This window comes from Citrobacter amalonaticus Y19 (genome assembly GCF_000981805.1).
Lineage (GTDB): Bacteria > Pseudomonadota > Gammaproteobacteria > Enterobacterales > Enterobacteriaceae > Citrobacter_A > Citrobacter_A amalonaticus_C.
On sequence record NZ_CP011132.1, the window covers coordinates 3,856,802 to 3,914,472 of the forward strand.

At 53.8% G+C, this 57,671-nt stretch carries 52 protein-coding genes (2 of these 52 running past the window's edge); 26 read left to right on the top strand and 26 right to left on the bottom strand.

What is annotated here, in order from left to right; all coding sequences use genetic code 11:
• From F384_RS17710 to zapE, 9 genes are all read right to left on the bottom strand, one after another.
• On the bottom strand, nucleotides 1-612 hold the 5' portion of the coding sequence (locus tag F384_RS17710) for an N-acetylmannosamine-6-phosphate 2-epimerase (RefSeq protein WP_046488188.1). It extends 78 nt beyond the left edge of the window; only the first 612 of its 690 coding nucleotides appear in the window; it begins with the start codon at nucleotides 610-612; the stop codon falls past the left edge of the window.
• Nucleotides 613-659: 47 nt separating this feature from the next.
• Nucleotides 660-2,150, bottom strand: coding sequence for a sialic acid transporter NanT (nanT, locus tag F384_RS17715; protein ID WP_046488190.1), 1,491 nt, complete (start codon nucleotides 2,148-2,150; stop codon nucleotides 660-662).
• A gap of 117 nt (nucleotides 2,151-2,267) precedes the next feature.
• Complete coding sequence (gene nanA / locus F384_RS17720; protein ID WP_046488192.1) at nucleotides 2,268-3,161, bottom strand: N-acetylneuraminate lyase; 894 nt, start codon at nucleotides 3,159-3,161, stop codon at nucleotides 2,268-2,270.
• Between the two features lie 133 nt (nucleotides 3,162-3,294).
• On the bottom strand, nucleotides 3,295-4,086 hold the full coding sequence (gene nanR, locus F384_RS17725) for a transcriptional regulator NanR (protein WP_080950084.1): 792 nt from the start codon (nucleotides 4,084-4,086) through the stop codon (nucleotides 3,295-3,297).
• 111 nt (nucleotides 4,087-4,197) lie between these two features.
• A complete protein-coding gene (gene sspB, locus F384_RS17730) occupies nucleotides 4,198-4,698 on the bottom strand; it encodes a ClpXP protease specificity-enhancing factor (RefSeq protein WP_046488197.1) in 501 nt (166 codons plus the stop codon).
• Nucleotides 4,699-4,703: 5 nt separating this feature from the next.
• On the bottom strand, nucleotides 4,704-5,342 hold the full coding sequence (gene sspA, locus F384_RS17735) for a stringent starvation protein SspA (protein ID WP_042998321.1): 639 nt from the start codon (nucleotides 5,340-5,342) through the stop codon (nucleotides 4,704-4,706).
• Between the two features lie 304 nt (nucleotides 5,343-5,646).
• Nucleotides 5,647-6,039 carry a 30S ribosomal protein S9 gene (gene rpsI, locus F384_RS17740; RefSeq protein WP_000829815.1) on the bottom strand — a complete coding sequence of 131 codons (393 nt, stop codon included), beginning with the start codon at nucleotides 6,037-6,039 and terminating at the stop codon, nucleotides 5,647-5,649.
• A 15-nt stretch (nucleotides 6,040-6,054) separates the two neighbouring features.
• Nucleotides 6,055-6,483 (bottom strand): 50S ribosomal protein L13, encoded by a 429-nt coding sequence (gene rplM, locus F384_RS17745; RefSeq protein WP_046488313.1) that lies wholly within the window; start codon nucleotides 6,481-6,483, stop codon nucleotides 6,055-6,057.
• A 231-nt stretch (nucleotides 6,484-6,714) separates the two neighbouring features.
• Nucleotides 6,715-7,839, bottom strand: a complete 1,125-nt coding sequence (gene zapE, locus F384_RS17750) for a cell division protein ZapE (RefSeq protein WP_046488316.1) — start codon at nucleotides 7,837-7,839, stop codon at nucleotides 6,715-6,717.
• Between the two features lie 192 nt (nucleotides 7,840-8,031).
• Between zapE and zapG the strand changes: the two genes are divergently transcribed.
• The 3 genes from zapG to degS all read left to right on the top strand — a co-directional run bounded on the left by zapG (nucleotide 8,032) and on the right by degS (nucleotide 11,124).
• The gene (zapG, locus tag F384_RS17755; protein ID WP_042324999.1) at nucleotides 8,032-8,430 is read left to right on the top strand and encodes a Z-ring associated protein ZapG; all 399 of its coding nucleotides are present in this window, start codon (nucleotides 8,032-8,034) and stop codon (nucleotides 8,428-8,430) included.
• A gap of 168 nt (nucleotides 8,431-8,598) precedes the next feature.
• Nucleotides 8,599-9,966, top strand: a complete 1,368-nt coding sequence (gene degQ, locus F384_RS17760; protein WP_046488320.1) for a serine endoprotease DegQ — start codon at nucleotides 8,599-8,601, stop codon at nucleotides 9,964-9,966.
• Nucleotides 9,967-10,056: 90 nt separating this feature from the next.
• Nucleotides 10,057-11,124 carry an outer membrane-stress sensor serine endopeptidase DegS gene (degS, locus tag F384_RS17765; RefSeq protein ID WP_046488322.1) on the top strand — a complete coding sequence of 356 codons (1,068 nt, stop codon included), beginning with the start codon at nucleotides 10,057-10,059 and terminating at the stop codon, nucleotides 11,122-11,124.
• Nucleotides 11,125-11,229: 105 nt separating this feature from the next.
• Here the strand turns inward: degS and mdh are convergent, their stop codons facing one another.
• Nucleotides 11,230-12,168: a malate dehydrogenase gene (gene mdh, locus F384_RS17770; protein WP_042998326.1), complete on the bottom strand. Its 939-nt coding sequence runs from the start codon at nucleotides 12,166-12,168 to the stop codon at nucleotides 11,230-11,232.
• 415 nt (nucleotides 12,169-12,583) lie between these two features.
• Between mdh and argR the strand changes: the two genes are divergently transcribed.
• Nucleotides 12,584-13,054: a transcriptional regulator ArgR gene (gene argR / locus F384_RS17775; protein ID WP_042324992.1), complete on the top strand. Its 471-nt coding sequence runs from the start codon at nucleotides 12,584-12,586 to the stop codon at nucleotides 13,052-13,054.
• Between the two features lie 367 nt (nucleotides 13,055-13,421).
• Nucleotides 13,422-13,685 carry a peroxide/acid stress response protein YhcN gene (gene yhcN, locus F384_RS17780; RefSeq protein WP_046488324.1) on the top strand — a complete coding sequence of 88 codons (264 nt, stop codon included), beginning with the start codon at nucleotides 13,422-13,424 and terminating at the stop codon, nucleotides 13,683-13,685.
• Nucleotides 13,686-13,743: 58 nt separating this feature from the next.
• Here yhcN and F384_RS17785 read toward each other — a convergent pair whose 3' ends face one another.
• The 5 genes from F384_RS17785 to aaeX form a co-directional block, all read right to left on the bottom strand.
• A complete protein-coding gene (locus F384_RS17785) occupies nucleotides 13,744-14,016 on the bottom strand; it encodes a hypothetical protein (RefSeq protein ID WP_046488330.1) in 273 nt (90 codons plus the stop codon).
• A gap of 29 nt (nucleotides 14,017-14,045) precedes the next feature.
• Nucleotides 14,046-15,494 carry an NAD-dependent succinate-semialdehyde dehydrogenase gene (locus F384_RS17790; protein ID WP_046488333.1) on the bottom strand — a complete coding sequence of 483 codons (1,449 nt, stop codon included), beginning with the start codon at nucleotides 15,492-15,494 and terminating at the stop codon, nucleotides 14,046-14,048.
• Between the two features lie 90 nt (nucleotides 15,495-15,584).
• A complete protein-coding gene (gene aaeB, locus F384_RS17795) occupies nucleotides 15,585-17,552 on the bottom strand; it encodes a p-hydroxybenzoic acid efflux pump subunit AaeB (RefSeq protein WP_046488336.1) in 1,968 nt (655 codons plus the stop codon).
• Between the two features lie 5 nt (nucleotides 17,553-17,557).
• Nucleotides 17,558-18,490 carry a p-hydroxybenzoic acid efflux pump subunit AaeA gene (aaeA, locus tag F384_RS17800; RefSeq protein WP_046488338.1) on the bottom strand — a complete coding sequence of 311 codons (933 nt, stop codon included), beginning with the start codon at nucleotides 18,488-18,490 and terminating at the stop codon, nucleotides 17,558-17,560.
• A gap of 7 nt (nucleotides 18,491-18,497) precedes the next feature.
• Complete coding sequence (gene aaeX, locus F384_RS17805) at nucleotides 18,498-18,701, bottom strand: p-hydroxybenzoic acid efflux pump operon protein AaeX (protein ID WP_000051840.1); 204 nt, start codon at nucleotides 18,699-18,701, stop codon at nucleotides 18,498-18,500.
• A gap of 182 nt (nucleotides 18,702-18,883) precedes the next feature.
• Here aaeX and aaeR point away from each other — a divergent pair, with 182 nt between their 5' ends.
• Nucleotides 18,884-19,813 (top strand): HTH-type transcriptional activator AaeR, encoded by a 930-nt coding sequence (gene aaeR / locus F384_RS17810; RefSeq protein ID WP_046488459.1) that lies wholly within the window; start codon nucleotides 18,884-18,886, stop codon nucleotides 19,811-19,813.
• A 65-nt stretch (nucleotides 19,814-19,878) separates the two neighbouring features.
• Here the strand turns inward: aaeR and F384_RS17815 are convergent, their stop codons facing one another.
• Both F384_RS17815 and F384_RS17820 read right to left on the bottom strand, forming a co-directional pair.
• Entirely contained in the window at nucleotides 19,879-21,828 is a 1,950-nt protein-coding gene (locus F384_RS17815; protein WP_046498362.1) for a glycoside hydrolase family 127 protein, read from the bottom strand.
• A 23-nt stretch (nucleotides 21,829-21,851) separates the two neighbouring features.
• Complete coding sequence (locus F384_RS17820; protein ID WP_046488463.1) at nucleotides 21,852-23,255, bottom strand: MFS transporter; 1,404 nt, start codon at nucleotides 23,253-23,255, stop codon at nucleotides 21,852-21,854.
• Between the two features lie 246 nt (nucleotides 23,256-23,501).
• Here F384_RS17820 and F384_RS17825 point away from each other — a divergent pair, with 246 nt between their 5' ends.
• Nucleotides 23,502-24,314, top strand: coding sequence for a helix-turn-helix domain-containing protein (locus F384_RS17825; protein WP_046488466.1), 813 nt, complete (start codon nucleotides 23,502-23,504; stop codon nucleotides 24,312-24,314).
• 49 nt (nucleotides 24,315-24,363) lie between these two features.
• Here the strand turns inward: F384_RS17825 and tldD are convergent, their stop codons facing one another.
• The 8 genes from tldD to csrD all read right to left on the bottom strand — a co-directional run bounded on the left by tldD (nucleotide 24,364) and on the right by csrD (nucleotide 36,676).
• On the bottom strand, nucleotides 24,364-25,809 hold the full coding sequence (gene tldD / locus F384_RS17830) for a metalloprotease TldD (RefSeq protein ID WP_046488469.1): 1,446 nt from the start codon (nucleotides 25,807-25,809) through the stop codon (nucleotides 24,364-24,366).
• A 76-nt stretch (nucleotides 25,810-25,885) separates the two neighbouring features.
• The gene (yhdP, locus tag F384_RS17835; protein ID WP_046488472.1) at nucleotides 25,886-29,686 is read right to left on the bottom strand and encodes an AsmA2 domain-containing protein YhdP; all 3,801 of its coding nucleotides are present in this window, start codon (nucleotides 29,684-29,686) and stop codon (nucleotides 25,886-25,888) included.
• 56 nt (nucleotides 29,687-29,742) lie between these two features.
• On the bottom strand, nucleotides 29,743-31,212 hold the full coding sequence (gene rng, locus F384_RS17840) for a ribonuclease G (protein WP_046488475.1): 1,470 nt from the start codon (nucleotides 31,210-31,212) through the stop codon (nucleotides 29,743-29,745).
• Entirely contained in the window at nucleotides 31,202-31,795 is a 594-nt protein-coding gene (locus F384_RS17845; protein WP_046488477.1) for a Maf family protein, read from the bottom strand. The genes rng and F384_RS17845 overlap by 11 nt, the downstream gene beginning before the upstream one ends.
• 8 nt (nucleotides 31,796-31,803) lie before the next feature.
• Nucleotides 31,804-32,292 (bottom strand): rod shape-determining protein MreD, encoded by a 489-nt coding sequence (gene mreD, locus F384_RS17850; protein WP_042998336.1) that lies wholly within the window; start codon nucleotides 32,290-32,292, stop codon nucleotides 31,804-31,806.
• On the bottom strand, nucleotides 32,292-33,320 hold the full coding sequence (mreC, locus tag F384_RS17855) for a rod shape-determining protein MreC (protein ID WP_046488480.1): 1,029 nt from the start codon (nucleotides 33,318-33,320) through the stop codon (nucleotides 32,292-32,294). Before mreC ends, mreD begins: the two co-directional genes overlap by 1 nt.
• Nucleotides 33,321-33,383: 63 nt before the next feature.
• Complete coding sequence (gene mreB, locus F384_RS17860) at nucleotides 33,384-34,427, bottom strand: rod shape-determining protein MreB (protein WP_000913396.1); 1,044 nt, start codon at nucleotides 34,425-34,427, stop codon at nucleotides 33,384-33,386.
• Between the two features lie 308 nt (nucleotides 34,428-34,735).
• Nucleotides 34,736-36,676, bottom strand: coding sequence for an RNase E specificity factor CsrD (gene csrD / locus F384_RS17865; protein ID WP_046489330.1), 1,941 nt, complete (start codon nucleotides 36,674-36,676; stop codon nucleotides 34,736-34,738).
• A 206-nt stretch (nucleotides 36,677-36,882) separates the two neighbouring features.
• Between csrD and F384_RS17870 the strand changes: the two genes are divergently transcribed.
• The 13 genes from F384_RS17870 to F384_RS17930 all read left to right on the top strand — a co-directional run bounded on the left by F384_RS17870 (nucleotide 36,883) and on the right by F384_RS17930 (nucleotide 48,173).
• Nucleotides 36,883-37,857, top strand: coding sequence for an MDR family oxidoreductase (locus F384_RS17870; RefSeq protein WP_046489334.1), 975 nt, complete (start codon nucleotides 36,883-36,885; stop codon nucleotides 37,855-37,857).
• Nucleotides 37,858-37,962: 105 nt separating this feature from the next.
• Entirely contained in the window at nucleotides 37,963-38,967 is a 1,005-nt protein-coding gene (msrP, locus tag F384_RS17875; RefSeq protein WP_046489338.1) for a protein-methionine-sulfoxide reductase catalytic subunit MsrP, read from the top strand.
• On the top strand, nucleotides 38,968-39,567 hold the full coding sequence (msrQ, locus tag F384_RS17880) for a protein-methionine-sulfoxide reductase heme-binding subunit MsrQ (protein ID WP_046489341.1): 600 nt from the start codon (nucleotides 38,968-38,970) through the stop codon (nucleotides 39,565-39,567).
• A gap of 382 nt (nucleotides 39,568-39,949) precedes the next feature.
• Complete coding sequence (gene accB / locus F384_RS17885) at nucleotides 39,950-40,417, top strand: acetyl-CoA carboxylase biotin carboxyl carrier protein (protein WP_046489344.1); 468 nt, start codon at nucleotides 39,950-39,952, stop codon at nucleotides 40,415-40,417.
• Nucleotides 40,418-40,427: 10 nt separating this feature from the next.
• The gene (gene accC, locus F384_RS17890; RefSeq protein WP_046489350.1) at nucleotides 40,428-41,777 is read left to right on the top strand and encodes an acetyl-CoA carboxylase biotin carboxylase subunit; all 1,350 of its coding nucleotides are present in this window, start codon (nucleotides 40,428-40,430) and stop codon (nucleotides 41,775-41,777) included.
• 107 nt (nucleotides 41,778-41,884) lie between these two features.
• Nucleotides 41,885-42,127: a YhdT family protein gene (locus F384_RS17895; RefSeq protein ID WP_046489353.1), complete on the top strand. Its 243-nt coding sequence runs from the start codon at nucleotides 41,885-41,887 to the stop codon at nucleotides 42,125-42,127.
• Entirely contained in the window at nucleotides 42,117-43,568 is a 1,452-nt protein-coding gene (gene panF, locus F384_RS17900; RefSeq protein ID WP_046489358.1) for a sodium/pantothenate symporter, read from the top strand. Before F384_RS17895 ends, panF begins: the two co-directional genes overlap by 11 nt.
• An 11-nt stretch (nucleotides 43,569-43,579) precedes the next feature.
• A complete protein-coding gene (gene prmA, locus F384_RS17905; RefSeq protein WP_046489361.1) occupies nucleotides 43,580-44,461 on the top strand; it encodes a 50S ribosomal protein L11 methyltransferase in 882 nt (293 codons plus the stop codon).
• A gap of 143 nt (nucleotides 44,462-44,604) precedes the next feature.
• Entirely contained in the window at nucleotides 44,605-45,345 is a 741-nt protein-coding gene (locus F384_RS17910; RefSeq protein ID WP_046489365.1) for a carbonic anhydrase, read from the top strand.
• A gap of 324 nt (nucleotides 45,346-45,669) precedes the next feature.
• Nucleotides 45,670-46,635 carry a tRNA dihydrouridine synthase DusB gene (gene dusB / locus F384_RS17915; RefSeq protein WP_046489370.1) on the top strand — a complete coding sequence of 322 codons (966 nt, stop codon included), beginning with the start codon at nucleotides 45,670-45,672 and terminating at the stop codon, nucleotides 46,633-46,635.
• A gap of 25 nt (nucleotides 46,636-46,660) precedes the next feature.
• Nucleotides 46,661-46,957, top strand: a complete 297-nt coding sequence (gene fis / locus F384_RS17920) for a DNA-binding transcriptional regulator Fis (protein ID WP_000462905.1) — start codon at nucleotides 46,661-46,663, stop codon at nucleotides 46,955-46,957.
• Between the two features lie 85 nt (nucleotides 46,958-47,042).
• On the top strand, nucleotides 47,043-47,927 hold the full coding sequence (gene yhdJ, locus F384_RS17925; RefSeq protein ID WP_046489516.1) for an adenine-specific DNA-methyltransferase: 885 nt from the start codon (nucleotides 47,043-47,045) through the stop codon (nucleotides 47,925-47,927).
• A gap of 81 nt (nucleotides 47,928-48,008) precedes the next feature.
• Nucleotides 48,009-48,173 carry a DUF2556 family protein gene (locus tag F384_RS17930; protein ID WP_046489519.1) on the top strand — a complete coding sequence of 55 codons (165 nt, stop codon included), beginning with the start codon at nucleotides 48,009-48,011 and terminating at the stop codon, nucleotides 48,171-48,173.
• Nucleotides 48,174-48,214: 41 nt separating this feature from the next.
• Here the strand turns inward: F384_RS17930 and envR are convergent, their stop codons facing one another.
• Nucleotides 48,215-48,862, bottom strand: a complete 648-nt coding sequence (gene envR, locus F384_RS17935) for an acrEF/envCD operon transcriptional regulator (protein ID WP_046489520.1) — start codon at nucleotides 48,860-48,862, stop codon at nucleotides 48,215-48,217.
• 392 nt (nucleotides 48,863-49,254) lie between these two features.
• Here envR and F384_RS17940 point away from each other — a divergent pair, with 392 nt between their 5' ends.
• The 6 genes from F384_RS17940 to F384_RS17965 form a co-directional block, all read left to right on the top strand.
• A complete protein-coding gene (locus tag F384_RS17940; RefSeq protein WP_046489524.1) occupies nucleotides 49,255-50,418 on the top strand; it encodes an efflux RND transporter periplasmic adaptor subunit in 1,164 nt (387 codons plus the stop codon).
• A gap of 11 nt (nucleotides 50,419-50,429) precedes the next feature.
• Nucleotides 50,430-53,543 carry an efflux RND transporter permease subunit gene (locus F384_RS17945; RefSeq protein WP_046489526.1) on the top strand — a complete coding sequence of 1,038 codons (3,114 nt, stop codon included), beginning with the start codon at nucleotides 50,430-50,432 and terminating at the stop codon, nucleotides 53,541-53,543.
• 247 nt (nucleotides 53,544-53,790) lie between these two features.
• Nucleotides 53,791-54,012, top strand: coding sequence for a membrane protein (locus tag F384_RS17950; protein WP_000825639.1), 222 nt, complete (start codon nucleotides 53,791-53,793; stop codon nucleotides 54,010-54,012).
• Between the two features lie 424 nt (nucleotides 54,013-54,436).
• Entirely contained in the window at nucleotides 54,437-55,462 is a 1,026-nt protein-coding gene (locus tag F384_RS17955) for an amino acid ABC transporter substrate-binding protein (protein ID WP_046489581.1), read from the top strand.
• Nucleotides 55,463-55,531: 69 nt separating this feature from the next.
• Nucleotides 55,532-56,713, top strand: coding sequence for an amino acid ABC transporter permease (locus F384_RS17960; RefSeq protein WP_046489585.1), 1,182 nt, complete (start codon nucleotides 55,532-55,534; stop codon nucleotides 56,711-56,713).
• A gap of 9 nt (nucleotides 56,714-56,722) precedes the next feature.
• Nucleotides 56,723-57,671 carry the 5' portion of an amino acid ABC transporter permease gene (locus F384_RS17965; RefSeq protein ID WP_046489588.1) on the top strand. 155 nt of this gene lie beyond the right edge of the window, so 949 of the gene's 1,104 nt are visible here — the first part of the coding sequence; the start codon lies at nucleotides 56,723-56,725; its stop codon lies beyond the right edge, outside the window.

Consider the following 57,671-nt stretch of genomic DNA (forward strand, 5'->3'; position numbering starts at 1 on the left):
CACAGCCCAGGCACCCTGTCGCATCGCTTCACCGGCCTGCGACGGGGTGTTGTAGCGACCTTCGGCAATCACCCGACAACCGGCTTCGCTCAGCGCCTTCACCAGCGCCAAATCCGGTTCTTCCGGCGTTTCTGCCGTGGTGTAACCCGAAAGCGTGGTGCCAATAATTTCTGCCCCGAGCGCCTGACAGGCCAGACCGTCCTTCAGCGAGGAGCAATCGGCCATTGCCAGCAACTGGTGATGATGGATACGAGCCAGCAGCGCCGCGACCGGAACCGGACGCACACGGTCAGTCCCATCAATCGCAATAATGTCCGCGCCGGCCTGCGCCAGCGCATCCACATCCTCCAGAAACGCGGTAATACGCACCGGAGAATCCGCCAGATCGCGTTTGAGAATGCCGACTATCGGCACGGAAACGACGGCACGCGTCGCTTTCAGATTCCCAACACCTTCAATACGCAACGCGACGGCACCCGCCTGCTCTGCCGCCAGCGCCATTGCCGCCACTATCTCAGGTTTATCCAGTGGGCTGCCGGGGACCGGCTGGCAGGAGACAATCAGTCCACCCTGCGCGGCAATGTTTTTATCCAGTTGTGCAAGTAACGACATACTTCTTCCCTTACGAATGCTGCCCGGTACAGGACCGGGCAAGTGGATTAACTTTTGCTTTTGACTAAAGGGCTTTTATCACCGCCGAATGGGATGGCGCCGCTAAACGGTTTACCGTCGATAGCATCATGGGTACGCAACGCTTCTGGTCGCAGCCAGCGCTGGACGCGGGACGGCATATCCAGACCAATCAGCAGGATCACCACAAAGGTCAGGCTGAAAGAGAGCGATCCCAACGCGGTACCCAGATCCAGACGCTGGGCAATCAGCGCCCCCAGAATCGGTGCCAGCGCGCCGCCAAGCGCCCCGACGTTATAGGTGAAACCCAGACCGGCCGCACGCTGATCGGTATCGAAATAGCCGCCAATCAGTTTCGGCAAGATCCCGGAGATCCCTTGTCCCAACATCTGCTGGAAAAACAGCAGTAAGCCGAGGACCCAGACGTTCGTACCGCCTATCGCAAACACCGGAATGATCAGCACCTGCGAGGCCAGCAGACTGCACACATAAGCTTTGCGGGTCCCCAGCCAGTCACCGAGGAAGCCACCTACGCAGCAACCGACCGCAGCGCCAAAGCCGCTAAAGAAGAGCACGCGCGCCACGGTGGAAGGATCGTACGCCAGTTCCGTTTTCAGATAGGTGGGAAGCAACGCCTGAATCGGCCACGAGTAGAGGAAAGCAAACAGGACGACAATCATGAGCATCACGCCCGTCGGCCAGCGCTTGCCGCTGCTTTGCACCATGAAGCTGATAAAGATCACCGCACACAGCAACCCCAGTACTGCGACAATCGCCGCATTTTGCAGGTCGCCGGCAAAGCAGAACCACAGTGCCGTCGCCGCCGCTATCGTCATCAGGATGTTGACGATGCGATGCTCACCCCGATAGAGAATATCAACCATCGTACGTACCGGCGCTTTGCCCGCATGCTTCTCTTTCCAGTCTTCAGCTTCCGGTATGTTTTTGCGCAGCCAGAGGGCAAAAATAATCGGCAGAATGCCAATGAAGAACAGTGCGCGCCAGCCCCAGACCGGCACGACCAGGCTGTAGACCTGAGCCGCAATCACAGCGCCAACGGAAAAGCCCGAGATCAGAAAACCACTGGCCTTATTACGCAGCTGTTTCGGCCAGCTTTCAATGACATAGGTTGCACTGGAGCCGTATTCGCCCGCCATCCCCATGCCAATCACCAGTCGGGCGATAAACATGGTGGTGTAACCCGGCGCAAAACCACAGGCCAGCGTCCCCATTGAAAACAGAATAATACTGGTGACCATTGCCAGACGGCGTCCATAACGGTCGCCCATTGCGCCCAGCATTAACCCGCCAAACCAGCGGGAAATAAAAGCTGCCGAAATCAGGCTCGCCGCCTGAACCGTCGTCAGCCCAAATTCTCCCTGCACTTCCGTCAGCACAAGGGCAATCAACACAAAATCAAAACCATCCAGCAAATATCCCAGCCATGCAGCGGAGAATGCCCGCCATTGCGCCCGGTTGAGATGGCGATACCACGGGATACTTTGGGTAGAAGTACTCATTTTACTCTCCCGACGATTTTTTTATTGTATTGCCGGATGGCGGCTTCGCCTTATCCGGCCTACGTATCGTGTTGTGTTTTGTAGGCCGGATAAGCATCAGCGCCATCCGGCACCCCATCAGGAACGTTCCGCCATCAATTGTTCCGCCAGTGCTTTCAGTGCAGGCACGTATTTTTCATCCACAGGGGCAAACGGCTTACGGCACAGTGGTACAGAAACCACGTCCATATAGTGCAGAACCGTTTTCAGCCCACGGAACACGCCGGCCTTAATGAGGAGATCGATAACCTTATTGCACTCTGTTTGCAGCTTTTGCGCAGTCCGGATGTCGCCTTCTTTGAGCGCTTTCACAATTCCCAGATATCGCCAGCCCATGATGTTGTAAGTGCTGCCGATACCGCCGTCCGCTCCGGCCAGCAGGCCAGAAGCGAAAATTTCGTCATAACCGTTATAGAGCACCAGATCCGGATGGGCGCGACGGATCTGTTCCATCTGAAACAGATCGCCCGACGTTTGTTTCAGTGCGCCAACGCCTGGCAACGTCACCAGCGTGTTGATCTGATCCAGCGTTAACTTCACGCCACTCAGCGCCGGAATGTTATAGACCACCATCGGCAAGCCATCCGCCGAATCAATGATGGCCCGGTAATGATCGCAGTGTTCTTCAAAGCTGAACGGATAGTAGAACGGCGTCACCGCAGAGACAGCGTCAAAGCCGTAACGATGCGCTGCGCGAGCGAGTTGTTGGCTCTCGTGAGTGCTGACCGTTCCAACATGAGCGATAAGCGTCACCTTGCCCTTCGCCTCTTCCGCGACCACTTCCAGCACCTGCTCTCTTTCCGCACCGTTCTGCACAAAGGCTTCGCCGGTGGAACCGCCTACGTACAGCCCATCAATACCCTGAGCGATGTTAAAACGCACCAGTCGGCGCAGGCTTTCAATATCCAGTTTCTGTTGGTTATCGAAGGGGGTTAACAACGCTGGCATTACGCCTCGTAAATCTTTTGCCATAACGACCTCTGTCATAATTAGTGTTATCTGACTGCGTACCTTTATACCTGTTATACCAGATCAAATAAGCAGCAATACAATACAGAACGCTTATAGTGCGATCTGCTTCACTAAACGATCGTCAGGATCGCGATCACTTACGCATTTTTGAATTTTTACCGAGCGCGTGCCAGGTGGCGGAAACGCTGTTGAGATGGGATTGCAAGGCGCGATCGGCTTCATCCGGATCGCGCTGGCGAATGGCCTCTACGATAGCGATATGCTGCTGATAACTCACGTTATTATGCTCGTAAAGCTCACGATCCGACACGGTCGGGCGAGCGGCGATCAGCCAGTCAAGCAGCGCAACGTGGATCGCCATAAAGATCGGATTGCCGGGGATCTCCGCCAGCACACGATGAAAATCGACATCTGAACGAATGAACAGCGCATTGTCATCGAGCGACTGACTGTTGATCTCCAGTGCTTTTGCCAGCAGATCGATTTGTTCCTCTGTCGCATTCTCCGCGGCATAACGCACGAGGCTGGATTCAAAGAACAGACGCAACTGCTCAAAGTGGGCAATACCGCCAGGATGCGCGAGGAAATCCTTCGCCATTCCGGACAGTTCACCAATGATGGTGTCCGCCGAAGGACGCGAAACGCGGGCGCGTTCGCCGTTGTTGATTTGCACCAGACCTTTACGCTTCAGCGCCGCCAGTGCCTCACGAACAGAGGGACGACCGACGTTGAAAAAGGCCATCAGTTCCCGCTCGGACGGCAACTGTTCCCCCTCGCCGAACTCACGACGACGGATCATCTGCTCTAACTCTTCCTCGACCATTTCCGACAGCTTTTTACGCGCCAGCGGACGACGGCGAAGGCTACGCCCAATAGTTGCGGGAGAATCTTCTGCTTGCGAATCGAATGCGTTCATAAGACCTATTTGCGAGTCACGGTGACAAACAACAGCAGGCTCATCGTAACACAGGATCGGAAGGAGGGCGAAACCGTGGTCGGCGCGATCAAAAACAGGCCTCTCTGGGCCTGTTTTCATCTATTTAACAACACGTAATGCCGGTCGGCCACCACGCGGCGGCGGCGGATCGTCATCCGGGCTGTTGTCATCATCATGATCCGGCTTATCACCGTCAATGACTGACATAACGGTTTCGCTCTCTGCACCAGATGCCGCATCATCATCATTGAGACTGGCAACATCCTCGTCATAGGCCGCTTCCGGTTCAAACATCGTTCCGGCACCGTTTTCACGCGCATAAATAGCCAACACTGCTGCTAACGGTACGGAAACCTGACGCGGAATTCCGCCGAAACGCGCGTTAAAACGCACTTCGTCGTTAGCCAGTTCCAGATTCCCCACCGCACGCGGCGCAATGTTCAGGACAATCTGTCCGTCGCGGGCATATTCCATTGGGACATGCACGCCAGGCAGCGTCACATCCACCACCAGGTGCGGCGTGAGTTGGTTGTCCAGCAACCACTCATAGAAAGCACGCAGCAGATACGGACGACGCGGTGTTAGCTGTGGCAAATCCATCAGTATTAACCCCGGCCAAGACGCATTTCGCGTTCAGCTTCGGTTAAGGACGCCAGGAAAGAATCACGTTCGAAGACGCGAGTCATGTAGCCTTTCAGCTCCTTCGCGCCCGCGCCACTGAACTCAATACCCAGTTGCGGCAGACGCCACAGCAGCGGTGCCAGGTAGCAATCCACCAGGCTGAATTCATCACTCAGGAAATACGGTTTTTGACCGAATACCGGCGCAATCGCCTGCAGCTCTTCACGCAGCTGTTTGCGGGCAACGTCAGCTTCTGAAGCAGACCCGTTAACGATGACGTTCATCAACGTATACCAGTCTTTTTCGATACGGTGCATGTACAGGCGGCTTTCACCACGAGCCACCGGGTAAACCGGCATCAATGGCGGATGCGGGAAACGCTCATCCAGGTATTCCATAATGATGCGAGATTCCCACAGGGTCAGCTCACGATCCACCAGTGTCGGGACGCTCTGATTCGGGTTGAGGTCAATCAGATCCTGCGGGGGATTGTCCTTTTCCACGTGCTCGATCTCGAAACTTACACCTTTCTCCGCCAATACAATGCGGACCTGATGGCTATAGATGTCAGTAGGACCAGAAAACAGCGTCATTACCGAACGTTTGTTGGCAGCGACAGCCATGAAAACCTCCAGGTATATTAAGAATTTTTACTGCTACCGGCCATCGCATGGCCAGTCAGAAGTGACGTCACCCACATCGGAAAAGTCATCATCGTTCAAAAAGCAAACAAAAAATGAGCAATACCCGATATTTGGGCAGAAAATTGGATGGTAGTTTACCAGATTTTGTGACCTTTGTGGTGAGTCGATTCCGGAAATGGGGAAAAAGAGGGTTTTGTCAGAGGATTACGCCAGATTTATCCATAAAAAAACCCGCCGAAGCGGGTTTTTTCGCCAACCGTAATCTGCCAGAGGCAGAAAACAATTAACGTTTGGAGAACTGCGGACGACGACGTGCTTTACGCAGGCCGACTTTCTTACGTTCAACCTGACGAGCATCACGAGTAACGAAGCCAGCTTTACGCAGTTCGCCACGCAGGGACTCATCGTACTCCATCAGAGCGCGGGTGATACCGTGACGGATCGCACCAGCCTGACCAGAGATACCACCACCTTTAACAGTGATGTACAGATCCAGTTTCTCAACCATGTCGACCAGTTCCAGCGGCTGACGAACTACCATGCGGGCAGTTTCACGACCGAAGTACTGTTCCAGAGAACGTTGGTTGATAACGATTTTGCCGTTGCCCGGTTTGATGAAAACGCGAGCTGCGGAACTTTTGCGGCGACCAGTGCCGTAGTATTGATTTTCAGCCATTGCCTATAATCCCGATTAGATGTCAAGAACTTGCGGTTGCTGTGCCGCGTGGTTGTGCTCGTTGCCAGCGTAAACTTTCAGTTTACGGAACATAGCACGACCCAGCGGGCCTTTTGGCAGCATGCCTTTAACCGCGATTTCAATCACACGCTCAGGACGGCGGGCAATCATCTCTTCAAAGGTCGCTTCTTTGATACCACCGATGTGGCCGGTGTGGTGATAGTACACTTTGTCAGTACGCTTGTTGCCGGTTACAGCAACTTTGTCAGCGTTCAGAACGATGATGTAATCACCGGTATCTACGTGCGGAGTGTATTCCGCTTTATGCTTACCGCGCAGGCGACGAGCCAGTTCAGAAGCCAGACGGCCCAGAGTTTTACCGGTCGCGTCAACAACGTACCAGTCGCGTTTTACGGTTTCTGGTTTAGCTGTAAAAGTTTTCATTAAAAGCTTACCCAATAAATAAGTTACACGTTGGTGAACACCCAAACGTTATGTCAGTTGAGGTTCACACGACAAAGACCGGCAAACCTACCCCTTCGAATAGCCAATGCCAGCACACAAAAAGTTTTGGGAAAAAAACTTTCTTGTAACGTGGGGTCGCAAGATTATAGAGAAGTCGAGGTCAAAGATCGACCCCTAAATGTGATTTGCTCAACAGTTTGTTGGCAGCCGTCAGGGCATATGCTCTCGCTTCAGATACTCTTCGCTCTGCATCTCCTGCAATCGCGACAGACAGCGCTGAAATTCGAACTTCAATCGCTCGCCCTGATACACCTCATAGAGAGGCACGGCGGCGCTAACCACCAGCTTGACGTGGCGCTCGTAAAATTCATCCACCAGCGCGATAAAACGGCGCGCTTCGCTTTCCATCAGCGGCGTCATCACCGGGACGTCAAACAGCATGACGGTGTGGAACAACCGGGAAAGCGCAATGTAGTCATGCTGGCTACGGGCATCGATACACAGGGTGTGGAATGACACCGCCAGCGTCTGGTTTTCCATACCCAGCGTCGGCAACGGACGGTGATTGATCTCCAGAACCGGTCCCTGTTCACGTTTGACACCCGCCAGCGCCAGCCAGAGGTTGTCCATCTGCTGCTGCGTTTCATTGTTCAGCGGTGAGAGCCACAAATGCGCCTGGGTCAATGTCCGCAGACGATAATCCACGCCAGCGTCTACGTTCATGATGTCACAATGTTGTTTAATCGCATCGATCGCGGGAAGAAAACGCGTGCGCTGTAATCCGTTACGATAGAGCTCATCAGGCGGAATGTTCGATGTCGCCACCAGCGTAATACCGCGCGCAAACAGCGCTTTCATCAGGCCGCCGAGCAGCATGGCGTCCGTAATATCAGAAACAAAAAACTCATCAAAGCACAGCACATCCGTCTCGGCCTTAAAGCGGTCGGCCAGGGTTTCAAGCGGATCGGTTTGCCCCTGCAGAGCCGTTAACTCCTCATGCACGCGCAGCATGAAGCGATGGAAGTGCAGGCGCTGCTTACGAACGCCTGGCAGGCTATGGTAGAACAGATCCATCAGCCAGGTTTTCCCTCGCCCTACGCCCCCCCACATATATAAGCCTCGCACCGGAGCATTGTGTGCCGCTTCTTTTTTCCCCAACAGCTTACCGACGCGGGACATAAACCCTTTTGTTTCAGGCGTTGAGGTTTTGTTCGAGGTCAACGCCTGGTAAATGATTTCCAGACGATCGACCGCCTCTTTTTGCACGTCGTCGGGCTGGTGAGTACCCTCGTTAATGGCTTTCAGATAACGTGATGTAGGGGTAAAGCTCTGCATGATGTTCTTGTTATTCCTTGAAAATCGGTGTGCCGTCGTTCACGGTTGACGAAAAAAAGGCCGTTCTACACTACGCGATATAAAGACGGGATTCCACTTCTGCGGGATTAGCGGTTATAGTGGCAGTATCAGGCGCGGGCATGGAGCCTAAAGCCAACACCCTACGGAAACAAAAGACAACGGGAGATGTTCATGACCTGGGAATATGCGCTAATTGGGTTAGTCGTCGGCATCATCGTCGGTGCTGTAGCCATGCGTTTTGGCAACCGGAAATTACGCCAGCAACAGGCGTTGCAGTACGAACTGGAAAAAAATAAAGCCGAGCTGGAAGAGTATCGCGAAGAGTTGGTCAGCCATTTTGCCCGCAGCGCCGAGTTGCTGGACACCATGGCCCACGATTACCGCCAGCTGTATCAGCACATGGCGAAAAGCTCCAGCAGCCTGCTGCCGGAACTGTCAGCGGAATCTAACCCGTTCCGTAACCGTCTGGCCGAGTCTGAAGCCAGCAACGACCAGGCGCCAGTACAAATGCCGCGTGATTATTCCGAAGGCGCATCCGGCCTGCTGCGTAGTGGTGCAAAGCGCGACTAACCGCACATCGTTAATATTTTTCCTGGGCGCAGCGATTGCGCCCACCTCTTCTCTCCCGTCCCGACTATCATTTAATCATTATCCGCATTGTTAGCAGATTGAAAATTCAATAACATCAAACTGTTTTGAATCGTCTTCCCCTTTACTCAAGGTACGAGAGCAGGATCAATGAAAATACAAACCCAGCTGTTGAGTGCATTAGCGTTAAGTGTCGGGTTAACTCTCTCGGCGCCATTTCAGGCCATTGCGTCGATTCCAGGCCAGGTTCCCGGCCAGCCCGCGCTTCCCAGTCTCGCCCCGATGCTCGAAAAGGTGCTGCCTGCCGTCGTCAGCGTGAAGGTTGAAGGCACCGCGCCCCAAACGCAGAAAGTCCCGGAAGAGTTTAAAAAATTCTTTGGTGATGACCTGCCGGATCAGCAGGCGCAGCCGTTTGAAGGGCTGGGTTCCGGGGTCATTATCGACGCCGCGAAAGGCTATGTGCTGACCAATAACCACGTGATTAATCAGGCGCAGAAGATCAGCGTTCAACTGAATGATGGGCGTGAATTCGAGGCCAAACTGATTGGCAGCGACGATCAAAGCGACATCGCCCTGCTGCAAATTCAAAACGCCAGCAAGCTGACACAAATCGCCATCGCCGATTCGGATAAACTGCGCGTCGGTGATTTCGCCGTGGCAGTCGGCAACCCGTTTGGTCTGGGGCAAACCGCGACCTCCGGTATCGTCTCGGCGCTGGGGCGCAGCGGGTTGAATCTGGAAGGTCTGGAAAACTTTATTCAAACCGACGCCTCTATTAACCGCGGGAACTCCGGCGGCGCGCTGCTTAACCTGAACGGTGAGCTGATCGGCATTAACACCGCCATCCTTGCGCCTGGCGGCGGCAGCGTCGGGATCGGTTTTGCCATCCCCAGCAATATGGCCCGCATTCTGGCACAGCAACTGATCCAGTTTGGTGAAATCAAGCGCGGTCTGCTGGGCATTAAAGGGACCGAAATGACTGCCGACATCGCCAAAGCGTTCAAGATGGACGTGCAGCGCGGTGCCTTTGTCAGTGAAGTGCTGCCGAACTCCGGTTCAGCCAAAGCAGGCATTAAGTCCGGCGATGTGATCACCAGCCTCAACGGCAAATCGCTCAACAGTTTTGCCGAGCTGCGTTCCCGGATTGCCACCACAGAACCCGGCACCAAAGTGAAGCTGGGTCTGTTGCGTAACGGCAAGCCGCTGGAGGTGGAAGTGACGCTCGATACCAGCACCTCATCGTCTGCCAGCGCGGAGATGATTGCCCCGGCATTGCAGGGAGCGACACTGAGCGATGGTCAGCTCAAAGACGGCAGTAAAGGCATCAAAATTGACAGCGTTGAAAAGAGCAGTCCCGCCGCACAGGCTGGCCTGCAAAAGGATGATGTGATCATCGGAGTCAACCGTGACCGGGTGAACTCTATCGCTGAAATGCGCAAAGTGCTGGAAGCCAAACCGTCCATCATTGCGCTACAGATCGTCCGCGGAAACGAGAGCATTTATCTGCTTCTGCGCTAAATCCAGACCACCGGACATCAGCCTCGCGTGTGATGTCCGGTTAACTCGTGATATGCTGCTGCCGTTCCCTTTATTAATGACGCCTCCATCATGTTAGTGAAGCTCTTACGTTCGGTCGCAATTGGTTTGATTGTTGGCGCCATTCTTCTGGCCGCCATGCCTTCGCTTCGCAAAATCAACACGCTTTCTGCGCCGCAATATGACAGCGCTGACGAGACGCCCGCCAGCTATAACTCTGCGGTACGTCGCGCGGCCCCTGCTGTGGTCAACGTCTACAACCGCAGTATGAACAGCACCGCACATAATCAACTTGAAATCCGCACCCTGGGTTCTGGTGTGATTATGGATCAGCGCGGCTACATCATTACCAACAAGCATGTGATCAACGACGCCGATCAGATTATCGTCGCCTTACAGGATGGACGCGTGTTTGAAGCGCTGCTGGTCGGCTCCGATACGTTGACCGATCTGGCGGTGCTGAAAATCAACGCCACCGGCGGTCTGCCGACGATTCCGATCAATGCCGGACGTTCACCGCATATCGGCGATGTGGTGCTGGCGATCGGTAACCCCTATAACCTCGGACAGACCATCACTCAGGGCATTATCAGCGCCACAGGGCGTATCGGCCTGAACCCAACCGGACGGCAGAACTTCCTGCAAACGGATGCCTCTATCAACCACGGTAACTCCGGCGGCGCACTGGTGAACTCGCTGGGCGAACTCATGGGCATCAACACCCTGTCGTTTGATAAAAGCAATGACGGTGAAACGCCAGAAGGGATCGGCTTTGCCATTCCGTTCCAGTTGGCGACCAAGATTATGGATAAGCTGATCCGCGATGGTCGTGTTATCCGTGGCTATATTGGGATTGGCGGTCGTGAAATCGCCCCACTGCACACCCAGGGCGGCGGCATGGATCAGATTCAGGGGATCGTCGTGAACGAAGTGGCACCAGATGGCCCAGCGGCGCAGGCCGGTATTCAGGTTAACGATCTGATTATCTCTGTGAACAGCAAACCTGCGGTCTCCGCACTGGAAACCATGGACCAGGTGGCAGAGATTCGCCCTGGGTCAGTGATTCCGGTGATTGTTATGCGTGATGATAAGCAACTGACGCTGCAGGTCACCATTCAGGAATACCCGGCAACAAATTAGCCTTCACTGAGATGTAAAAAAACCGGAGCTGGCTCCGGTTTTTTATGCGTCACGATGAGTTTGTAGGCCGGATAAGGTGTTTACACCGCCATCCGGCAATCGTACTTATTTGTTAACGAACTCTTCGCCCAGTTGAATATCTTTCTTCAGGGTATCCAGCATGCCTTCCAGCGCGTTCTGCTCGAATGCGCTCAGTTTGCCGATAGACTGACGCTCTTCCACGCCGTTTTTACCCAGCAGTAGCGGCTGAGAGAAGAAACGTGCGTACTGGCCATCGCCTTCAACGTAGGCACATTCTACAACGCCTTTTTCACCCTGCAGTGCGCGAACCAGTGAAAGACCGAAACGCGCGGCCGCCTGGCCCATCGACAGGGTTGCCGATCCGCCACCCGCCTTCGCTTCAACCACTTCAGTACCTGCGTTCTGAATACGCTTGGTCAGGTCAGCCACTTCCTGGTCAGTGAAACTTACGCCCGGGATCTGCGACAGCAGTGGCAGAATGGTCACGCCAGAGTGTCCGCCGATAACCGGAACTTCCACTTCAGTCGGCAGCTTACCTTTCAGTTCCGCTACAAAAGTGTTGGAGCGGATAATGTCCAGCGTGGTCACGCCAAACAGTTTATTTTTGTCGTAAACGCCCGCTTTTTTCAGTACTTCTGCTGCAATAGCGACGGTGGTGTTCACCGGGTTGGTAATGATACCGATGCAGGCTTTCGGACAGGTCGTCGCGATCTGCTGTACCAGGTTCTTCACGATGCCCGCATTGACGTTAAACAGGTCGGAACGGTCCATACCCGGTTTACGCGCCACACCTGCGGAGATCAGCACCACGTCAGCACCGTGCAGTGCCGGGGTCGCGTCTTCACCGGAGAAGCCTTTGATTTTCACAGCAGTTGGGATATGGCTCAAATCTACAGCCACACCGGGAGTCACTGGAGCGATGTCGTACAGGGAGAGTTCTGAACCTGAAGGCAGTTGGGTTTTTAACAGTAGTGCAAGCGCCTGGCCGATACCGCCAGCAGCGCCGAGGACTGCGACTTTCATCCTAAACTCCTTATTATATTGATAAACTAAGTGTTTGTTGCTCCGCGGCGGCGACGTTAAACCACAACTTCAATGAATACAATCACCCGTATTCAATTCTGTGTTGTCACGCGAATTTAGCTTTTATGCATTTAATTGCCGTAATCCGAAGATGTCTGTGCAGTAGAGCAACTTTCCAACAGGTGGTGACAATATACCCTACTGTCAGCCCAAAACAACATCAATTTGATAACAATTAATTTACTTTTAAGCTTATTTGCGAGGCGTGACACAGGCATGTTTCTTGATAACAAAATTTGATAAAATTCCGCTCTTTCATAACATTATTTCAGCCTTCATTTGGGCAGACCGTTTGCATAAAAATTCATCTGTATGCATAATAATGTTGTTTCCACTCTCATACTACGGGTGACTTATGCGAAGCTCAGCTAAGCAAGAAGAATTAGTTAAAGCGTTCAAAGCGCTACTTAAAGAAGAAAAATTCAGCTCTCAGGGCGAAATTGTCCTCGCATTGCAGGATCAGGGCTTTGATAACATCAACCAGTCCAAAGTTTCACGCATGCTGACAAAGTTTGGGGCTGTTCGTACACGCAACGCAAAAATGGAGATGGTGTACTGCCTCCCGGCTGAACTGGGCGTCCCCACCACCTCCAGCCCACTGAAAAACCTGGTTCTTGATATCGACTTTAACGATGCCGTGGTGGTGATCCACACAAGCCCTGGTGCGGCGCAGTTGATCGCCCGCCTGCTGGACTCCCTGGGCAAAGCAGAAGGTATTCTCGGTACCATCGCCGGGGATGACACCATTTTTACCACCCCGGCCAATGGCTTTACGGTGAAAGATCTCTACGAAGCCATTCTTGAACTGTTCGAACAAGAGCTTTGACCCCTCCCACCCCGCCGCCGACGTGGCGGGGTAAAACCCTGCATTAACGTCCGATTTCCGTTAATTTATCTGCCGCTTATTTAGCAAATAGTGCGTTTACCTGCCCAAAACCATTCACACAGTGAATGTGCAAACTCAAAACCGCACAAATCGCAAAATTTCATATCTATATGATTTTATTAGATATAGATAAAACACCACGCCCTTTTAATTCCAGACAAGCATAAAAAACCACATTTTCATTACTTACCAATTACTGAAACCATTAGCGTGGTATTAATTTATCGCGTGATTAGTGTATACTTGATTTTGTGATGAGGGTCACGAAACGAAGACCCCCAATAATAAATTCGACGAGGTACTTATCATGAAAATCAAAACAACTGTTGCTGCGTTAAGCGTTCTCTCTGTTCTTTCTTTCGGCGCATTCGCCGCAGATTCTATCAACGCACAGCAAGCGCAAAATCGCGAAGTCATTGGCACTGTCTCTGTCAGTGCAATCGGCTCTGACCCAATGAGCATGCATGAAATGCTGAACAAAAAAGCGGAAGAAAAAGGCGCATCAGCGTATCAGATCACCGAAGCCCGTAGCGGTGACACCTGGCATGCCACTGCCGAATTGTACAAATAAACCCTCGTCGTCTAGTCCGACGACCTTGCCCCCGACTGTCGGGGGCTTTTTTTATCTCTCAATGACGAACATTAAAACGTAGCTGACCTTCCAGTTCTTCTTCCGCTTCATCAAACAACAAAATCAATGCGCCATAACGCCAGCGCGACTTGTCGGGTAGATGCACAAACTCGATCTCCAGCGGTAACGGCAGCGCTTCACTCATGATGATGTCCCACAGAGAATCGAGGTCACTCACTTTCTCTTTGGCAAGACCAAACATCCGCGCAAACTCACGGTAGAAGTCGTCCTGATCTTCAATTTCATCAAAATCAAATGTATAGATATTCATCTATCGCCACCTTCCCGACCTCAGTCTGACTACAGGCCGCCAATATGCAGGGTTTTCACTTCCAGAAATTCATCTAACCCCAGCACCGATCCTTCACGACCCAGTCCGGACTCTTTCACCCCGCCAAACGGTCCCAGCTCGGTGGACACCGCACATTCGTTTATCCCGATCATGCCGCTTTCAATGGCCTGGGAGACACGGAACACCCGTTGCAGGTTTTGCGTATAGAAGTAAGCGGCCAGGCCAAACGGCGTGTTGTTCGCGCGCTGAATCACCTCTTCTTCGTTGGTAAAGCGGAAGCAGGCAGCAACAGGACCAAACGTCTCTTCACTCGCCAGTATCATGTCGTCGCTGCACCCACCCAACACGGTAGGCTGCCAGAAGTTACCGCCGAGCGCGTGCGCTTTCCCGCCCGCCAGCACTTTCGCCCCTTTCGCAACAGCATCGTCAACGTGCTCACGCACTTTATTGACCGCAGAGGGTTCGATCAGCGGCCCCACCACCACGCCGTCATCCAGACCATTCCCCACCTTCAACGCCTGAACGGCATCGGCCAGTTTTCGGGTGAATTCATCGTAGACGCTTTCCTGGATATAAAAACGGTTCACGCTGACGCAGACCTGCCCGGCATTACGGAACTTATTGGCGAGAGCGCCTTTCACCGCCGCATCGATGTCGGCATCGTCAAACACGATGTAGGGAGCATTGCCACCCAGTTCCATCGACACTTTCTTCATGGTTTCTGCCGCGTTACGCACCAGCGTTTTACCAACTGCCGTTGAACCAGTGAATGAAATTTTGCGCACCTCATGGCTTGCCATGATGGCGTCGCTGATTTCCGGCGTATTGCCCGCTACGGCGTTGAGCACGCCATCGGGCACCCCCGCTTTCTTCGCCAGCGTAAGCAGCGCAAAGGCGCTCAGCGGCGTGTTATTGGCCGGTTTTATCACCCCGGTACAGCCCGCCGCCAGCGCCGGACCAAGCTTACGGGTCAGCATCGCCATCGGGAAATTCCACGGCGTGATTGCCGCCACCACGCCAACCGGTTCGCGGGTAGCCAGAATGCGGGAACCGGGTTTGATCGGCGGGATGATTTCGCCATTGGCGCGTTTTGCCTGCTCGGCAAACCATTGAATAAAGCTGGCCGCATACTCCACCTCACCCTCGGCTTCTTTCAGCGGTTTACCCTGCTCGGTGGTCATCAGCCGTCCCAGCCAACTCTTATTTTCGATGATCAATTCATACCAGCGGTAGAGAATCGCCGAGCGCTCTTTTGCCGTTTTTGCCCGCCAGGCAGGAAATGCCTCACTGGCCGCCGCAATGGCCTCTTCGGTCTGTTGTTTCCCCGCTTTCGCCACCTTCGCGATCGTTTCGCCCGTTGCCGGATTAAGCACATCAAAGGTGGTATCAAGCGTTTTCCACAGCCCGTCAACCAGATATCCCGTCTGAAAAAGTTCGTTGTCCTGAAGCGTTTGCATGCTGTTTTCTCCTTCTGATGTCCTGAGTTGCGCACATCGAATAAGTATAGCCATAAAAAAACCGACGCTTTTGGCGTCGGTTTCTGAAGGTTAGCTGTCGGTTAGCGCATGCTGGTACTTGTGCAACATGCCGGTCAACCGTTTCACCGGTTCGGTGACCTGCGGCGGCGCTTCCCAGACCCGCAGTTTTTCCTGATACACATCCAGTTCGTCTAATAGTTGACCAAAGTAGCGTCGGCGCTTGTCATCATTCACAGCAGAAATGACGTGATCCGCCGTACGACGCAGTTGCTGGTGGAATGCGGAGAGATCGCCGTTGACCGGAATTGGCGCATCCCGCAGGCGCTGGTGCGCAATGATCATTGTCAGCGCCAGGCGGAATTTCGGTAAATCCCCGGGGAATTTGTTCATCAACAAAAACAGTTGCTGATAGAGCGCGGGAAGATGGTTCTCTTTGCGCCGCACCGCGTTGGTGGTCATCGCCGACACCGCCGCAGAAACGAACTGGTTGAGCAGCACGCGGCCCGTACGGTCGCGAGAGTTATCGCGCACAATCACGATAACCAGAAAGGCCAGTACGCAACCCACAATTTGCCCTAACGCACTGTCCAGAAATTGGCTGAAGTGGAAGGTCATCGGGTTATCCAGCACGATAATGTTAATGGTACTGGCCAGCGCCCCCATAGAGCCCAGCCGCCGCTTCTGTACTTCGATCCCCAGAAAGAACCCCAGCACCGCGAGGCTCAGACAGAGCAACAGCATGCTTTGTTGGGTATTGGGGAGGATCACCAGAAAATAGAGCGCCCCCAGTGGTAGCGCGGCAAGCGTACCGTAAATAAAATCAATGGCGACCATGCGTGGATTCGGCAGACGCATCGCCAGCGAGGTGACCACCGCAATCATCACCATGGCGCCGTTACCGGATGTCCAGCCGGTCCACAGCCAGAACAGCGTCCCCAGCACACAAGAGAGCGTGGTGCGCCAGAAGTTCACCATGGCATGGTGACGCTCGGCGGATTCGACTTTCACTACCGGTTCATCCTGCAGCACCTCTTCTTCCGTGGCGCTGATTTTGGTATTGCTGATCACACCGCGCTTGAGCAGCAGATAGCGCGTTGCCGCGCCAGCCCAGGTATACAGCGTAACGGGCGTTTCGCGCTCGCCGGTCCAGGCAATCACCCGACGCAGGCGCTTAAGCTGTTTATGCACATCCTGCGCGGTTTCCACCGGCATGGCGAAGAACTCACGGAAGGTATCGGTGATCAGCTCAGGACGCGTGTTCTGGATCAGATAGGTTTCGCAGGATTGCGTAATCATGGTCAGCGACAGCGTATTGATCGCCTTCAGACGGCGATTCGCCCGCGCCCAACGGGAGGATTCCATGTTCAGGTTGCTACGCATTCCTTCCAGCGCAGCAGCCCGACGCACCAGTGAGCCCCAGGCGTTATCCACTTCTTCGCTGTCACCATGTTTAATGCACAACTGCATCAACTGGTACTGCGCCACCAGCAGGCTATCCAGTTCGCGATCCACCTCTTGTTTGATCGATCGCGGAGAAAAAAGCAGATCCGCCATAATGGCGCAGACAATACCAATCACAATCTCGCTACAGCGTTCGACGGCAAACTGCGGCGTCAGCAACGGTTCGGTTTGAATGGTGATGACGATAATCAGCGCAGTGTAGCCCGATAACCCCCACGCATAGGAGTTCTCGACGCGGACCAGCGAGGAGATCCAGGTACAAAAACCCGCCCAGATACAGCAGACCAGAATCATCAGCAGCGGCGCGCGGATCATCGCAATGATGATCACCAGCGCCGCAACAGAACCGATAAACGTCCCGACGATACGCAACATCCCCCGATAGCGAATCGCGCCGGAATACGGTTCACCACCGGCGGCAAAGGCCGGGCCCGCCGCGACAATCGCTGCCGTCAGCACCGCCCAGCGCGGCGTTTCAAGCTGGAAGTGGAAGCCAACAAACAGCGCGAGAACAATCGCGCTGGCCAGTTTGACCGCAAAGCGAATATGCTGGTTGGCGATGGAAAAAATGCCCATCGTGATTAACCAAACTCGCGCAGACGGTGCGCCATTTTGCGGAAGAACGAGTCGTTATTTTCATCACGATCCTGCTTACCGGTGATCACGACCGTCGCGGTGGTACCGGCTGGCCACAGGTTTTCCTGCTGATCGTCAAGCTGGATACGTACCGGAACGCGCTGCGCGAGGCGTACCCATTCCAGATTCGAATCGATGGTCGCCATGCCTTTGTCGTCGCGCGTGCTGCTGGCATTGGTGACCCCTGCCGCGATGCTATCAACTCTGCCTTTTAATACTTTGTTGCTGCCCAGTGGGGTAATTTCTGCGCGATAGCCCGGACGGACGCCTTCCAGTTTGGTCTCTTCCATATAGGCCAGCACATAGAAAGAGTTCTGTTTCACCAGTGCCACGGCGGTTGAACCCCGGGTGATAAATTCGCCGGTATAGACGTTCAGGTTGGTCACCCAGCCATCCGCAGGGGCACGAATAACAGTACGTTCGAGATCTAACTTTGCGAGATCGCGGGTCGCCTGCGCTTTGGCAAGCTGATGTAATACGGTTTGCAGAACGTTGTTGGCCTGATCGATCTCTTCACGGGACATCGCCTGGACGCCAAGACGGTTACGACGTCCGGCTTCCTGGCGTTTTTCTTGCGCCAGCACCTGGTAATAGGCGACGTCGGCTTCAGCCTCTTCCAGCGCTTTTTGGTAGCGTGGCTGATCGATGGTGAACAACACCTGATCTTTCTTCACCAGATCGTTATCGTGGACATTAACATGCGTGATAAGTCCGGCAACGTCCGGCGCGATGGCAACCACGTCCGCGCTAAAGCGGGCGTCACGCGTCCACGGCGATTCGGTGTAATAGACCCAGGCGCGGAAAATCGCGATGAACGCCAGGATGACCAGAACGAGGGTAATGGCCGTACGGGAGATTCTTCTTGTTAGTGTTTTCACTTCAACCTCAAACGAACAGACGCGATATCAAGTAAAAGAGACAGCAATACAGCGCGGTATTAAACAGAGCCGGATGCCAGACAAAATCATAGATGCCCGTAGGCACCAGCATCCGGCGCACCAGCCAGAAAATCGCCAGTGACAGAAGCAATTCAAAGAATATCGGTGGGAAGGAAAGACCAAACACCACGATGACGGGAAACAGACTCATGTTGACCTTGATATTTTAGAGAGTGCAGGCGATGCAGTTTTCAGCTGATGTCGACGCGGAGAAGGGCAAGGAAAGCCAGGCGAGAGCGACACAGCCTTTATTTGAATAATAATATATTACCGTAACTGTTATGCTGTTATCTATAATATGTGATCTAAATCACTTTTAAGCCAGAGTGAATAATGGAACGATTAAAACGCATGTCGGTGTTCGCGAAAGTGGTGGAATTTGGTTCCTTCACCGCCGCAGCCAGACGGTTACAAATGAGTGTTTCGTCGATCAGTCAGACGGTCGCAAAACTGGAAGATGAACTGCAGGTCAAGCTGCTGAACCGCAGCACGCGCAGCATTGGGCTTACCGAAGCCGGAAAAATTTATTACCAGGGCTGTCGGCGGATGCTGCATGAAGTGCAGGATGTTCATGAGCAGCTTTACGCCTTCAACAACACGCCGATTGGTACGCTGCGCATTGGCTGTTCTTCAACCATGGCGCAAAATGTCCTCGCGGGGATCACCGCCAAAATGCTCAAAGAGCATCCTGGCCTGACGGTCAATCTGGTCACCGGCATTCCGGCGCCCGACCTGATTGCCGACGGCCTGGATGTCGTCATCCGCGTGGGCGCCCTACAGGATTCCAGTCTGTTTTCCCGCCGCCTGGGCGCGATGCCGATGGTGTTGTGCGCAGCGAAAAGCTATCTCGCCCAATATGGTATACCGGAAAAACCGGCCGACCTCACCAACCACTCCTGGCTGGAATACAGCGTGCGTCCGGATAATGAATTCGAGCTGATCGCCCCGGAAGGGATCTCCACGCGGCTGATCCCGCAGGGGCGATTCGTCACTAACGATCCGATGACCCTCAACCGCTGGCTGACCGCCGGTGCGGGGGTCGCCTATGTCCCGCTGATGTGGGTGATCAACGAGATCAATCGGGGCGAACTTGAGATCTTACTGCCGCGCTATCAGTCCGATCCGCGCCCGGTCTATGCGCTGTATACCGAAAAAGACAAACTGCCGCTGAAGGTGCAGGTGGTGATTAACTATCTGACCGACTATTTCGTCGATGTGGCGCAGATTTTTCAGGGAATGTACGGACGAGGAAAAGAGAAATAGAAGCCTTGTCCTTGGCCGACAGCGTTGGATGACGGCGCAAAACTGCCGTCATCCGATAAGTCTGACTACGCCTCATCCACCCAAATCCGCATCTCCCCTTCGCCGCGGTTGGCCCAGCTAAACCACGGAATGAATGTCAGCGTCTGATCCTGACGCGCGCCGGGCGCGACATCGTAGTGCCACAGCGGTTGCTCGCCCTGCTGTTTTGGGTTTTGCCGATATCCCTGCGCCTGAATCAGAACGTGATGAGCGAAAATACCTTTCCCTTCGAGGGTGGTAAATACACTCTCTTTCGGCAAGCTCAGGTTATGCAGTAGCGCGCCGTTGTCAGCCTCTTCCAGACAGTACACCAGCGGCCCGCGCTGTAGCGCGACTTTACCCGCCACGTGACGCACCTGTGTGTTGCCGTAAACGCGGCGCACCGGCATCGGCAGCGTGAGCGACAGCGTATCGCCCTCCTGCCAGCCGCGTCGGATATGCAAATAGCCCTTGCGCACGTCGCCTTCAACCCGGGCACCGTTGAGCAACACCTGTGGCTTGTCACACCAGTCAGGCAGGCGTAGTGCCAGTGTGTGTTCCACCGGACGCGGCGAGTCGATTTTAATCTCCACCTGTTCCTGCCACGGATAATTGCCGCTGATGCGCAATCGCAGTTCGCCGCCGTTCGTCGGAACAGTCACGCTGTTGCCGATATACAAATTGATATAAAGCGCTTCCGGACGCGGCGTATAAATATAGTGACCAATAGACGTCAGCGTACGCGCGATGTTCGGCGGACAGCAGGCGCAGCCGAACCAGCGCTGGCGTACCGGCTTGATGTGATCGTAAATATGGTTGAACTTCAGCACCTTTGGCTGCACTTCCAGTGGGTTGACGTAAAAGAAGTGCTTGCCATCCAGCGCCATGCCGCCCAGCACGGTGTTGTAGAGCGCGCGTTCCATCACATCGGCGTACTGACTATCAGCCTCCATTTCCAGCATCCGGCGCGCGAACATCATCAGGCCGATGGAGGCGCAACTTTCAGCGTATACCGTGTCATTCGGGAGGTCGTAGTCGCAACTGAACGCTTCTCCACGTCCCTGAGAACCAATACCACCGGTGATGTACAACTGGCGCTGCGCCATGTTTTTCCACAGACGCAGGCAGATCTGGCGCTTCTCTTCGTCCTGGCTTAAGCGCGCCAGGTGCGCCACACCGGTCATCAGGTAGACAAAACGCACGGCGTGACCGATGGCCGTCTGTTGCTCCGCTAACGGTAAATGCGCCTGACTGTAGTCTTTATCGTGCGTCATCCAGCCCGCGCCGTAAATCAGCCAGTGCGAAGTGCCGCCACGTTTTTCAAACTCAATATCGTAATAGTGCGGCTGCGTGCCCCGCGCTTCGACAAAATAGCGCGACAGATTCAGATAGCGCGGCTCCTGCGTCACTTCGTACAGCCGCATAAGCGCCAGCTCTACTTCCGGGTGACCGGGATAGCCATGCAGCTTGAGATCTTCCTTACCGAACACGCTGTCGATGTGGTCGGCAAAACGGCACACCACGTTCAGCAGGCTACGCTTACCGGTGGCCTGAAAGAAGGCGACGCCCGCTTCAATCATGTGTCCGGCGCAGTAAAGCTCGTGGCATTCGGCCAGATTGCTCCAGCGCTTGTCCGGCGCTTTGGCGGTGAAATACGTATTCAGATAACCGTCTTCACACTGGGCGGCGGCAATCAGCTCAATCACCTCGTCGGCGGTTTTTTCCAGTTCCGCATCTGGCGTCTGGCACAGCGACCATGCCACTGCTTCCAGCCATTTCGCCACGTCGCTGTCCTGGAATACCATGCCGTAAAACTCGCCCTGCTGCCGCCCGGCGGCGATACGGAAGTTTTCAATCGCATGGCTGGGTTCCGCTTCCGGAATACGATCGTTCAGCGCATCCCACTGATAAGGGATGACCACATCACGCACCAGCTGCTGATACTGGCCGAAAAACGGATCGCTGACCTTAAGCCGGTGGAGATCCACTTCCATCATTTCAGGTTTCATTTTTTTGCTCCTTACAGGGCCTGGGCGTGACGCTGGCGTAAATCATCGGAAATACGCGCCATCATCGGGTTATTGAGTTTACAGGCGCGGATCGACAACGCCAGCAGCAGATGGAAAAGTGCGGGCAGCAGGCTTTCCATCGAGAAAATCCCTTGCAACGAGGCGGGCGTCTGGTTTTCCGCTCCGGCTTTGTAAGCGACGGCAATAAATACCAGGCTGATAATCCCGGCGCTGGAGGCCCACGCCAGCTTGATAAAGAACAGGTTGAAGGCAAAGTTCATGCCGGAAGAACGCATGCCCGTTTTCCACTCGCCGTAGTCGTCGGCAAAGGCCATCAGCGAAAAGTGCAGCGGCAGGGTAAAGCCAAGGATAATGCCGTTACCGAGGATCACGACCAGCCAGAGCGTCTGCCAATCAGGACTGGCGGGCAGGAACCACATGATGACCGCAAGCAGAGCTAACACCAGGTTGGTGTGATAGTAGAGTTTGACCGTATCAATGCGGCGCGACAGCAGGTTAACCATCACCGAACCGATGATGGAAGCAAATGTCACCATGGTGAAAAACAGCGAGGTGTAGGCAGTACTGCCCTGCAACACATACGTGATGAAGTACATGTAACCGCCGCCGCGGATATTGAATACGTTAATCAGCAGGAATGACATCAACAGCATCAGCAGCAACTGGTCGTTTTTACGCAGCCCAGCCAGGTGTTCGCGCAGGGAAAAGTGGCCCATCATGTTGAGCGATACCCGCTCGCGCACCCAGAAGAAGCAGCACAGAAACATCACCACGGCGACGGCGCACAGTACACCAACGCCAAGCTGGTAACCCTGCGCGGTGTTGCCATGGCCGAGCGTCTCCACCAGCCACGGCAACCCGACAGAGACCAAAAAGCCCGCCACACCGCACAGCACAAAGCGCCAGGACTGGCAGGCAATCACTTCGGTGTGACGCGTGGTCATGGTATTGATCAGCGCGCAATAAGGAACGTTAATCGCGGTATAGCTCACCGAAAGCAACAAATAGGTGCCGAAGGCCCAGGCGATTTTGACGCCCATCGACGCGTCCGGTACGGTAAAGGTCAGCACGCCGATAATGCCGATGGGTACGGCGATCCACAGTTGCCATGGGCGAAAACGCCCCCAGCGGCTGCGCGTACGGTCAGCGACCACGCCCATAATCGGATCGGAAATGGCGTCGAAAACACGCAGCACCAAAAACAAGGTGCCAACCAGTGCGGGCGTCAGCCCGAAGACATCGGTGTAGAAAAAGGTCAAAAAGTTCATGATAAGGCAGGTGATCACCGTGCCACCTGCATCGCCCAGCCCGTAGCCGATCTTTTCGCGTATCGACAATTTTTCGTCGGGGTGACTTCCGGCAATATCCGTTTCCGTCAGTGATGTAGAGGTCATATAAAGGTTCCTCGTCTGAAGCAGATTTATCCCGATGAATTCGCAGGATTCCGGTTTTAATAAGAACATTCAGATGTAATTTTGCCCGGAATTACCGTGCCAACAAGGCGATAAACAGGTATAAAAAGATGACGATTCCGACCGGCTGACAAAACTGTGAGGCCGATCGATGAATATCAAATAACTTTTTATTAATCATATAGAAAGGTTATTTTTGTCTAAAAAATCGCGGGAAATTACATATCCATGCTTGATTTATCCATAGCGCTTCCGATTAGAGTACAAAACGGGGGGTTGTTTATCTCACGCGGCGTGGGTAGCCATCCGGCGCGCAGGCTGGAATCCTGGGAGTTGATATTTGTACAGCAGGGGACGCTAACGATCAGAGAGAACGACGTCCTGTTTGAGGTTAAGGCCGGAGAAAGCTTGTTGCTATGGCCTCAGCGCCGCCACGTCGGGGTAGGGGATTTCCCGCCGGATCTCACGTTTTACTGGGTGCATTTTGACGTACTGCCAGCGACGACAGACCCGACGCTGTTACTATCGCTACCGCAGCATATCAGCGTCAGTAGTCCACAATATGTCATGTCGCTGTTCCGGCAGTTTTTAAGCGAACAAGAAAACAAGCGCCACGGCCCGGCGCTGGAGTTTATTTTGCTGCTGATTTTGCAGCAAATCGCCTCAGCGGTGGGGAGCGAAACCCGCGGTGATAGCGCTGGCGTGGCGTTGGCCTATAAGGCGCGCAAGCAAATTCGCACACAGTATCACCTGCCACTTTCCACGTCGCAGCTTGCCCGGGAGTTGCATTGCAACGCCGATTATCTGGGACGGGTTTACCGGCGGATATTTCATATGACGATGACCGAAGCCATTCATCGCCAGCGCGTCAGTGCCGCAGAAAAACTGTTGATTAGCGATTCGCTGGCATTAAGCGAAGTGTCGGAAAAGTGTGGATTTAATGACGTTGGATATTTTCGGCAGATTTTTCGCAAGCATACTGGGCTGACGCCAGCCGCATGGAAACGGCGATATTGTAAGGAACATATCAATTCAGACTGAAATAAGCGCTGGCCGGATGGGGCGTTTTGCCGCCATCCGGAAAATAGGACTACGCAGTACCACCCACCGTCAGGTTATCCACCTTCAGCGTCGGCTGACCGACACCAACAGGCAGGCTCTGGCCTTCTTTGCCACAGACGCCGACACCGTTATCCAGCTTCAGGTCGTTCCCGACCATCGAAATCTGCTGCATCGCTTCGATACCCGAACCAATCAGCGTGGCTCCTTTCACCGGTTTCGTTACTTTGCCATTCTCAATCAGATAAGCCTCTGAGGTCGAGAAGACAAACTTACCGGAGGTGATATCCACCTGACCGCCGCCAAAGTTTGGCGCATAGATCCCGTATTCTACGGACTCAATGATCTCCTGCGGCGTGGATTTGCCCGGCAGCATATAGGTGTTGGTCATGCGCGGCATCGGCAGATGCGCGTAAGACTCGCGGCGGCCGTTTCCGGTCGGCGCAACTCCCATCAGGCGCGCATTCAGTTTGTCCTGCATGTAACCTTTCAGAATACCGTTTTCGATCAGCACGTTGTACTGACCCGGCGTCCCTTCGTCGTCAATGGCCACGGAACCCCGGCGATCCGCCATCGTGCCATCGTCCACCACGGTGCACAGCTCAGAAGCCACCAGTTCACCCATATGACCGCTGAATACCGATGTGCCGCGACGGTTAAAGTCCCCTTCCAGACCATGCCCCACCGCTTCATGCAACAGCACGCCAGGCCAGCCCGCACCCAATACGACAGGCAGCGTCCCGGCTGGCGCCGCGACCGCAGACAGGTTCACCAGCGCCATGCGCACGGCCTCTTTCGCCCACGCGTCGGCGCGGACGTCACCGTCCAAATCGGCGAGGAAATAATCGTAGCCAAAACGCCCGCCGCCACCGCTGGCGCCGCGCTCACGTTTACCGTCTTCTTCCACCTGCACGCTGACCGACAGACGTACCAACGGACGCACATCGGCGGCCAGCGTCCCGTCAGTGGCCGCAACGAGGATCAATTCATACACGCCGGTCAGGCTGGCCGACACTTCCTGCACGCGTTTGTCCGCTTCGCGGGCGACTTTATCAACGCGGCGCAGAATATCGAGTTTCTCTTCACGGCTCATGCTTTGCAGCGGATCGACACAGGTGTACAGCGCCGGATACTCCACAGCACCGAGGGTCTTCACTTTCCCGTCGCCATTGTCACGCACGATGGTACGCGCAGCGTGCGCGCTCTGTTCCAGCGCCTGCAGGCTAATCTGGTCAGCATAGGCAAACCCGGTTTTTTCACCGCTCACTGCGCGAACGCCAACGCCCTGATCGATATTGTAAGAACCATCTTTAATGATGCGGTCTTCTAAAACCCAGGATTCGTGATAGCTCGACTGAAAATAGAGATCGCCGTAATCGAGACGACGTTCGGCCAGTTGGCCCAGAATGGCAAACAGATCCTGATGTTTCAGGCCGTTCGCCGCTAGCAATTGTTCACTTACCAGGTTCAGACTCATCGTTATTGCTACTCGTTAATGACTGCGATAGAAGATCTATGTACTGAGAGTGGGGCAATTCCTTGCCCCCGTCAAATCATTGCGAATTTTCTTTCCGCGGCTGGCGCAGGACTTCGTTGATCTGTGGTTTGTCGAGCGGACCGGTGATCCGATAGCGCAGAATCGAGACTTTACTCCACAACGGTCCAAGCACTTTACTGGCGGCAAAGACCGCCGCACCAACGATCGGGTTCACCGCAAACGCGGCTGCCACCCCCACCGTGGCGGAGATTTCCGGAGCCACCACCGCTTCAACATCCAGCTCGCGGCGTACCAGGTTGACCGACCCTTTCATGGCGATATCCGCTTCCAGTCCGTCCACCAGCGTGTCGTCCGTATGCAATATACCGTCTTTGATCCAGGCGGTGCTGCGAATGGAGTCGAAGTAAAATCCTTCATTGAAGGTATCGCTAAAATCGAAGCGTAGTTTGCGCAGCAGTGCGTCAAAGCTCAGCAGGCGCAGCAACTGCCCCGCGTGCCCGGTGCTTAATTCGGTGATATCCCCTTTGCCCAGGCGGGTGCGAATAATGCCGTTCAGCGAGGCTTCTTCCGGCTTCCACGGCGGGTTGCGCCAGTGCAGATCGTAATCCACGTTGAACGACGCGTTGCGAATCGGTGTGGAAACGCCAAAGAACCCTGCCGCAGCGTCAATTTTGCTCCCCCGCAGTTTTCCTTTTAAAGAGGTGCGCTCGCTACCGGGAGTGTTTACCCACTGTCCATCCGCCGTCAGTCGGGTGAAACCGGTATCCAGCAGGCCGTTACTCAGGTTAAGGGTGTCCCCCTGAATAGCCACATCCGCATCGATACGTCCGTATTTCTGTCCCCACATCCAGCACTCTTCACAGCGCAACTGGACGTCAGGCCAGCCCCGGAAACTCACGTGTTCTACGGATGCAAATGGCGAAGCCGGCGCGTCGCTGTTATCAGTTTTGACTACGGTGGGGTTGTAATAGAGGTATTTAATAAATGCCTGCCACGGCGCGTTATTGCGCATTGCCAGCGTCGCGTTGATCTCACGCCCCTGCGCCTCGACTTTAGTGCCATTCGACGCCGGTTCAGAAACGATACTCAGGTTGTTCCACTGCTGCCCCCCCAGCGTTAACGCAGGCGTACGCAGCGTGACATGCTGCGGGAAATTCGCGTTGGCCCCGACGTTGTCCGCCGCGCCTTTCTGGAACAGGGCCAGCCATTGCGCGCCATCCATCGCCGGCAGATTCAGCTCAATGCCTTCCCGTTCGGGCAAAGGCGGCGCCGTCTGGCTTTCTGCCGTCCAGATTGCACGATCCAGCGTCAGTTTCTGATTCAGCAACCAGCGGCTGTTAAAATGATTTTCCTGTCCGGCGCTGCCGGTCAGCGTAAAGCTGCGCAGGTCACCGGTTGCTTTGATTTTAACGGGTAACGCCGCACCAGCCTCTTTATCCAGCGGAGAAGGTAAGTGACTGCTTACATTCCTGAGGTCGCCGTTCAGTTCAATGTCATACGTCGTGCCGGAATGATATGGCAGGTCAATCCCCACTTTACCGTTCCACGCCAGGCTGCCGCCGAGCGCCTCATTGACCTGCGAAGGCAACACGCCGGTGCGAGCAGGCTGCCAGTTGCCGTCGAGATTCACCGCGACCTGATAGGCTTTCGCGCCCTCTGTGGTCGTGAAATCAACGTTCAGCGGTTGATTGAACCAGTTCGCCGTCATCGGCTCGCTTTTCAGGTTGCCATTGATAAAACTGAATTTGCCGCTGAGGTTTTTCAGGGTGCTGTCGAGCGGTTTGATGAACAGGCTGTTATCGCGCAGCGACACATCGCCCTTTGCGGTAACCTGTTCGCCGTCCAGCGGGATATCCAGATGTAAGCGAGCATTCACATCACCATCGATCTGTAACTGTTCAAGCGTGGCACCCAGCGACGTCTTCAACGGCGTGTCGTCAAAATACGGCCCCACCGCCTTGCCCGGCCCCTGAATATCGGCGTCAATCAGCAACTTTTCTTTGGCGTAGTCCGGGATAATCGCCGTCAGGTTCGTGGCCTTCACGCCGCCTAAATTGACGCCATCGGTTTTCATCCACAGGCCGTCGTTAAGGAAATCCAGTTCGATATTCAGATCGGTCAGCGCAGGCCAGTCCGGCTGGAAAGCAAATTTCGCATTGCGCAGCGGAACCAGCACTTCAAACTGACCTTCGTTGTGCTTGTACGGGAACAAATGCGGATTGCCACCGTACACCAGCGTCGCATTATCCGCTTCTCCGCCCTGAATCGCGCCGCTGAGATAATCCACCAGCGCCTTGCCCATCAGGTTCTCCGGGAAGTAACGCCAGGCCTGAGAGCCATCGTCGGTGCTGATGCCCGCCAGGATCCCCAGCCAGGGGTCATCGCCTTCCGGTTGCAGATAACGGAAACCGCCGCGCGCATGGACCGCTTTCGCTTTCACGTCGATGTTGCGCCCGTCCAGCTGAAAGCCTTTGTCATTCTTCAGCCAGTTCAGCGTGGCGACACCGTCTTCAATTTCTAATGGCGCACGAAAGACCGTTTCGTAGGGCATTTTTGCCTGTTTCATCGACGCGGTCAGCGAGCCGTTTTCCACGCTCCCGGAGAGCGTTCCGGAGAAATGCTCCGCCCCCGGCAACAGCTTCCACTGCTGCCACGCCAGATCGCGCCATGACGCCTGAAAACGGGTCTTTTCCGTGGCCTGGAGTGGGATATCCAGCGCCAGAGTGTCGATGTTTCCGCTTGGCTGGGTGGCAAGCCAGATATCGCCCAGCGCAGGAGAGAGCTTCGACACCATCGGGCGCAGCCCCTCAAGCCCGGTCAACTCCAGATGGCTGGCGCGGATGCGCAGTTCGTCACTGCGTTTGCTGTCCACGCCGCCGACTTCCTGCTCAGGGATCCAGGCAAGCTGTAGCGCGCCGCGCGGCCAGGCCTTGCCATCCATCGTGATGCGGGTATCAGGAATAGAAAACTGCCAGCCGGGCTGTTCACGGCTGATATGCGCCGTCAGATTATCGACAGAGAGCGTATGGGGGTGATTGTCGCCTTTCCAGCTCGCGCCACCTTGTTTCAGCCAGACGTCGCCACCGGTGATTTCACCTTTGCTGATGGTCATCCAGCCTTCAAGACTGAAGCGTGCAGTCTCCAGCGCCACGTTATCCTGCATCCACTTGCCCAGCCACGGCTTCACGTCGATGTCGTCGGCCTGCAGCCAGACCCGACCATTATTCAGCAGACCTTCATCATCACGCAGATCCATGCGCACCTGCATGACGCCGTGTTGACCGGTCAGACTCGAGAGGCTCACCTCCCCCTCCGCGCGATGGCGGTTTTTACCGTTCACCCAGGTGAGTTGCGGGATCGCCAGTTCGGCGCGCTGGCCGGAAAGCGTCAGAAAGCTGATTTGGCTGTCGCGGAGATCGAAGTGATCGAACTGGCGCAGGAAGAGATCGTTGATTCGGCTGGCTTCCAGTCCGTCACCGCTTTCGCTGCGATCAATCGGCGTGTTGGTACGGAAGTTCAGTTGCCAGAAAGTGAGATCGCGAAACTGCCAGCGCATGTGCAGCAAACTCTGCCAGACATCCAACGCCAGGGTAACGCGTTTAACCGAGAATTCACCGCCGTCTTTGAGTTCCGCGCGGATATCACGTGCGTCGAGGGTGGGACCGAAATTTTGCCAGGTGGCAGAGATCTGGCTGGCTTTGACCGGCAGTCCCGTCGCAGACTCAATTTTGCTGAGGATCGTCGGACGCCAGCTGTCGAGATGCGGTAATGCCAGGCGCAAACCACTGACCAGCAGCGCTACGACAACAACGAGCGCGGCTCCAGTGAGCAATAATATCCCCGGCAATCGCCTCACGCGTCTCTCCTTGTCTGCCTAAAAATGTGCCGCCCGTCATGCGGCACCACATCGGTTTACATCATGACTACGTCAAACTGCTCCTGGTTATAGAGCGGTTCAATTTGTACTTTGACCTGTTTGCCGACAAAAATCTCCACTTCCGCCAGCGCGTGCGATTCTTCCCCTTTCAGGGTTTCCGCAACGGAAGGAGAAGCATAGACCAGGAAGCGGTCAGAGTCGTAAGCATGGTGCACGCGAACGATTTCACGCATGATCTCATAGCAGACGGTTTCCACTGTCTTCACCGTGCCGCGTCCATGACAGGTCGGACACTCGTTGCACAGCACATGCTCCACGCTCTCACGCGTGCGCTTGCGCGTCATCTCCACCAGGCCCAACTGGGAAAAACCGTTAATGCTGGTTTTCACCCGATCTTTACTCAGCGCCTGCTCAAGCGAATGCAGCACCCGTCGACGGTGATCCTCATTATTCATGTCAATAAAATCGATAATAATGATGCCGCCGAGATTACGCAGTCGCAGTTGGCGGGCAATCGCCTGGGTCGCTTCAATATTGGTGTTGAAAATGGTGTCATCGAGATTGCGATGGCCGACAAACGCGCCAGTGTTGATATCGACGGTGGTCATCGCTTCAGTCTGATCGATAATCAGGTAGCCGCCGGATTTCAGTTCAACTTTGCGCTCCAGCGCACGTTGGATCTCATTCTCAACGTCAAAGAGATCGAAAATCGGCTGACGTCCGCTGTAATGCTCCAGCTTGCTGGTCATTTCCGGAATGTACTCCGCCGTAAATTCCAGCAGGGCTTCATAGGTCAGACGGGAATCCACGCGAATGCGGTCTAACTGCGCGTCGGCAAAATCACGCAGCACACGCTGCGCCAGCGCCAGTTCGCCATACATCTGGTAACGCGTCTGCGGACGCTTTTTGCGTTCCATCACTTTGGTCCAGACGCGCTTAAGGTATGCGGCATCTGACGCCAGATCCTCTTCGCAGACCCCTTCCGCCGCGGTGCGGATGATAAATCCGCCCTGTTCGTCGCAGTACTCAGCGACCACTTTTTTCAGGCGCTCACGCTCGGCTTCGCTTTCGATACGCTGAGAAACGCCAACGTGCGAGGCGCCAGGCATAAAGACCAGATAGCGAGACGGTAAGGTAATGTCGGTTGTCAGACGCGCGCCTTTGGTGCCCAGCGGATCTTTTACCACCTGCACCATCAGATCTTGCCCCTGACGCACCAGCTCCGAAATATCGCGAACGGTGAACTGCTTCTGCTCTTCACCCGCCACGCATTCTGTGTGCGGCATAATGTCAGAGGCGTGAAGAAACGCGGCTTTATCCAGGCCAATATCTACAAAAGCCGCCTGCATACCCGGAAGTACGCGACTGACCCGACCTTTGTAGATATTGCCTACGATCCCGCGTCGCGCTTCGCGCTCGATATGAATTTCCTGAAGAATACCGCCATCAATGTACGCCACGCGTGTTTCCGATGGCGTTACGTTTACCAACAATTCAGCCGTCATGTTTATCCCTTTTCTCACGCAGTGAGTTAAAATTACTCAGCAACTCATACGTTTCAACCAGCGGTAAGCCGACCACGGCGTGATAGCTGCCATTTATCTTCCTGACAAAACAGCCACCCTGCCCCTGAATACCGTATGCACCTGCTTTATCCATCGGTTCACCGCTGGCGATATAGTCAGCGATATCCGCATCCGTCAGCGCTCTGAACGTCACCTCGGTCATCACCAGGCAGTCGAGCACATACTGGCTATCCGCCAACGCAACGGCCGTCATCACCTGATGCGTTTGCCCGGACAATTTGCGCAACATCAGCGCCGCATGGTGTGCGTCGCGCGGCTTCTCTAACACTTCACCGTTGAGGATAACGATGGTATCCGCTCCCAGCACGGGGAGATCGCGCGGCGTCAGCGCCACACCGGCCTGGGCTTTTTCCCGCGCCAGACGTGACACATATTGCGGCGCGCTTTCTCCCTCGCCACGCGTTTCTTCTATTCCCGTGACAATACGTTCGAAAGAAACGCCTAACTGCGTGAGCAGTTCCTGGCGGCGCGGCGAACCGGAAGCTAAGTATAGAGACGTCATAGAAACCTTTATTGCACTGCAAATTGCTGGCGGACTTTACGCATCAGCAAGAAAAGCCACGGCCAGAGCACTCCGTTGACTACACTACTCCAGAATACTTCAGGCCTGAAAGAGACGTTGATCACTAAAAACTCTGACCAGAAAACAATAATATCCACCACCAGCGAAAGCAACATCACCACCAGCGCCTGTTGCCAGAGCGCCAGATTGCGAAAGAGCTGAAATTTCAGCGCAACCAGGTAGGCGATGATACTCATCGACAACGCTCTCACGCCAAGCGTGGAGCCGCTAATGAGATCCAGTATGGCACCCATCACGAAACCTGTGCCTACATTGACGCGGTGCGGCAGGGCGAGGATCCAGTAGAGTAAGATGAGCAGCACCCAGTTTGGCCGAAAGACAATGATCTCATCCGGCCAGGGCATCACTTGCAGCAACAGTGCGATAAAGAATGAGAGCCAGATAACCCAGCGTCCCTGGCTACGATAGCTTGCCACTACTGGCCTCCCGGCGCGCGCGGTGGAGGCGGCGTCGTACCAGCGGGCGGAGCGGCAGGTGACGAAGTGATACCGGTCGCCGGAGCAGGCACGGGCGGCGGCGGCCCCATCACATCCGGAGACGGCAGCACTTGCGGCATCATCTGCATCAGACGTTCATTCGCCACACGATGCACATCTTCCGGCGTCATCGGGTTGGCACCGTTACGGTCGGCACCCCACAACAGCAGCAGATAACGCAGACGCTGCAAGCCTGCGGTAGGACGCGCCTGAATCACCGTGTAAGCACGTTGGGTATCGAGCTTAACGGAAGAGACGACCGCAACCGGGTAGCCTTCCGGGAAACGACCGCCGAGACCCGACGTGACCAGCACGTCACCAACGCGAATATCAGTATTGGCCGGCAGGTGTTCGAGTTGCAGATCATCGGTGCAGCCGTTACCGGCCGCGATCACCCGTATGTCGTTGCGCAACACCTGAATGGGTAATGCATGAGTGGCATCACAAATCAACAGAACACGGCTGGTCAGTTTCGCCACCGCGACAACCTGGCCGACCACGCCTTTATCGCTGATGACCGGCTGGCCTTCGTAAACGCCGTTCACGCTGCCTTTGTCGATAACCACCTGGTCGCTGTAGGGATCGTTAACCGTGGAGATGACCTGCGTCACCATCTTTTGTTCATCCTGACGCAGCGGCGAGCCCAGCAGTTCGCGCAGGCGCGCGTTCTCCTGTTTGTACTGCCCCAGCATCAACAGTTCACTGTTTTTCAGCAGCAGTTCCTGGCGCAGCGCCCGGTTTTCAAGTTCAAGCTGGTCGCGCGACGCGAGCGTTTGCGAGACGCCATCAAGCAATTCACGGGGACCATTGGAAATAAAGTAGAAAGGACTGACGGCGGTATCCATGTACGTACGGATCTGACTGAACGTACCCAGGCGGCTGTCGGCAATAATAACGCCGAGCGCCACCAACACCGCCAGAATAAGGCGAATCTGTAGCGACGGGCCACGGCTAAAAATTGGCTTCATAAGTTTGCGTATTCTCGTATCAGAGTCGGCAGGACAGCATGACGCTCTCCTGCCGGCACCCGATTACTCTTCGCTGAACAGGTCGCCGCCGTGCATATCGATCATTTCCAGCGCTTTGCCGCCGCCACGCGCCACACAGGTCAGCGGGTCTTCAGCTACAACAACTGGAATACCGGTTTCTTCCATTAACAGACGATCAAGGTTACGCAACAGCGCGCCACCGCCAGTGAGCACCATACCGCGCTCGGAGATATCAGACGCCAGTTCCGGCGGGCACTGCTCCAGTGCGACCATCACCGCGCTAACGATACCGGTCAGCGGCTCCTGCAGGGCTTCCAGAATCTCGTTAGAGTTCAGGGTAAAGCCGCGAGGAACACCTTCTGCCAGGTTACGACCGCGCACTTCAATTTCACGCACTTCGTCGCCCGGATAGGCAGAACCGATTTCATGTTTGATACGTTCTGCGGTGGCTTCACCGATCAGAGATCCGTAGTTACGGCGCACATAATTAATGATGGCTTCATCGAAGCGATCGCCGCCGATACGAACGGAAGAAGAATAGACCACGCCGTTCAGGGAGATAACGGCGACTTCCGTCGTACCGCCACCGATGTCCACAACCATTGAACCGGTTGCCTCAGAAACCGGCAGGCCAGCACCAATTGCCGCAGCCATCGGCTCTTCGATCAGGAAGACTTCGCGGGCGCCAGCGCCCTGTGCGGATTCACGAATAGCACGACGCTCAACCTGAGTGGCACCAACCGGTACACACACCAGCACACGCGGGCTTGGACGCATAAAGCTGTTGCTGTGCACTTGTTTGATGAAGTGCTGGAGCATTTTTTCAGTCACGAAAAAGTCGGCGATAACGCCGTCTTTCATTGGGCGAATAGCAGCAATATTGCCCGGTGTACGACCCAGCATCTGCTTCGCATCATGACCTACTGCAGCCACGCTTTTCGGTGAACCGGCACGATCCTGACGAATGGCCACAACGGAAGGCTCATTCAATACGATGCCTTGTCCTTTTACATAAATGAGGGTATTCGCGGTACCCAGGTCAATGGACAAGTCATTGGAAAACATGCCACGAAATTTTTTCAACATACTAAGGGATAATCCTGAAAGCTGGGGCGGAACACAAAATCCGCTTACTTTACCAACCACACGCAGCAGCGACAAGGCGCAAAAATCATCTGCTACGGTGAAAATTAGTGCAGTTCGTTTCCTTTGTTACAAATCTCTACCTGAGTCCCTCAGGGCTGAGCACTTCAGCAGCAATCCTCGCCCTCATTTGCAACCGGTTTAAGGTCATTCACCTGCATGTGTGCTGTTACAAAATGGCGAGCAGACAAGCACACCCCCATGAAGGCACAGCGCGCGTTATTCTACGTGAAAACTGAACAAACGGCAGGTTAAACCGAGTATCTTTGAGAATATTTTTTCACATTGGTATCCAACGGCTGGGAGGCAGCAAAAAAATCCCCCTGTCCACCGGAAACACCACGCGCTGTCAGCGTCTGCCACTCACCACGCGAACGTACGCCCGTTGCATAAACCTGGGTGCTGGTGCCCGAGCACGCTTCCACCAGACTTTGAACCAGCAACTGGTTTTCCGTTCGCTTCTCAATGTTCCTGACCAGACTCGGATGGAGCTTGATCAATTCCACATTGAGTTCTTTAATCCAACTGGTACTCACCAGCGTTAAACCTGCCTGCGTGACAACAACCCGAACACCCAATGCATTGACTAAACGGATCACGGGTTGTAACCGGCTGATGTGTTGACCTACATCCGCCTCTGCAAGTTCAATAATTATGCGTCTTCGTTGCGATTTTTCACACTGCATCAAGGTATCGCGTAACCAACGCTGAAAACGCGGACGAATCAGCGACTCTACCGTCACCTGCATCGCCAGATTCTCTTCTGGCCAGTAGTTCAGCAGCGGGATGACACGACTTATTTGTAAGCGGTCATACTCTTCTGATAAACCGAACTGTAAAACCATCGGCATGTATTCCGCCGAACTGACCTCTTCATTACCATCAAAGATGCGACACATCAGTTCCCGATGATGCACGTGCCCGTCCCGGGTGACGGCCGGTTTCTGATAGATTCGCGGGCCGCCGCGGCTGAGCATCTGCTCAATCAGCGTCCGCCAGCGCACGTTGCCACGCCCTTTTTCCGGCAACGAATCGTCATACACCGCCCAGCTATTCCCGCCCTGCAACACGGCGTTGCGGGTCGCCGCTTCCGCATGTTCCATCACCTGTTCGGTCGACTGTCCGCTACGCCAGGCGCAAATGCCGATATGTACCATATCGTCACGATCGAGCATTTTATTAGTCGGAAGTGCATCAACTGCTTTTAATAGTTGTCCGGCCACGCTTTCCGCCTCTTTCAGCGTACGGTGTGGCAGGAGAACGGCAAAGTCGCTGCGATGGTAGCGCGCCAGCAGTGACCCCGGATACCGCATCATAAAGGTGGACAATAAATTGATCAGGCTGAACAGTTCTTCTTCAGCCAGGTTACGCCCCCAACTGTCGCGCAACAGGTTAAAGTCCGGCAGGCGGATCATCATCACCACACCGTGCGCGCCGACTTTTTCCTGATCGTCCAGCAGCGTCGCCAGTTGGCTGTCAAAAAAGAGTCGATTGCTGAGGCCGGTTTTGGTGTCCTGCGCGGCGTAAGAGCGAATCAGCGTATCGAGTCGGCTCCGCTGTTCCTGAGCGCTCTGGATTTCGGCCAGCAGCATATCCAGCGCGCTGCTGGTGCGCGCAGGCCATTCATAGACCGTACCACGCACGCTGGCTCCGCGTTCTCCGTTCAAAATTCGCGTCGAACGTATCTCCAACAGCTCCTGACCGGAAAGTTGACGCTGAAGCCAACGTACCGACAGAAACAACATCAGCACAATAAAACCAATGGCCAGCGTAAGCGGCGCAGTGGTCAGCAGCGAATGAAAATAGTTGCCCATCGGATCCTGGTAAACCAGATCCATCGTCATTCCCGGGTGCTTTACCAGCGGAACCGAGAGCTCGCGAAAGGCATTACTGGTGCCAACCGGGCGATAGCTGCCGGTGCGGGTTTGGCTATAAATGACTTTATTGCCCTGCAACAGATCGAGGCGCACAACGTCCGCTGACACCATCAGTTCGTCGATCTGTGGCCTTAACTGCTTGAAATCGCGCGAAACAAGATGCGTATCAATCGCAGTCGCCACCGTCTGAACACGATGGGTCATCTTGTACTGGACGGCGTTGTAAAAGCTCAGCGAGCAGCCAATCAGGGTTACAAAGATTGTTAACCCGGTGAGTAGCGTGACAAAAGCTGAGAATTTCGTCGTTAATCGCATCCTTGAGTTAACTCCGACGGTTGAATTGCGACACGAAACTGCTTAACCGAACGCGAAATTCGCCTGGTTACGCAAAGAGTGAGTGCATACTACCAAATCAGGTGTATCTGGCAATTTATTGCGTTGCATCGGCTTCACGTTTCAATTAGCGAGTATAGTCTTCAGAAGTCGTTTTCCAATCCACCATGCAAAATTGAGGACAGGTTATGCAGGCTTTGATCTTAGAACAGCAGGACGGTAAAACCCTCGCATCTGTGCAGACTCTCGAAGAAAGTCGGCTGCCGGATGGCGATGTCACGGTGGATGTCCACTGGTCCAGTCTGAACTATAAAGATGCGCTCGCCATCACCGGAAAAGGAAAAATCATCCGCAACTTTCCGATGATTCCTGGTATTGATTTCGCCGGTACGGTTCGGGCCAGCGAAGATCCTCGTTTTCATGCGGGCCAGGAAGTGTTGCTGACCGGTTGGGGCGTGGGCGAAAACCATTGGGGCGGTCTGGCAGAACAGGCACGTGTGAAAGCCGACTGGCTGGTTGCCTTGCCGAAAGGACTGGACAGCCGTAAAGCAATGGTGATCGGTACCGCCGGGTTTACCGCCATGCTGTGCGTGATGGCCCTTGAAGAAGCGGGCATTCGTCCGCAAGACGGTGAAATTGTGGTCACAGGCGCCAGCGGCGGCGTTGGCAGCACCGCAGTCGCGCTGCTGCATAAGTTGGGCTATCAGGTTGTCGCGGTGTCCGGTCGTGAAAGCACCCATGATTATCTCCGCCAGTTAGGCGCAAGCCGTATTCTGGGCCGTGATGAGTTCGCCGAATCTCGTCCGCTGGAAAAACAGCTGTGGGCCGGGGCGATTGATACCGTGGGCGATAAAGTACTGGCGAAAGTGCTGGCGCAGATGAACTACGGTGGCTGTGTTGCCGCCTGTGGTCTGGCGGGCGGTTTTGCCCTGCCGACGACGGTAATGCCATTTATTCTGCGCAACGTCCGCCTGCAAGGGGTCGATTCCGTCATGACACCGCCGGCTCGCCGCGCACAGGCCTGGCAGCGTCTGGTGAAAGATTTACCGGAATCGTTCTACGCACAGGCGGCGACGGAAATTTCGCTGGCCGATGCGCCGAAATTCGCCGATGCCATCATTAATAACCAGGTGCAAGGCCGTACGCTGGTTAAAGTGAAGTAAATACAAACGCCGCAAAAATTTACATTTAATTAACGAAATTTCGCTGCGTACTGACAGACTCCCTGCCATAGTAACTACGCGTTATGCGTACGCCGGGAGTCTGTTATGAAAAAATCACGTCCACTTACAGAAGCCGATGTCACTGCAGAATCGGCTTTCTTTATGCATCGCCGTCAGGTACTAAAAGCGTTGGGAATCGGGGCTGCCACGCTGTCGCTTCCGATAGCCGCGCAGGCCGATCTCCTGAGTTGGTTCAAAGGCAACGATCGCCCCCCCGCACCCTCAGGCAAACCGCTGGATTTCAGCAAACCTGCCGCATGGCAAAACACACTGCCTTTAACGCCAGAAGATAAAGTCACTGGCTACAACAATTTCTACGAATTTGGCCTGGATAAGGCCGATCCTGCCGCCAATGCCGGCAGCATGAAAACCGATCCCTGGACGCTGAAAATCAGCGGCGAAGTGGCTAAACCGTTAACCCTGGATCACGATGCGCTGACAACGCGCTTTCCCTTAGAGGAACGAATTTACCGGATGCGCTGTGTCGAAGCCTGGTCGATGGTGGTGCCGTGGGTTGGCTTTCCTTTACATAAACTGCTGGCACTCGTCGAACCCACCAGCAATGCAAAATATGTCGCATTCGAGACGCTTTACGCGCCGGACGATATGCCAGGACAAAAAGATCGCTTCATTGGCGGCGGGTTGAAATATCCCTATGTCGAAGGACTGCGTCTGGACGAGGCGATGCATCCGCTGACGCTGCTGACCGTTGGCGTTTACGGTAAAGCGCTGCCGCCGCAAAACGGCGCCCCCATTCGCCTGACGGTGCCGTGGAAATATGGCTTTAAAGGCATTAAATCGATCGTCAGCATTAAACTGACTCGCGAACGGCCGCCCACCACCTGGAATCTTGCCGCTGCCGATGAATACGGTTTTTACGCCAATGTAAATCCGCATGTCGATCATCCGCGCTGGTCACAGGCAACAGAACGGTTTATTGGCGCAGGCGGGATTCTGGATGTCCAACGGCAACCCACCCTACTGTTTAATGGCTATGCCGATGAAGTAGCCGCGCTGTATCGTGGCCTGGATTTGCGGGAGAATTTCTAAGTGCGGCTAAGTGCAAAACAGATAACCTGGCTGAAAGTGGCGCTTCATCTGGCGGGATTGCTGCCGTTTCTCTGGCTGTTCTGGGCAATTAACCACGGCGGGCTGAGTGCCGATCCCGTGAAGGATATCCAGCATTTCACCGGTAGGACGGCTCTGAAATTTCTGCTCGCCGCCTTGCTGGCCACGCCGCTCGCGCGCTACGCTAAACAGCCATTATTGATACACACCCGTCGTCTGCTGGGGTTATGGTGTTTCGCCTGGGCCACGCTGCACCTGACCAGTTACGCGCTGCTGGAGCTGGGTATCCATAATCTCGGATTGTTGGGACGAGAACTGATTACGCGCCCGTATTTGACGCTTGGGATCACCAGTTGGCTCATCCTGTTCGCGCTGACGCTCACATCAACCCAGGCGGCACAACGAAAACTGGGCAAACGCTGGCAACTTTTACACAACTTCGTCTATCTTGTAGCGATCCTCGCCCCGATACATTATCTGTGGTCGGTGAAGATTTTGTCGCCTCAACCCATCATTTATGCCCTGCTGGCGCTGCTGCTTTTAGCCTGCCGTTACAAGAAGTTCCGCCAGTGGTGGCGCTAGTTCAGCGAACTGTGCAGTCGGTTACAAAATGCAGAGACTCGGATGTTATTTGTGTGTTAGCGGTTGATTATCTTCCCTGATAAGACCAGTATTTAGCTGCCAATTGCTACGAAATCATTATAATGTGCGACCTTGGCTTCCTGGACGGCGTTTTTAAACCGCTGAAAAGGTGACAATCGAGCATTGAAGGTATATTTTGTTTTTTGCCGGAGGATTGCAGCAAATCGCTGCATGTTAACCGACAAGTCTCACATGAATCGTTGAGGCGGAATATACCGGCGTCCAGGCGGGCAGAAGCCGTTTTGCCGTCGGGACTCACGCTTTACAGACAGCGCTCAGCGCCTGTCACAATCACACTAAACAAAGAGTACGGAACCCACTCATGGATATTCGTAAGATTAAAAAACTGATCGAGCTGGTTGAAGAATCAGGCATCTCCGAACTGGAAATCTCTGAAGGCGAAGAGTCTGTACGCATCAGCCGCGCAGCGCCAGCAGGTAGCTTCCCGATGATGCAACAAGCCTACGCTGCACCAATGATGCAGCAGCAACCTGCTCTGTCTAACGCAGTTGCTCCGGCAGCAGAAGCGCCGGCTGCGGCAGCCGCAGAAATCAGTGGTCACATCGTACGTTCCCCAATGGTTGGTACTTTCTACCGCACCCCGAGCCCGGACGCAAAAGCGTTTATCGAAGTGGGTCAGAAAGTTAACGCAGGCGATACCCTGTGCATCGTTGAAGCCATGAAAATGATGAACCAGATCGAAGCGGACAAATCAGGTGTCGTGAAAGCCATCCTGGTCGAAAGTGGTCAACCGGTAGAATTTGACGAGCCGCTGGTCGTCATCGAGTAACGAGGCGAACATGCTGGATAAAATTGTTATCGCCAACCGCGGCGAGATTGCATTGCGAATTCTTCGTGCCTGTAAAGAACTGGGTATCAAGACTGTCGCTGTGCACTCAAGCGCGGATCGCGATTTAAAACACGTATTACTGGCGGATGAGACGGTTTGTATTGGCCCGGCTCAGTCCGTAAAAAGTTATCTGAATATCCCGGCTATCATCAGCGCCGCTGAAATCACCGGCGCGGTGGCAATTCACCCGGGTTATGGCTTCCTCTCTGAGAACGCCAATTTTGCTGAACAGGTTGAACGCTCTGGCTTTATCTTCATCGGCCCGAAAGCTGACACCATCCGTCTGATGGGCGACAAAGTGTCGGCTATCACCGCGATGAAGAAAGCTGGCGTACCAACCGTACCAGGTTCTGACGGCCCTCTGACCGACGATATGGATGCTAACCGTGCCCATGCGAAACGCATCGGCTACCCGGTTATCATCAAGGCGTCCGGCGGCGGCGGCGGTCGCGGTATGCGCGTAGTACGCGGTGATGCCGAACTGGCGCAGTCCATCTCCATGACCAAAGCGGAAGCAAAAGCAGCTTTCAGCAACGACATGGTTTACATGGAGAAATACCTCGAGAACCCACGCCACATCGAAATTCAGGTGTTGGCAGACGGTCAGGGTAACGCTATCTATCTGGCTGAACGTGACTGCTCTATGCAGCGTCGTCACCAGAAAGTCGTCGAAGAAGCGCCGGCTCCGGGCATTACCCCGGAACTGCGTCGCTACATCGGTGAGCGTTGCGCGAAAGCGTGTGTGGATATCGGCTATCGTGGCGCAGGCACCTTTGAGTTCCTGTTCGAAAACGGCGAGTTCTATTTCATTGAAATGAACACCCGTATTCAGGTTGAACACCCGGTAACTGAAATGATCACCGGCGTTGATCTGATCAAAGAACAGCTGCGCATCGCGGCGGGTCAACCGCTGTCGATCAAGCAAGAAGAAGTGGTGGTCAAAGGCCATGCGGTGGAATGCCGTATCAACGCCGAAGATCCGAACACCTTCCTGCCGAGTCCGGGTAAAATCACCCGCTTCCATGCGCCGGGTGGCTTTGGCGTACGTTGGGAATCGCATATCTATGCCGGTTACACCGTACCGCCATACTATGACTCAATGATCGGCAAGCTTATCTGCTACGGCGAAACCCGTGACGTGGCAATTGCCCGCATGAAGAACGCCCTGCAGGAACTGATCATCGATGGCATCAAAACCAACATTGATTTGCAGACCCGTATTATGAACGACGAGCATTTCCAGCATGGTGGTACCAACATCCACTATCTGGAGAAGAAACTCGGTCTTCAGGAAAAATAAGACTGCATCAGCGTCAAAAGGCCGGATTCTCCGGCCTTTTTTATTTCTGGGGGTCATCAATCCCATAAGGTACAATCCCCGCTTTCTTTTTCCACAAGGGACAAAAAATGGACAACCGTTTTGTTCAGGCCCACAAAGAGGCGCGCTGGGCGCTGTGGCTGACCCTTCTCTATCTTGCCGCGTGGTTAGTGGCTGCTTACTTACCTGATTCGGCGATCGGCTTTACTGGCCTGCCGCACTGGTTTGAACTGGCCTGTCTGCTGACACCGCTGATCTTCATTTTACTGTGCTGGGCCATGGTGAAATTTATCTACCGTGACATTCCCCTGGAGGATGACGATGCAGCTTGAAGTCATTCTGCCGCTGGTTGCCTATCTGGTTGTGGTGTTTGGCCTCTCTGTCTACGCCATGCGTAAACGGCAAACCGGCGCTTTTCTGAATGAATATTTCCTCGGCAGCCGTTCGATGGGCGGTATTGTGCTGGCGATGACGCTGACCGCCACCTACATCAGCGCCAGTTCGTTTATCGGTGGACCTGGTGCTGCCTATAAATATGGGTTGGGCTGGGTGCTGCTGGCCATGATTCAGCTCCCCGCCGTCTGGCTGTCGCTGGGGATCCTCGGTAAGAAATTCGCCATCCTTGCCCGTCGCTATAATGCCGTGACCCTCAACGACATGCTGTTCGCCCGCTACCAGAGTCGCCTTCTGGTGTGGCTGGCGAGCCTCAGTTTGCTCGTGGCGTTTGTCGGCGCCATGACCGTGCAGTTCATTGGTGGCGCGCGCTTGCTGGAAACCGCCGCAGGTATTCCCTATGAAACAGGCTTGCTGATTTTCGGCATCAGCATTGCGCTGTATACCGCGTTCGGCGGCTTTCGTGCCAGCGTACTTAACGACACCATGCAGGGACTGGTAATGCTGATTGGCACCATCGTGCTGCTGGTCGGTATCGTGCACGCCGCTGGCGGCCTGAGCCACGCCGTAGAGACCTTAAACGCCATCGACCCGAAACTGGTTTCGCCACAGGGTGCCGATGACATTCTGTCTCCGACCTTTATGACCTCATTCTGGGTGCTGGTGTGCTTTGGCGTGATCGGCCTGCCGCATACGGCAGTGCGCTGCATCTCCTACAAAGACAGCAAAGCCGTACACCGGGGAATTATCATCGGCACCATCGTGGTGGCGATCCTGATGTTCGGTATGCACCTTGCTGGCGCACTGGGCCGAGCGGTGATCCCCGACCTGACGGTGCCGGATCTGGTTATCCCAACGCTGATGGTGAAAGTACTGCCGCCTTTTGCCGCCGGGATCTTCCTTGCCGCGCCGATGGCAGCCATTATGTCGACGATCAACGCCCAGTTACTGCAAAGTTCCGCTACGATCATTAAAGATCTCTATCTCAACATCCGCCCGGAGCAGTTGCAGAATGAGACACGACTGAAGCGAATGTCGGCAATGATCACCCTGATCTTAGGCGCACTGTTACTGCTTGCCGCCTGGAAACCGCCAGAGATGATTATCTGGCTGAACCTGCTGGCGTTTGGCGGTCTGGAAGCGGTGTTCTTATGGCCGCTGGTGCTCGGCCTTTACTGGGAACGCGCGAACGCGACCGGTGCGCTGAGTGCGATGATTGTCGGCGGCGCGCTGTACGCGATTCTCGCCACCTTTAACGTTCAGTACCTGGGCTTCCACCCGATTGTGCCCTCGCTACTGCTAAGTTTGTTGGCTTTCCTGGTGGGAAACCGTTTCGGTTCTCCTGTCCCACAAGCCACTGTATTGACTACTGATAAATAAAGAGTTTTGCCATGCCATGGATCCAATTAAAACTGAATACGACGGGCGCTAACGCGGAAGAGTTGAGCGACGCCCTGATGGAAGCGGGTTCCGTTTCTATCACCTTCCAGGACACGCACGATACACCGGTTTTTGAGCCATTGCCGGGCGAAACCCGTCTGTGGGGCGACACCGACGTCATTGGTCTGTTTGATGCAGAAACCGACATGAAAGACGTCGTCGCTATCCTGGAACAACATCCGCTGTTGGGTGCCGGTTTCACGCACAAAATCGAACAACTGGAAGATAAGGACTGGGAACGCGAGTGGATGGATAACTTCCACCCGATGCGTTTTGGCGAACGCCTGTGGATCTGCCCAAGCTGGCGCGATGTGCCGGATGAAAACGCCGTCAACGTCATGCTCGACCCCGGCCTGGCATTTGGTACCGGCACCCACCCCACCACCTCACTGTGCCTGCAGTGGCTCGACGGCCTTGATTTAACCGGCAAGACCGTCATCGACTTTGGCTGCGGTTCTGGCATCCTGGCGATTGCCGCGCTGAAACTGGGCGCAGCGAAAGCGATCGGTATCGATATCGACCCGCAGGCCATTCAGGCCAGTCGTGATAACGCCCAGCGTAACGGCGTGTCAGAACGTCTGGAACTCTATCTGCCGCAGGATCAGCCAGACGCCATGAAAGCCGACGTGGTGGTCGCCAACATCCTGGCTGGCCCATTACGCGAACTGGCACCGTTAATCAGCGTGCTGCCCGTTACAGGCGGTCTGCTGGGCCTTTCCGGTATCCTTGCCAGTCAGGCCGACAGCGTGTGCGAAGCCTATGCCGATCTCTTCACCCTCGATCCGGTCGTTGAGAAAGAAGAATGGTGTCGCATTACCGGTCGTAAGCAGTAATCTTCCCCCAAACGTGGTCTCATCGCAGGCCACGTTTTTCCGCATTTTCAATACACACGCCTGCCTCTTTCCGCGCTAAAATAGTCGCGTAACCCATTGAAGTTACAAATATAAAAATCTATTTTATTTAATGGAAGAATGTTATGAAGCCGTTTTTGAGCAAGGCAGCACTCCTGGCGTTAAGCATTATGCCGTTCACCGCGATGGCGTCGCACTGGAGCTATGAAGGTGAAGGCTCTCCGGAACACTGGAGCTCCCTCAATGAAGAATATAAAACCTGTCAGGCAGGCATGAATCAATCCCCGATTAACATTGATGCCACGCTAAAAGCACATCTATCCCCACTCAGTATTCACTATCCCGATGGTCCGATAACGCTGACCAATAATGGGCATACGATCCAGGCCGGACTGAAAAGCACCACTGCGGATACCGTCTCTATAGATGGTGTTCCCTTCACGTTGCAACAATTCCACTTTCACACCCCGAGCGAAAACACCATCCACGGGAAACATTACGCGATGGAGATGCACCTTGTGCACAAAGATGCGAAAGGGGCGGTGACGGTCGTCGCAGTCATGTTCGATAAAGGTGCGGCTAACGCAGAGCTGGAAAAGCTCTGGGCAACGATGCCTGAGAAAGCGGATCAAGACGTGGAAATCACCGCGCAGATGGACCTCAACGCCTTGCTGCCTAAGAAGAAAACCTACTGGCGTTTCAGTGGTTCGCTCACCACACCGCCCTGTTCTGAGGGCGTGACCTGGATTGTCCTTAAACATCCTCTGACGATCTCCACTGCGCAGCTGGAGAAATTTACTCATACCCTGCATCACGATAACAGTCGCCCAACACAACCGCTCAACGGTCGGGTCGTGGTTGAATAATCCCTTCACTGCGCAATCATCTGCTGAAATGAGAGCATAGTCACATTAAGTCACGATAATCTGCTGATTAATTCAGCAGATTATCTTGTCAGCCCCCGTCGTCGCAAAGAAAAAATGAGAAGTTACGCAAAATTATATGCGTACAGATTTTCGTCACATTTTTATAATGCAATGATTTGTATAGCTAATTATTTAATGGCGTTTACTTTAACGGCGATTCTTTGATCCACCTCAGAGGATTGGTTAAAGTTTGGCCTTTCATCTCGTGCAAAAAATGCGTAATATACGCCGCCTTGCAGTCACAGTATGGTCATTTCTTAACTCATGCGCATCGGACAATACCAGCTTAGAAATCGCCTGATCGCAGCGCCCATGGCTGGCATCACTGACAGACCTTTTCGGACGCTGTGTTATGAGATGGGAGCCGGATTGACCGTATCCGAGATGATGTCGTCTAACCCGCAGGTTTGGGAAAGCGACAAGTCCCGTTTACGGATGGTGCACGTTGATGAGCCAGGAATTCGCACGGTGCAAATTGCCGGTAGCGACCCTGTTGAGATGGCCGATGCCGCACGAATTAACGTGGAAAGCGGCGCCCAGATTATTGATATCAATATGGGGTGTCCGGCTAAAAAAGTGAATCGTAAGCTCGCAGGTTCAGCCCTCTTGCAGTACCCGGATTTAGTGAAGTCGATACTAACCGGGGTGGTTAATGCGGTGGACGTTCCTGTGACCCTGAAGATTCGCACCGGCTGGGCTCCGGAACATCGTAACTGCGTAGAGATTGCCCAACTGGCTGAAGACTGTGGCATTCAGGCTCTGACCATTCATGGACGCACCCGCGCCTGTTTGTTCAATGGAGATGCTGAGTACGACAGTATTCGGGCAGTTAAGCAGAAAGTTTCCATTCCGGTTATCGCGAATGGTGACATTACTGACCCGCTTAAAGCCAGAGCTGTGCTTGACTATACGGGGGCTGATGCCCTGATGATAGGCCGCGCAGCTCAGGGAAGACCCTGGATCTTTCGGGAAATCCAGCATTATCTGGACACTGGGGAGTTGCTATCCCCCCTGCCTCTGGCAGAGGTTAAGCGCTTGCTTTGTGCGCACGTTCGGGAACTGCATGACTTTTATGGCCAGGCAAAAGGGTACCGAATCGCGCGTAAACACGTCTCCTGGTATCTCCAGGAGCACGCTCCAAATGACCAGTTTCGGCGCACATTCAACGCCATTGAGGATGCCAGCGAACAGCTGGAGGCGTTGGAGGCATACTTCGAAAATTTTGCGTAAACAGAAATAAAGAGCTGACAGAACTATGTTCGAACAACGCGTAAATTCTGACGTACTGACCGTTTCTACCGTTAACTCTCAGGATCAGGTAACCCAAAAACCCCTGCGTGACTCGGTTAAACAGGCACTGAAGAACTATTTTGCTCAACTGAACGGTCAGGATGTTAATGACCTCTATGAGCTGGTACTGGCTGAAGTAGAACAGCCCCTGTTGGACATGGTGATGCAATACACCCGTGGTAACCAGACCCGTGCTGCTCTGATGATGGGCATCAACCGTGGTACGCTGCGTAAAAAATTGAAAAAATACGGCATGAACTAATCTCGATTAGCTAATTGCTTGTTTAAAAAGGCGCTACTCGGCATGGGGAAGCGCCTTTTTTATACGCGTCTTTTGTGGAGCAGGTATGAACTCTCGATTTGAACCACAGTACTTTGGTGACGAATCCGCGTCGATCATCCACGGAGATGCACTGACAGAACTCAAAAAGCTCCCCGCCGAAAGCGTCGATTTAATCTTTGCCGACCCGCCTTACAATATCGGAAAGGATTTTGACGGCATGGTGGAGTCCTGGGACGAAGGCGTCTTTCTGGGCTGGTTGTTCGCATGCATAGAAGAGTGTCATCGGGTACTGAAAAAACAGGGCACGATGTACATCATGAACAGCACCGAAAACATGCCGCATATCGATCTCAAATGCAGAACGCTGTTTACCATCAAAAGCCGAATCGTCTGGTCTTATGACAGTTCGGGCGTACAGGCTAAGAAATTCTTTGGTTCAATGTATGAACCCATCCTGATGATGGTCAAAGATGCCAGACAGTACACATTCAACAGTGACGCCATTCTGGTCGAGACCAAAACGGGCGCGAAAAGAGCGCTAATCGACTACCGTAAAAACCCGCCACAGCCCTACAACACGCAAAAAGTTCCGGGCAACGTCTGGGAATTTCCCCGCGTACGATATTTGATGGATGAATATGAAAACCATCCGACGCAAAAACCTGTCGCCCTGCTAAAGCGGATCATTCTGGCCTCCTCAAATCCTGGCGATACGGTGCTGGATCCCTTCGCCGGCAGCTTTACGACAGGTGCCGTGGCCGTGAAATCGGGGCGTAAATTCATTGGCATTGACGTCAATAACGAGTATGTAAAGATAGGGATCAGACGACTGAACGTCAGCTCACACTACTCCCCGGAAGACCTGACGAAAGTCAAAAAGAGAAAAACCAAAAACCTGTCTAAAAAGAGCCGAACGGTGCCGAATGCGGTGAAGATCACAACAAAGTAAAAGCATTGTAAGCCTGCTTTTCAGCGTGCGTTTTTCGTGTATATTTCCTGCACGCTCGGGATGAATACGCAGGATTTGGCAATGATTCGTAAGTATTGGTGGCTGGTTGTTTTTGCTGTCTCCGTTTTCCTTTTTGATGCATTACTGATTCAGTGGATTGAACTGCTCACCACGGAAGTCGATAAATGTCGCAATATGGATTCTGTTAATCCACTCAAACTGGTCAACTGCACCGATCTGCAATAATGTGTGATTGATAAACGGGAGAAATAATTATAGTGATTCTGTCACACCTTTTCCGGCGTTAATTGCATCACATTCCCGTCAGGGATTAACATCCTTAATACATTATCCACCAGCACCGGGGCCTGTTGATAAAGATTGTAGCGGGCGGAATTCATCAACCAGTTATTCACGATACCGCTAAAACTAGCGTGAATAATAATTAAGGCGACATCCAAATCCAGCGTTCTGGAAATCAATCCTTCCGCCATACTCGCCTGCAAGGCGTCACGTAATCCCTTTTGTCCAAATCCAATTTTCTCTCGTATTTCTTGCTCTGATATCATGCCCTCATGAAATTCACACTTATGATATAAAATTTGCAACAACGCCTGTTGTCGGGGAATTTCTGCAATATATTGCAATCCTGCAATGAGCTTCCCACGCAACTGCTGTAAAGGGTTATCGCCCACATACGACGTTAATCGATCCTGAATGAGATCACGTAATGGCGGTTGCTGCTGCCAGAGTTCATTGAAAAGCTGCGTTTTGTTGTCGAAATGCCAGTAGATAGCGCCTCGTGTGACCTGGGCCGCGTCCGCAATGTCATTAAGCGTCGTGTTGCTAACGCCTCGCGTAGCAAACTGGATGATCGCTGTTTCAATCAAATGTTGTCGCGTTTTCAACGCGTCGGCTTTTGTTCTCTTAGCCATAGGTTATCGAATCAGAGGGATGATAAAAGAATACGACGTTCGAGAATCGTCGATGAAAAATGACTGTATCATTTCATCCGTTCAGAGATGAAATAAAAGCCCCCTCTTCCGCACAAAACATTCAAATAAACACCACAAATAAAACATATTAAAATATTCACACCATAAATATATATTTCAAAATACATTAAGTCGCGACAAAACATAACAAAAAAAGTGAAAAAGAAAGAGCCTCTTTTTTGCTTTTACGTGCCGTAAGCCAGTGCATAAAATAAGTATTACTTACATCGCACGATAATAATTTGTAGGATAGCCAACTATTATTTCTTCGTGCACGTTATCGCCTTATCGTTACCGGTAAATAACGAGCTATTGGTTTTTAAGGAACAGTAATGACGAAACATGCCAGGTTTTCACTCCTGCCCTCATTTATCCTCATCTCTGCTGTGTTACTTGCCGGTTGTAACGATCAGGGAGATAAGCAAGCTCAGGCAACTGAACCGCAGGTGACCGTTCATGTGGTCACCACCGCGCCATTGGCGGTAACGACCGAACTTCCCGGACGCACTTCTGCATTCCGCATCGCAGAGGTGCGTCCTCAGGTCAGTGGTATTGTTCTCAAAAGGAATTTCACCGAGGGCAGTGATGTTGAAGCCGGGCAGTCGCTGTATCAAATCGATCCTGCCACCTGGCAGGCGAGTTACGACAGCGCGAAAGGGGAACTGGCGAAAAGTGAAGCCGCTGCCGCTATCGCCCGTCTGACGGTGAAGCGCTATGTCCCGCTGGTAGGGACAAAATATATCAGTCAACAGGAATACGACCAGGCGATTGCGGATGCGCGTCAGGCCGATGCGGTAGTTATCGCCGCACAAGCCGCCGTTGAAAGCGCACGCATTAATCTTGCTTACACCAAGGTCACCTCGCCGATCGGTGGCCGTATTGGCAAATCCAGCGTTACTGAAGGCGCACTGGTGACCGACGGTCAGGCGACGGCACTGGCTACCGTACAGCAACTCGATCCTATCTATGTCGATGTCACACAGTCCAGCAGCGACTTTATGCGTCTTAAGCAGTCCGTTGAACAGGGCAGTCTGCATAAGGACAGCGCCAGCAGCAGCGTCCAACTGGTGATGGAAAATGGCACGGCGTATCCCCTGAAAGGGACACTGCAGTTCTCTGATGTCACGGTGGATGAAAGCACGGGTTCCATCACCCTTCGCGCCGTATTCCCTAACCCGCAGCATACTCTGCTGCCGGGGATGTTTGTTCGCGCGCGCATCGACGAAGGCGTTCAGCCAAACGCCATTCTGATCCCTCAGCAGGGCGTCACGCGTACGCCTCGCGGTGATGCAACAGTGCTGGTCGTCAATAACCAAAGCCAGGTTGAACAGCGCAACGTCATCGCGTCACAGGCCATCGGCGACAAATGGTTGATTAGCGAAGGCTTACAACCCGGCGAGGAGGTAATCGTCAGCGGAATACAAAAAGCCCATCCTGGCGTGAAAGTGAAAACCACCACGGATGCCAATACCCCTGCGGCGAAAGCGGCGCAATAAGGTCACCGGATATGGCAAATTTTTTCATTAGACGTCCGATCTTTGCCTGGGTACTCGCCATCATTCTGATGCTGGCAGGAGCCCTGGCGATTATGCAACTGCCTGTTGCACAATACCCGACTATCGCACCGCCTGCGGTCGCGATTTCTGCGACCTATCCAGGGGCGGATGCGCAAACGGTGCAGGATACCGTGACGCAGGTTATCGAACAGAACATGAACGGTATCGATAACCTGATGTATATGTCATCCACCAGCGACTCTGCGGGTAGCGTAACTATCACATTAACCTTTCAGTCCGGGACTGACCCGGATATCGCCCAGGTTCAGGTGCAGAACAAACTACAGTTGGCGACGCCGTTGCTGCCTCAGGAAGTACAACAGCAAGGGATTAGCGTAGAAAAGTCGAGCAGCAGCTTCTTGTTAGTCGCAGGCTTCGTCTCTGACAACCCGCAAACCACCCAGGACGATATTTCCGACTATGTCGCCTCAAACGTGAAAGATACGATCAGCCGCCTGAACGGGGTAGGTGACGTACAACTGTTTGGCGCGCAGTACGCCATGCGTATCTGGCTGGATGCTAATCTGCTGAACAAATACCAGCTCACCCCGGTTGATGTCATCAATCAATTGAAAGTGCAGAACGACCAGATCGCCGCCGGTCAGTTGGGCGGAACGCCTGCATTGCCGGGTCAACAGTTGAACGCCTCCATCATTGCGCAGACGCGTCTGAAAGATCCTGAGGAATTCGGCAAAGTCACATTACGGGTAAACAGTGACGGTTCCGCCGTTCGCCTTAAAGATGTTGCGCGTATCGAGCTTGGGGGTGAAAACTATAACGTTGTCGCCCGAATTAACGGTAAGCCAGCGGCTGGCCTGGGGGTCAAACTGGCGACCGGCGCCAACGCCCTGGATACCGCCAGCGCGATCAAAGCCAAACTCGTTGATCTGCAACCTTTCTTCCCACAAGGGATGAAAGTGGTCTATCCGTACGACACGACGCCGTTTGTGAAAATCTCCATTCATGAAGTCGTGAAAACGCTGTTCGAAGCGATCGTACTGGTCTTCCTCGTAATGTATCTGTTTTTGCAGAACATCCGCGCAACGCTCATTCCGACAATTGCGGTTCCCGTTGTACTGCTGGGGACGTTTGCGGTCCTCTCGGCGTTTGGCTACTCGATCAACACCTTGACGATGTTCGGGATGGTACTGGCGATCGGCCTCCTGGTCGATGACGCCATCGTGGTGGTGGAAAACGTTGAACGCGTGATGATGGAAGACAAGTTGCCCCCCAAAGAGGCAACGGAGAAATCCATGTCCCAGATTCAGGAGGCGCTGGTTGGGATCGCGATGGTGCTGTCCGCCGTCTTCATCCCGATGGCCTTTTTCGGCGGCTCCACCGGGGCGATTTACCGCCAGTTTTCTATCACTATCGTATCCGCAATGGCGCTCTCCGTTCTGGTAGCATTGATCCTGACTCCGGCACTTTGCGCAACACTGCTTAAACCACTGTCCGCCGAACACCATGAGCAGAAAGGAGGATTCTTCGGCTGGTTTAATGCCAAATTTGATCTCAGCATCAATCACTACACCAACAGCGTCAGCGGTATTGTACGCAACACCGGCCGCTACCTGATTATCTACATCCTGATTGTCGTCGGGATGGCGGTACTGTTTCTCCGTCTCCCCACGTCCTTCCTGCCTGATGAAGATCAGGGCGTATTCATGACCATGATTCAGTTACCTGCCGGGGCAACTCAGGAACGAACCCAAAAAGTGTTGGATCAGGTGACGCATTACTACCTGAATAACGAAAAAGCGAACGTTGAGAGCGTGTTTACGGTCAATGGTTTCAGCTTTAGCGGCCAGGCGCAGAACGCGGGTCTGGCTTTCATCAGCCTGAAACCCTGGGATGAGCGTAGTGGCAAGGAAAACAGTGTCGAAGCGGTGATTGCACGGGCGACCCATGCGTTCAGTCAGATAACGGATGGACAGATCTTCCCCTTTAACATGCCAGCGATTATTGAACTGGGTACCGCGACCGGTTTCGACTTTGAGCTCATAGACCAGGGCGGACTGGGTCACACCGGACTAACATCAGCACGTAATCAGCTATTGGGCATGGTGGCTAAGCACTCCGATCTGCTGGTCCGTGTTCGGCCTAACGGTCTGGAGGATACTCCACAGTTCAAGCTGGATGTTGACCAGGAAAAAGCGCAGGCGCTTGGTGTTGCACTGTCAGGCATTAACGAAACGATCTCTGCATCACTCGGTGGCTCCTACGTTAACGACTTTATTGACCGCGGGCGCGTGAAGAAAGTCTATGTTCAGGCGGATGCGAAATTCCGTATGCTGCCAGAGAACATTAACAATCTGTACGTTCGCGGCGCCAATGGCGAGATGGTACCTTTCTCAGCCTTCAGTACCGCCCGTTGGGTATATGGTTCTCCGCGCCTGGAACGCTACAACGGCATGCCATCAATGGAACTGTTGGGTGAGGCGACACCTGGCCGAAGTACCGGTGAGGCGATGGCGTTGATGGAAAATCTCGCGTCAAAATTGCCAAATGGCATCGGCCATGACTGGACGGGAATGTCTTATCAGGAACGCCTGTCTGGCAATCAGGCTCCGGCACTGTATGCCATCTCGCTGATTGTCGTGTTCCTCTGTCTTGCCGCACTGTATGAAAGCTGGTCCATTCCGTTCTCGGTGATGCTGGTTGTCCCGCTCGGTGTGGTGGGTGCGCTTCTGGCTGCCTCCCTGCGTGGGTTGAATAACGACGTCTATTTCCAGGTCGGGCTGTTAACCACAATTGGGCTTTCCGCGAAAAACGCCATTTTGATCGTCGAATTTGCCAAGGATCTGATGGAGAAAGAAGGTCGCGGCCTGATAGAGGCAACGCTTGAGGCTGCACGCATGCGCCTGCGCCCTATTCTGATGACCTCACTCGCATTCATCCTCGGCGTAATGCCGTTGGTCATCAGTCGGGGTGCGGGGAGCGGTGCCCAGAACGCGGTCGGAACCGGTGTGATGGGAGGGATGCTGACAGCAACGCTGCTGGCCATCTTCTTTGTCCCGGCATTCTTTGTTGTCGTCAGAGGCCGTTTTAACAAATCTCAGAATTAATGTGTAAATTAAGGCGTCTACGGACGCCTTTTTCCTTCTGGGATCTTTCTTTATTTATTAAACAGATAGTCATTTGCTCTGCGTAATACAAAATTTGCTCCTCCATTATTTTTACAATCCACATGAATTGAGATTATTCCATATGCCAATCTTTTTTTAAGCGGTGGTAAAATTCGTTTCGTATTCGCAAAGAGTCAGCATTCTCTGTTGCTGCATTTAGCGGAACGCTTATTGTTGAGGTAACACCATGAAAAGATTAATTCCAGTGGCATTGCTCACGGCATTGCTGGCGGGCTGTGCACACGATTCCCCCTGCGTTCCGGTTTACGATGATCAGGGACGTCTCGTTCATACCAATACTTGTATGAAAGGGACGACTCAGGATAACTGGGAAACAGCAGGCGCGATTGCAGGCGGGGCCGCAGCGGTTGCGGGCCTGACGATGGGTATCATCGCGTTGTCAAAATAACAAACTCAGAGCGCGGTACATGCCGCGCTCTTAGCCTACGATCACCCTTTTTCATATCATACAATCTGTTGAAAAATAAGTTCACCATTACATTTAATTATCAATAACATCCCACCCTCTTCTTTTCTTCATTTATCTTTCAATACTCACCCTCTCGATATTCACGCCCGAAATTGTTATTTCACTTCACGAGCATTGTTTTAAATGTTTTGCTCCAAAATGTGGCTTACGTTTCAATTTCGCACCATTTCAGGGCGCTGCGTTTATTTTTTCCTGTCTACACTCTGCTTATTGCGTCGGATATTCGTGCGCAAAACCTGGCACTACCTTTGCTTAAAAGAGTATGGCCAATGCCACAGACAGGTTAAAGACGTTGCAGAACGTCTCTCTATAACAATAATTTCTTTGCCACACAGGATGCATTATGAAAAAGATGATGATAGCCACACTGGCTGCGGCCGGCGTGCTGCTTGCGGTTGCCAATCAGGCACATGCGGGTACAACGCTGGATGCTGTAAAAAAGAAAGGGTTCGTGCAATGCGGTATCAGTGACGGCCTTCCCGGTTTTTCTTACGCCGATGCGAACGGGAAATTCTCCGGGATAGATGTGGATGTTTGCCGTGGCGTTGCCGCCGCCGTCCTGGGAGATGATACAAAAGTAAAATATACCCCACTCACCGCAAAAGAACGCTTCACCGCATTACAGTCTGGCGAAGTCGATCTTCTCTCACGTAATACCACCTGGACCTCCTCGCGTGATTCCGGAATGGGCATGTCCTTCACCGGCGTCACTTATTACGATGGCATCGGCTTCCTGACCCACAACAAAGCAGGCCTGAAAAGTGCGAAAGAGCTAGATGGCGCCACCGTCTGTATTCAGGCGGGAACGGATACGGAACTGAACGTGGCGGATTATTTCAAAGCCAACAACATGAAATATACCCCGGTCACCTTTGACCGCTCGGATGAGTCAGCGAAAGCGCTGGAATCCGGACGTTGCGATACCCTTGCCTCCGACCAGTCCCAACTGTATGCCCTGCGCATCAAACTCAGCAATCCGGCGGAGTGGCTTGTGTTGCCTGAAGTGATCTCGAAAGAGCCGCTGGGTCCGGTTGTTCGTCGCGGTGATGACGAGTGGTTCTCTATTGTGCGCTGGACGCTGTTTGCCATGCTGAACGCCGAAGAGATGGGCGTGACATCGAAGAATGTCGATGAGAAAGCGGCGAACCCTGCGACGCCAGACATGGCGCATCTGCTGGGCAAAGAAGGCGACTACGGCAAAGATCTGAAGCTCGACAATAAATGGGCTTACAACATCATCAAGCAGGTGGGTAACTATGCGGAGATCTTTGAGCGCAACGTCGGATCGGAAAGCCCACTGAAGATCAAACGTGGACAGAACAATCTCTGGAATAACGGCGGCATTCAATACGCACCGCCAGTGCGTTAAGTCGTTGTGATGTAACGGGCGCCGCACAGGCGGCGCTCAGTTCAGAGTCATGGTTACCGAGGCTTTCTTATGTTCCATCGCCGCTCACGTGTAAAAGGATCACTCTCCTTTTCAAACCCTGCGGTCCGCGCCTGGCTGTTCCAGATCCTCGCCATTCTTGCGGTCGTTGCAGTTGCTATCTATCTCATTCATAACACGATTAATAATCTAAGCAGTCGCGGCATTACCTCGGGCTTTGCCTTTCTCGACCGGAGCGCTGGATTTGGTATTGTTCAGCACCTGATCGACTATCAGCAGGGTGACACATACGGACGCGTTTTTCTGGTGGGTTTGCTCAATACGCTGCTGGTTTCCGCACTGTGTATTGTCTTTGCGTCATTTATCGGCTTCTTTCTCGGGCTGGCGCGCCTGTCAGATAACTGGTTACTGCGTAAGCTCTCAACGGTTTATATCGAGACCTTCCGTAACATCCCGCCGCTCCTGCAAATCTTTTTCTGGTACTTCGCGGTTCTGCGCAATTTACCCGGCCCCCGCCAGGCCGCCAGCGCGCTGGAGATGGTCTTTTTGAGTAATCGGGGACTCTATATCCCGTCGCCACAGTTAGGGGAAGGCGTGCTCGCTTTCGTGCTCTCGTCGGCGATCGCTGTTGCGCTGTCCGTGGGTCTGTTCCGCTTCAATAAAATGCATCAGATGAAAACGGGACAGTTACGCAGAACCTGGCCAACGGCATTGGGCCTGATTGTGCTGCTGCCGCTCATCGCGCACTGGCTTTTTGGCGCAGCGTTGCACTGGGATATTCCACAACTGCACGGCTTCAACTTCCGTGGCGGAATGGTGCTCATTCCCGAACTGGCGGCCCTGACGCTGGCGTTATCGGTATACACCTCGGCGTTTATTGCTGAAATCATCCGCGCAGGCATTCAGGCCGTTCCCTACGGTCAGCATGAAGCCGCCCGTTCTCTCGGGTTGCCTAATACCGTGACGCTTCGCCAGGTCATCATTCCTCAGGCGCTACGCGTCATTATTCCGCCGCTGACCAGCCAGTATCTGAATATTGTGAAAAATTCATCGCTGGCCGCCGCCATTGGCTACCCCGACATGGTATCGCTGTTCGCTGGTACAGTGCTTAACCAGACAGGACAGGCCATCGAAACAATCGCCATCACCATGTCGGTGTATCTGATCATCAGCCTGAGCATCTCGCTGCTGATGAACATCTATAACCGGCGAATCGCCCTCATTGAGCGCTAAGGAGCCATGATGACAAAAGCACTGCTGTCTCATCCCATGCGCCCGGCCAGTAACGGTCCTGGTCGTTCGATCTTATGGGTACGTAAAAATCTCTTTTCCAGTTGGTCAAACAGCCTGTTGACACTGTTCTGTCTGTGGCTGATGTGGGAGTTAATTCCTCCTTTGCTGAACTGGGCGTTCCTGCAGGCCAACTGGGTGGGTTCCACCCGTGCTGACTGTAGCAAAGCTGGTGCCTGCTGGGTGTTTATTCATGAACGTTTCGGACAGTTCATGTATGGGTTATATCCGCATGACCAGCGTTGGCGTATCAACCTGGCATTAATTATCGGGTTGGCTTCCATTGTTCCGATGTTCTGGAAAGCGTTGCCGCGTCGCGGACGCTATATCGCCGCCTGGGCCGTCATCTACCCGATCCTTGTCTGGTTCCTGCTGTATGGAGGCTTCCTCGGACTGGATCGCGTTGAAACGCGCCAGTGGGGTGGGCTGACACTGACCTTAATCATCGCATCAGTCGGGATCGCGGGGGCACTGCCTTTAGGGATTTTGCTGGCACTGGGACGTCGTTCCCACATGCCCGTCGTGCGACTCTTATCCGTCATTTTCATCGAGTTCTGGCGTGGCGTACCGTTGATCACCGTACTGTTTATGTCTTCGGTCATGCTGCCGCTGTTTATGTCAGAAGGAACCAGCATTGATAAGCTTATTCGGGCGCTGGTTGGCGTGATCCTCTTTCAGTCAGCCTACGTCGCGGAAGTGGTTCGCGGGGGATTACAGGCATTACCGAAAGGACAATACGAAGCCGCAGAGTCGCTGGCGTTGGGTTACTGGAAAACGCACGGGCTGGTCATTCTTCCCCAGGCTCTGAAGCTGGTCATTCCTGGGCTGGTCAACACGATTATTGCCCTGTTTAAGGATACCAGTCTGGTCATCATCATCGGCTTGTTCGATCTGTTCAGCA

What these genes read in the sequence shown, in the direction of transcription:
- nanT (WP_046488190.1), bottom strand. Translation starts at nt 2,150, where the DNA reads ATGAGTACTTCTACCCAAAGTATCCCGTGGTATCGCCATCTCAACCGG.
- nanA (WP_046488192.1), bottom strand. Translation starts at nt 3,161, where the DNA reads ATGGCAAAAGATTTACGAGGCGTAATGCCAGCGTTGTTAACCCCCTTC.
- sspB (WP_046488197.1), bottom strand. Translation starts at nt 4,698, where the DNA reads ATGGATTTGCCACAGCTAACACCGCGTCGTCCGTATCTGCTGCGTGCT.
- sspA (WP_042998321.1), bottom strand. Translation starts at nt 5,342, where the DNA reads ATGGCTGTCGCTGCCAACAAACGTTCGGTAATGACGCTGTTTTCTGGT.
- rpsI (WP_000829815.1), bottom strand. Translation starts at nt 6,039, where the DNA reads ATGGCTGAAAATCAATACTACGGCACTGGTCGCCGCAAAAGTTCCGCA.
- rplM (WP_046488313.1), bottom strand. Translation starts at nt 6,483, where the DNA reads ATGAAAACTTTTACAGCTAAACCAGAAACCGTAAAACGCGACTGGTAC.
- zapE (WP_046488316.1), bottom strand. Translation starts at nt 7,839, where the DNA reads ATGCAGAGCTTTACCCCTACATCACGTTATCTGAAAGCCATTAACGAG.
- zapG (WP_042324999.1), top strand. Translation starts at nt 8,032, where the DNA reads ATGACCTGGGAATATGCGCTAATTGGGTTAGTCGTCGGCATCATCGTC.
- degQ (WP_046488320.1), top strand. Translation starts at nt 8,599, where the DNA reads ATGAAAATACAAACCCAGCTGTTGAGTGCATTAGCGTTAAGTGTCGGG.
- degS (WP_046488322.1), top strand. Translation starts at nt 10,057, where the DNA reads ATGTTAGTGAAGCTCTTACGTTCGGTCGCAATTGGTTTGATTGTTGGC.
- mdh (WP_042998326.1), bottom strand. Translation starts at nt 12,168, where the DNA reads ATGAAAGTCGCAGTCCTCGGCGCTGCTGGCGGTATCGGCCAGGCGCTT.
- argR (WP_042324992.1), top strand. Translation starts at nt 12,584, where the DNA reads ATGCGAAGCTCAGCTAAGCAAGAAGAATTAGTTAAAGCGTTCAAAGCG.
- yhcN (WP_046488324.1), top strand. Translation starts at nt 13,422, where the DNA reads ATGAAAATCAAAACAACTGTTGCTGCGTTAAGCGTTCTCTCTGTTCTT.
- F384_RS17785 (WP_046488330.1), bottom strand. Translation starts at nt 14,016, where the DNA reads ATGAATATCTATACATTTGATTTTGATGAAATTGAAGATCAGGACGAC.
- F384_RS17790 (WP_046488333.1), bottom strand. Translation starts at nt 15,494, where the DNA reads ATGCAAACGCTTCAGGACAACGAACTTTTTCAGACGGGATATCTGGTT.
- aaeB (WP_046488336.1), bottom strand. Translation starts at nt 17,552, where the DNA reads ATGGGCATTTTTTCCATCGCCAACCAGCATATTCGCTTTGCGGTCAAA.
- aaeX (WP_000051840.1), bottom strand. Translation starts at nt 18,701, where the DNA reads ATGAGTCTGTTTCCCGTCATCGTGGTGTTTGGTCTTTCCTTCCCACCG.
- aaeR (WP_046488459.1), top strand. Translation starts at nt 18,884, where the DNA reads ATGGAACGATTAAAACGCATGTCGGTGTTCGCGAAAGTGGTGGAATTT.
- F384_RS17815 (WP_046498362.1), bottom strand. Translation starts at nt 21,828, where the DNA reads ATGATGGAAGTGGATCTCCACCGGCTTAAGGTCAGCGATCCGTTTTTC.
- F384_RS17820 (WP_046488463.1), bottom strand. Translation starts at nt 23,255, where the DNA reads ATGACCTCTACATCACTGACGGAAACGGATATTGCCGGAAGTCACCCC.
- F384_RS17825 (WP_046488466.1), top strand. Translation starts at nt 23,502, where the DNA reads ATGCTTGATTTATCCATAGCGCTTCCGATTAGAGTACAAAACGGGGGG.
- tldD (WP_046488469.1), bottom strand. Translation starts at nt 25,809, where the DNA reads ATGAGTCTGAACCTGGTAAGTGAACAATTGCTAGCGGCGAACGGCCTG.
- rng (WP_046488475.1), bottom strand. Translation starts at nt 31,212, where the DNA reads ATGACGGCTGAATTGTTGGTAAACGTAACGCCATCGGAAACACGCGTG.
- F384_RS17845 (WP_046488477.1), bottom strand. Translation starts at nt 31,795, where the DNA reads ATGACGTCTCTATACTTAGCTTCCGGTTCGCCGCGCCGCCAGGAACTG.
- mreC (WP_046488480.1), bottom strand. Translation starts at nt 33,320, where the DNA reads ATGAAGCCAATTTTTAGCCGTGGCCCGTCGCTACAGATTCGCCTTATT.
- mreB (WP_000913396.1), bottom strand. Translation starts at nt 34,427, where the DNA reads ATGTTGAAAAAATTTCGTGGCATGTTTTCCAATGACTTGTCCATTGAC.
- csrD (WP_046489330.1), bottom strand. Translation starts at nt 36,676, where the DNA reads ATGCGATTAACGACGAAATTCTCAGCTTTTGTCACGCTACTCACCGGG.
- F384_RS17870 (WP_046489334.1), top strand. Translation starts at nt 36,883, where the DNA reads ATGCAGGCTTTGATCTTAGAACAGCAGGACGGTAAAACCCTCGCATCT.
- msrP (WP_046489338.1), top strand. Translation starts at nt 37,963, where the DNA reads ATGAAAAAATCACGTCCACTTACAGAAGCCGATGTCACTGCAGAATCG.
- accB (WP_046489344.1), top strand. Translation starts at nt 39,950, where the DNA reads ATGGATATTCGTAAGATTAAAAAACTGATCGAGCTGGTTGAAGAATCA.
- accC (WP_046489350.1), top strand. Translation starts at nt 40,428, where the DNA reads ATGCTGGATAAAATTGTTATCGCCAACCGCGGCGAGATTGCATTGCGA.
- F384_RS17895 (WP_046489353.1), top strand. Translation starts at nt 41,885, where the DNA reads ATGGACAACCGTTTTGTTCAGGCCCACAAAGAGGCGCGCTGGGCGCTG.
- panF (WP_046489358.1), top strand. Translation starts at nt 42,117, where the DNA reads ATGCAGCTTGAAGTCATTCTGCCGCTGGTTGCCTATCTGGTTGTGGTG.
- prmA (WP_046489361.1), top strand. Translation starts at nt 43,580, where the DNA reads ATGCCATGGATCCAATTAAAACTGAATACGACGGGCGCTAACGCGGAA.
- F384_RS17910 (WP_046489365.1), top strand. Translation starts at nt 44,605, where the DNA reads ATGAAGCCGTTTTTGAGCAAGGCAGCACTCCTGGCGTTAAGCATTATG.
- dusB (WP_046489370.1), top strand. Translation starts at nt 45,670, where the DNA reads ATGCGCATCGGACAATACCAGCTTAGAAATCGCCTGATCGCAGCGCCC.
- fis (WP_000462905.1), top strand. Translation starts at nt 46,661, where the DNA reads ATGTTCGAACAACGCGTAAATTCTGACGTACTGACCGTTTCTACCGTT.
- yhdJ (WP_046489516.1), top strand. Translation starts at nt 47,043, where the DNA reads ATGAACTCTCGATTTGAACCACAGTACTTTGGTGACGAATCCGCGTCG.
- F384_RS17930 (WP_046489519.1), top strand. Translation starts at nt 48,009, where the DNA reads ATGATTCGTAAGTATTGGTGGCTGGTTGTTTTTGCTGTCTCCGTTTTC.
- envR (WP_046489520.1), bottom strand. Translation starts at nt 48,862, where the DNA reads ATGGCTAAGAGAACAAAAGCCGACGCGTTGAAAACGCGACAACATTTG.
- F384_RS17940 (WP_046489524.1), top strand. Translation starts at nt 49,255, where the DNA reads ATGACGAAACATGCCAGGTTTTCACTCCTGCCCTCATTTATCCTCATC.
- F384_RS17945 (WP_046489526.1), top strand. Translation starts at nt 50,430, where the DNA reads ATGGCAAATTTTTTCATTAGACGTCCGATCTTTGCCTGGGTACTCGCC.
- F384_RS17950 (WP_000825639.1), top strand. Translation starts at nt 53,791, where the DNA reads ATGAAAAGATTAATTCCAGTGGCATTGCTCACGGCATTGCTGGCGGGC.
- F384_RS17955 (WP_046489581.1), top strand. Translation starts at nt 54,437, where the DNA reads ATGAAAAAGATGATGATAGCCACACTGGCTGCGGCCGGCGTGCTGCTT.
- F384_RS17960 (WP_046489585.1), top strand. Translation starts at nt 55,532, where the DNA reads ATGTTCCATCGCCGCTCACGTGTAAAAGGATCACTCTCCTTTTCAAAC.